The organism is Vibrio sp. R11-SG3-ISO9 (assembly GCF_059834255.1).
This window is the reverse complement of record NZ_JCBDGU010000046.1, coordinates 1-57,671: the sequence shown is the minus strand read 5'-3', so window position 1 is coordinate 57,671 and position 57,671 is coordinate 1. Positions and strand designations below refer to the sequence as shown.

54 protein-coding genes (1 of these 54 running past the window's edge) are annotated in these 57,671 nt (G+C 44.5%); 15 read left to right on the top strand and 39 right to left on the bottom strand.

Annotated elements, in window-relative coordinates; all coding sequences use genetic code 11:
- From gnd to AC6R05_RS16640, 9 genes are all read right to left on the bottom strand, one after another.
- Positions 1 to 907: the 5' portion of an NADP-dependent phosphogluconate dehydrogenase gene (gene gnd / locus AC6R05_RS16680; protein ID WP_500648085.1), read on the bottom strand. The gene continues 587 nt to the left of window position 1, outside the view; the window shows 907 of its 1,494 coding nt (coding positions 1-907); its start codon is at positions 905 to 907; its stop codon lies off the left edge, out of view.
- A gap of 29 nt (positions 908 to 936) precedes the next feature.
- Positions 937 to 1,443, bottom strand: coding sequence for a gluconokinase (locus AC6R05_RS16675; protein ID WP_500648060.1), 507 nt, complete (start codon positions 1,441 to 1,443; stop codon positions 937 to 939).
- Positions 1,444 to 1,528: 85 nt separating this feature from the next.
- On the bottom strand, positions 1,529 to 2,851 hold the full coding sequence (locus tag AC6R05_RS16670; protein WP_500648059.1) for a TRAP transporter large permease: 1,323 nt from the start codon (positions 2,849 to 2,851) through the stop codon (positions 1,529 to 1,531).
- Positions 2,844 to 3,401 (bottom strand): TRAP transporter small permease subunit, encoded by a 558-nt coding sequence (locus AC6R05_RS16665; protein WP_285465593.1) that lies wholly within the window; start codon positions 3,399 to 3,401, stop codon positions 2,844 to 2,846. The genes AC6R05_RS16670 and AC6R05_RS16665 overlap by 8 nt, the downstream gene beginning before the upstream one ends.
- A gap of 85 nt (positions 3,402 to 3,486) precedes the next feature.
- On the bottom strand, positions 3,487 to 4,503 hold the full coding sequence (locus tag AC6R05_RS16660) for a TRAP transporter substrate-binding protein (RefSeq protein ID WP_032550292.1): 1,017 nt from the start codon (positions 4,501 to 4,503) through the stop codon (positions 3,487 to 3,489).
- A gap of 203 nt (positions 4,504 to 4,706) precedes the next feature.
- The gene (locus tag AC6R05_RS16655; RefSeq protein ID WP_500648058.1) at positions 4,707 to 5,609 is read right to left on the bottom strand and encodes an EamA family transporter; all 903 of its coding nucleotides are present in this window, start codon (positions 5,607 to 5,609) and stop codon (positions 4,707 to 4,709) included.
- Positions 5,610 to 5,715: 106 nt separating this feature from the next.
- Positions 5,716 to 6,420 (bottom strand): phosphonate utilization transcriptional regulator PhnR, encoded by a 705-nt coding sequence (gene phnR / locus AC6R05_RS16650; RefSeq protein ID WP_032550290.1) that lies wholly within the window; start codon positions 6,418 to 6,420, stop codon positions 5,716 to 5,718.
- 77 nt (positions 6,421 to 6,497) lie between these two features.
- Positions 6,498 to 8,207: a putative 2-aminoethylphosphonate ABC transporter permease subunit gene (locus tag AC6R05_RS16645; RefSeq protein ID WP_500648084.1), complete on the bottom strand. Its 1,710-nt coding sequence runs from the start codon at positions 8,205 to 8,207 to the stop codon at positions 6,498 to 6,500.
- 20 nt (positions 8,208 to 8,227) lie between these two features.
- A complete protein-coding gene (locus AC6R05_RS16640) occupies positions 8,228 to 9,337 on the bottom strand; it encodes a putative 2-aminoethylphosphonate ABC transporter ATP-binding protein (protein WP_500648057.1) in 1,110 nt (369 codons plus the stop codon).
- Between the two features lie 391 nt (positions 9,338 to 9,728).
- Between AC6R05_RS16640 and AC6R05_RS16635 the strand changes: the two genes are divergently transcribed.
- A complete protein-coding gene (locus AC6R05_RS16635; protein ID WP_500648056.1) occupies positions 9,729 to 11,912 on the top strand; it encodes a TonB-dependent receptor domain-containing protein in 2,184 nt (727 codons plus the stop codon).
- 126 nt (positions 11,913 to 12,038) lie between these two features.
- On the opposite strand, the gene AC6R05_RS16630 is transcribed toward AC6R05_RS16635, so the two are convergent.
- Entirely contained in the window at positions 12,039 to 13,460 is a 1,422-nt protein-coding gene (locus tag AC6R05_RS16630; RefSeq protein WP_500648055.1) for an FAD-dependent oxidoreductase, read from the bottom strand.
- Between the two features lie 141 nt (positions 13,461 to 13,601).
- Positions 13,602 to 14,612 (bottom strand): putative 2-aminoethylphosphonate ABC transporter substrate-binding protein, encoded by a 1,011-nt coding sequence (locus AC6R05_RS16625; RefSeq protein ID WP_084181834.1) that lies wholly within the window; start codon positions 14,610 to 14,612, stop codon positions 13,602 to 13,604.
- Between the two features lie 299 nt (positions 14,613 to 14,911).
- Here AC6R05_RS16625 and phnW point away from each other — a divergent pair, with 299 nt between their 5' ends.
- From phnW to AC6R05_RS16605, 4 genes are all read left to right on the top strand, one after another.
- Positions 14,912 to 16,018, top strand: a complete 1,107-nt coding sequence (phnW, locus tag AC6R05_RS16620; protein WP_500648054.1) for a 2-aminoethylphosphonate--pyruvate transaminase — start codon at positions 14,912 to 14,914, stop codon at positions 16,016 to 16,018.
- Positions 16,015 to 17,421, top strand: coding sequence for an aspartate aminotransferase family protein (locus AC6R05_RS16615; RefSeq protein WP_500648053.1), 1,407 nt, complete (start codon positions 16,015 to 16,017; stop codon positions 17,419 to 17,421). Before phnW ends, AC6R05_RS16615 begins: the two co-directional genes overlap by 4 nt.
- Positions 17,422 to 17,501: 80 nt before the next feature.
- The gene (phnX, locus tag AC6R05_RS16610; RefSeq protein WP_500648052.1) at positions 17,502 to 18,320 is read left to right on the top strand and encodes a phosphonoacetaldehyde hydrolase; all 819 of its coding nucleotides are present in this window, start codon (positions 17,502 to 17,504) and stop codon (positions 18,318 to 18,320) included.
- 401 nt (positions 18,321 to 18,721) lie between these two features.
- Complete coding sequence (locus AC6R05_RS16605; protein ID WP_500648051.1) at positions 18,722 to 19,798, top strand: OmpA family protein; 1,077 nt, start codon at positions 18,722 to 18,724, stop codon at positions 19,796 to 19,798.
- 86 nt (positions 19,799 to 19,884) lie between these two features.
- Here AC6R05_RS16605 and AC6R05_RS16600 read toward each other — a convergent pair whose 3' ends face one another.
- Positions 19,885 to 20,283: an OsmC family protein gene (locus tag AC6R05_RS16600; protein WP_032550279.1), complete on the bottom strand. Its 399-nt coding sequence runs from the start codon at positions 20,281 to 20,283 to the stop codon at positions 19,885 to 19,887.
- Between the two features lie 218 nt (positions 20,284 to 20,501).
- On the opposite strand from AC6R05_RS16600, the gene msrB reads away from it, so the two are divergent.
- Positions 20,502 to 21,644: a peptide-methionine (R)-S-oxide reductase MsrB gene (gene msrB / locus AC6R05_RS16595; RefSeq protein ID WP_285465583.1), complete on the top strand. Its 1,143-nt coding sequence runs from the start codon at positions 20,502 to 20,504 to the stop codon at positions 21,642 to 21,644.
- A gap of 70 nt (positions 21,645 to 21,714) precedes the next feature.
- On the opposite strand, the gene AC6R05_RS16590 is transcribed toward msrB, so the two are convergent.
- Both AC6R05_RS16590 and AC6R05_RS16585 read right to left on the bottom strand, forming a co-directional pair.
- Positions 21,715 to 23,082, bottom strand: a complete 1,368-nt coding sequence (locus AC6R05_RS16590) for a TrkH family potassium uptake protein (protein WP_500648050.1) — start codon at positions 23,080 to 23,082, stop codon at positions 21,715 to 21,717.
- An 8-nt stretch (positions 23,083 to 23,090) separates the two neighbouring features.
- Positions 23,091 to 23,750, bottom strand: a complete 660-nt coding sequence (locus AC6R05_RS16585) for a potassium channel family protein (protein ID WP_084181833.1) — start codon at positions 23,748 to 23,750, stop codon at positions 23,091 to 23,093.
- A gap of 269 nt (positions 23,751 to 24,019) precedes the next feature.
- Here AC6R05_RS16585 and AC6R05_RS16580 point away from each other — a divergent pair, with 269 nt between their 5' ends.
- Entirely contained in the window at positions 24,020 to 25,135 is a 1,116-nt protein-coding gene (locus tag AC6R05_RS16580; RefSeq protein ID WP_285465580.1) for a mechanosensitive ion channel family protein, read from the top strand.
- Between the two features lie 104 nt (positions 25,136 to 25,239).
- On the opposite strand, the gene AC6R05_RS16575 is transcribed toward AC6R05_RS16580, so the two are convergent.
- The 9 genes from AC6R05_RS16575 to AC6R05_RS16535 form a co-directional block, all read right to left on the bottom strand.
- A complete protein-coding gene (locus AC6R05_RS16575) occupies positions 25,240 to 25,653 on the bottom strand; it encodes a hypothetical protein (RefSeq protein WP_285465579.1) in 414 nt (137 codons plus the stop codon).
- Between the two features lie 177 nt (positions 25,654 to 25,830).
- Positions 25,831 to 26,883, bottom strand: coding sequence for a 3-deoxy-7-phosphoheptulonate synthase AroG (gene aroG, locus AC6R05_RS16570; protein WP_150868654.1), 1,053 nt, complete (start codon positions 26,881 to 26,883; stop codon positions 25,831 to 25,833).
- 293 nt (positions 26,884 to 27,176) lie between these two features.
- Positions 27,177 to 27,392, bottom strand: coding sequence for a DUF3820 family protein (locus tag AC6R05_RS16565; protein ID WP_500648049.1), 216 nt, complete (start codon positions 27,390 to 27,392; stop codon positions 27,177 to 27,179).
- A gap of 13 nt (positions 27,393 to 27,405) precedes the next feature.
- The gene (locus AC6R05_RS16560) at positions 27,406 to 28,077 is read right to left on the bottom strand and encodes a DUF3313 domain-containing protein (RefSeq protein ID WP_500648048.1); all 672 of its coding nucleotides are present in this window, start codon (positions 28,075 to 28,077) and stop codon (positions 27,406 to 27,408) included.
- A gap of 98 nt (positions 28,078 to 28,175) precedes the next feature.
- Positions 28,176 to 28,526 carry a helix-turn-helix domain-containing protein gene (locus AC6R05_RS16555; RefSeq protein WP_500648047.1) on the bottom strand — a complete coding sequence of 117 codons (351 nt, stop codon included), beginning with the start codon at positions 28,524 to 28,526 and terminating at the stop codon, positions 28,176 to 28,178.
- 252 nt (positions 28,527 to 28,778) lie between these two features.
- Entirely contained in the window at positions 28,779 to 29,702 is a 924-nt protein-coding gene (gene cyoE / locus AC6R05_RS16550; RefSeq protein ID WP_500648046.1) for a heme o synthase, read from the bottom strand.
- The gene (locus AC6R05_RS16545; protein ID WP_500648045.1) at positions 29,695 to 30,744 is read right to left on the bottom strand and encodes a COX15/CtaA family protein; all 1,050 of its coding nucleotides are present in this window, start codon (positions 30,742 to 30,744) and stop codon (positions 29,695 to 29,697) included. Before AC6R05_RS16545 ends, cyoE begins: the two co-directional genes overlap by 8 nt.
- Before the next feature lie 52 nt (positions 30,745 to 30,796).
- On the bottom strand, positions 30,797 to 31,369 hold the full coding sequence (locus AC6R05_RS16540) for a redox-active disulfide-containing membrane protein (RefSeq protein ID WP_500648044.1): 573 nt from the start codon (positions 31,367 to 31,369) through the stop codon (positions 30,797 to 30,799).
- The gene (locus AC6R05_RS16535) at positions 31,359 to 32,222 is read right to left on the bottom strand and encodes an SURF1 family protein (protein WP_500648043.1); all 864 of its coding nucleotides are present in this window, start codon (positions 32,220 to 32,222) and stop codon (positions 31,359 to 31,361) included. The genes AC6R05_RS16540 and AC6R05_RS16535 overlap by 11 nt, the downstream gene beginning before the upstream one ends.
- Between AC6R05_RS16535 and AC6R05_RS16530 the strand changes: the two genes are divergently transcribed.
- On the top strand, positions 32,221 to 32,451 hold the full coding sequence (locus tag AC6R05_RS16530; RefSeq protein WP_500648042.1) for a DUF2909 domain-containing protein: 231 nt from the start codon (positions 32,221 to 32,223) through the stop codon (positions 32,449 to 32,451). The two genes, AC6R05_RS16535 and AC6R05_RS16530, sit on opposite strands and share 2 nt — an antisense overlap.
- Before the next feature lie 26 nt (positions 32,452 to 32,477).
- Here the strand turns inward: AC6R05_RS16530 and AC6R05_RS16525 are convergent, their stop codons facing one another.
- Genes AC6R05_RS16525 through coxB form a run of 4 tightly spaced genes read right to left on the bottom strand, consistent with a single transcriptional unit; the run spans position 32,478 to position 36,867 of the window.
- The gene (locus AC6R05_RS16525) at positions 32,478 to 33,362 is read right to left on the bottom strand and encodes a cytochrome c oxidase subunit 3 (protein ID WP_500648041.1); all 885 of its coding nucleotides are present in this window, start codon (positions 33,360 to 33,362) and stop codon (positions 32,478 to 32,480) included.
- 39 nt (positions 33,363 to 33,401) lie between these two features.
- A complete protein-coding gene (locus AC6R05_RS16520; protein ID WP_500648040.1) occupies positions 33,402 to 34,007 on the bottom strand; it encodes a cytochrome c oxidase assembly protein in 606 nt (201 codons plus the stop codon).
- A gap of 8 nt (positions 34,008 to 34,015) precedes the next feature.
- Positions 34,016 to 35,662: a cytochrome c oxidase subunit I gene (gene ctaD, locus AC6R05_RS16515; protein ID WP_500648039.1), complete on the bottom strand. Its 1,647-nt coding sequence runs from the start codon at positions 35,660 to 35,662 to the stop codon at positions 34,016 to 34,018.
- Entirely contained in the window at positions 35,659 to 36,867 is a 1,209-nt protein-coding gene (gene coxB / locus AC6R05_RS16510; protein WP_500648038.1) for a cytochrome c oxidase subunit II, read from the bottom strand. Before coxB ends, ctaD begins: the two co-directional genes overlap by 4 nt.
- 400 nt (positions 36,868 to 37,267) lie before the next feature.
- On the opposite strand from coxB, the gene AC6R05_RS16505 reads away from it, so the two are divergent.
- Entirely contained in the window at positions 37,268 to 38,983 is a 1,716-nt protein-coding gene (locus AC6R05_RS16505) for a phospho-sugar mutase (protein WP_500648083.1), read from the top strand.
- Between the two features lie 102 nt (positions 38,984 to 39,085).
- On the opposite strand, the gene AC6R05_RS16500 is transcribed toward AC6R05_RS16505, so the two are convergent.
- The 4 genes from AC6R05_RS16500 to yegD form a co-directional block, all read right to left on the bottom strand.
- On the bottom strand, positions 39,086 to 39,715 hold the full coding sequence (locus AC6R05_RS16500; protein WP_150868642.1) for a LysE family translocator: 630 nt from the start codon (positions 39,713 to 39,715) through the stop codon (positions 39,086 to 39,088).
- A gap of 241 nt (positions 39,716 to 39,956) precedes the next feature.
- A complete protein-coding gene (locus AC6R05_RS16495; RefSeq protein ID WP_500648037.1) occupies positions 39,957 to 40,589 on the bottom strand; it encodes a fumarylacetoacetate hydrolase family protein in 633 nt (210 codons plus the stop codon).
- 258 nt (positions 40,590 to 40,847) lie between these two features.
- Positions 40,848 to 41,927 (bottom strand): porin, encoded by a 1,080-nt coding sequence (locus AC6R05_RS16490; protein ID WP_500648036.1) that lies wholly within the window; start codon positions 41,925 to 41,927, stop codon positions 40,848 to 40,850.
- Between the two features lie 503 nt (positions 41,928 to 42,430).
- A complete protein-coding gene (yegD, locus tag AC6R05_RS16485) occupies positions 42,431 to 43,783 on the bottom strand; it encodes a molecular chaperone (protein WP_500648035.1) in 1,353 nt (450 codons plus the stop codon).
- A 136-nt stretch (positions 43,784 to 43,919) separates the two neighbouring features.
- Between yegD and AC6R05_RS16480 the strand changes: the two genes are divergently transcribed.
- Positions 43,920 to 44,228, top strand: a complete 309-nt coding sequence (locus AC6R05_RS16480; RefSeq protein ID WP_032550252.1) for a DUF1289 domain-containing protein — start codon at positions 43,920 to 43,922, stop codon at positions 44,226 to 44,228.
- A gap of 76 nt (positions 44,229 to 44,304) precedes the next feature.
- On the opposite strand, the gene AC6R05_RS16475 is transcribed toward AC6R05_RS16480, so the two are convergent.
- Positions 44,305 to 44,649, bottom strand: coding sequence for a HopJ type III effector protein (locus AC6R05_RS16475; protein WP_500648034.1), 345 nt, complete (start codon positions 44,647 to 44,649; stop codon positions 44,305 to 44,307).
- A 248-nt stretch (positions 44,650 to 44,897) separates the two neighbouring features.
- Here AC6R05_RS16475 and AC6R05_RS16470 point away from each other — a divergent pair, with 248 nt between their 5' ends.
- Positions 44,898 to 45,557 (top strand): PilZ domain-containing protein, encoded by a 660-nt coding sequence (locus AC6R05_RS16470; RefSeq protein WP_500648033.1) that lies wholly within the window; start codon positions 44,898 to 44,900, stop codon positions 45,555 to 45,557.
- Positions 45,558 to 45,610: 53 nt separating this feature from the next.
- Here the strand turns inward: AC6R05_RS16470 and luxQ are convergent, their stop codons facing one another.
- The 5 genes from luxQ to AC6R05_RS16445 form a co-directional block, all read right to left on the bottom strand.
- Positions 45,611 to 48,193 carry a quorum-sensing autoinducer 2 sensor kinase/phosphatase LuxQ gene (gene luxQ / locus AC6R05_RS16465; RefSeq protein ID WP_500648032.1) on the bottom strand — a complete coding sequence of 861 codons (2,583 nt, stop codon included), beginning with the start codon at positions 48,191 to 48,193 and terminating at the stop codon, positions 45,611 to 45,613.
- A complete protein-coding gene (locus AC6R05_RS16460) occupies positions 48,193 to 49,287 on the bottom strand; it encodes an autoinducer 2-binding periplasmic protein LuxP (RefSeq protein WP_150897212.1) in 1,095 nt (364 codons plus the stop codon). Before AC6R05_RS16460 ends, luxQ begins: the two co-directional genes overlap by 1 nt.
- A gap of 249 nt (positions 49,288 to 49,536) precedes the next feature.
- A complete protein-coding gene (locus tag AC6R05_RS16455) occupies positions 49,537 to 49,860 on the bottom strand; it encodes a GIY-YIG nuclease family protein (protein WP_500648031.1) in 324 nt (107 codons plus the stop codon).
- Complete coding sequence (locus tag AC6R05_RS16450; protein ID WP_500648030.1) at positions 49,861 to 50,514, bottom strand: YceH family protein; 654 nt, start codon at positions 50,512 to 50,514, stop codon at positions 49,861 to 49,863.
- A gap of 60 nt (positions 50,515 to 50,574) precedes the next feature.
- Positions 50,575 to 50,775: a hypothetical protein gene (locus AC6R05_RS16445; RefSeq protein ID WP_150897209.1), complete on the bottom strand. Its 201-nt coding sequence runs from the start codon at positions 50,773 to 50,775 to the stop codon at positions 50,575 to 50,577.
- 195 nt (positions 50,776 to 50,970) lie between these two features.
- On the opposite strand from AC6R05_RS16445, the gene AC6R05_RS16440 reads away from it, so the two are divergent.
- The 3 genes from AC6R05_RS16440 (at position 50,971) to AC6R05_RS16430 (ending at position 52,420) form a co-directional block, all read left to right on the top strand.
- Positions 50,971 to 51,285 carry a DUF496 family protein gene (locus AC6R05_RS16440; RefSeq protein WP_032550242.1) on the top strand — a complete coding sequence of 105 codons (315 nt, stop codon included), beginning with the start codon at positions 50,971 to 50,973 and terminating at the stop codon, positions 51,283 to 51,285.
- Between the two features lie 106 nt (positions 51,286 to 51,391).
- Positions 51,392 to 52,018, top strand: a complete 627-nt coding sequence (locus AC6R05_RS16435) for a D-Ala-D-Ala carboxypeptidase family metallohydrolase (protein ID WP_500648029.1) — start codon at positions 51,392 to 51,394, stop codon at positions 52,016 to 52,018.
- Between the two features lie 165 nt (positions 52,019 to 52,183).
- Entirely contained in the window at positions 52,184 to 52,420 is a 237-nt protein-coding gene (locus AC6R05_RS16430) for a hypothetical protein (RefSeq protein WP_500648028.1), read from the top strand.
- A 39-nt stretch (positions 52,421 to 52,459) separates the two neighbouring features.
- Here the strand turns inward: AC6R05_RS16430 and AC6R05_RS16425 are convergent, their stop codons facing one another.
- Positions 52,460 to 55,027: a hybrid sensor histidine kinase/response regulator gene (locus tag AC6R05_RS16425; RefSeq protein ID WP_500648082.1), complete on the bottom strand. Its 2,568-nt coding sequence runs from the start codon at positions 55,025 to 55,027 to the stop codon at positions 52,460 to 52,462.
- Between the two features lie 790 nt (positions 55,028 to 55,817).
- On the opposite strand from AC6R05_RS16425, the gene AC6R05_RS16420 reads away from it, so the two are divergent.
- Entirely contained in the window at positions 55,818 to 57,254 is a 1,437-nt protein-coding gene (locus tag AC6R05_RS16420; RefSeq protein WP_032550240.1) for a glyceraldehyde-3-phosphate dehydrogenase, read from the top strand.
- A 202-nt stretch (positions 57,255 to 57,456) separates the two neighbouring features.
- On the opposite strand, the gene AC6R05_RS16415 is transcribed toward AC6R05_RS16420, so the two are convergent.
- Positions 57,457 to 57,671: 2Fe-2S iron-sulfur cluster-binding protein (locus tag AC6R05_RS16415; RefSeq protein WP_500648027.1), on the bottom strand; the 215-nt coding region annotated here is incomplete at its 5' end.

Genomic DNA, 57,671 nt, shown 5'->3' with positions numbered 1-57,671 from the left:
ATACCGCTTGAGCAATGGTTGGGGCTGGCGCCCCTTCTTGAAGACTATTCACTGCCGTCCAAAGCCCCGTGCCTTTCTGCCCTGCTTTATCAAGCACAACTTCCACAAACGGCTTCTGTGTTGTTGGATCTAGCGTCTGTAAAATATCAGCACTGATCTCCATCAGATAGCTGTTCAGTACACCTTGGTTCCACTTAGCAAAGACTTCACCAATCTCTTGTGCAGGCATCTCTAGCACATCAGACATAAAGTGGTAAACCTCACAAATGAGCTGCATGTCCGCATACTCAATGCCGTTATGCACCATTTTCACATAGTGACCAGCACCGGCGGGGCCTAGGTAAGCCGCACAAGGCTCACCTTTCTCGAATTGACCAACAGGCAAACCATTTTCGTCAACCTTAGCTGAGATAGCTTCCCACATTGGTTGAACGTAATTCCAAGCCTCTCTGTCACCGCTAGCCATCAATGCAGGGCCTGTACGCGCTCCTACTTCGCCGCCAGATACCGCCGTTGAGAAGAATCGTAGTTTGCCACGATATTTCAACTCACGAGCTTCTGTATCGGTCCAAAGGCTGTTACCCGTATCAATAACAATATCGTCTTGCTCAAGGCCAGCGGCTAGCAGATCGTCAATCACTGCCTCAACAATGCTGCCAGCAGGGACAGACAAGGCAATCACGCGCGGCTTAACCAGAGAGTCGAGAACTTGGTTCAGGTCAGCGGCTTTATAGAAGCTACCTTTATCGACTTTTTGCGCGAGTTCTTTTGCTTCTGATTCAGCACGCTCACGATGAGCTTCACTGATATCAAAGCCTGTCACGTTGAAGCCTTGATCAAGTAGATTCAGCGCAAGGCTTTTGCCCATAACACCGAGGCCAATCATCGCAATGCTGGATTGAGGCATACTTGACTGAGAAAGATCTGAAGTGCTCATTAGTTCTTCTCCTCAAGCTGCTTAATTGCTTGTAGCGCATCAGCAACAACACCTTGGACGTTTTGCGAAATATCGATAAACAACGCCTCATTTTGTTGTGGCTCAACCAATGCTTCAAACTGGCTCTTTAACATCGCTTCGCCATTGAAATAGTGATTTTCACGCGACTTATGACGATTCCAAATTGTGTCAAATGAGCCTTGTAAGTAAACGATTACCAGCTCTTGATTATTGTTTCGTAGAATGTCGCGGTACGCTGGTTTTAGCGCTGAACAAGCAATCACTGCAGCTTCATTCTCAACGTAAACCTTGTTTAGAGTTTCCAACCAGCCTTGACGGTCATCGTCGTTTAAAGGAATGCCTTCTGCCATCTTGTCCACATTTGATTGTGGGTGGTAATCATCACCATCATGAAAAGGCAGGTTTAGAGCGTTAGCAATTTCGCTACCAATCAAGCTTTTACCGCAGCCTGAAACGCCCATTACTAAGATTTTTTTCGCTTTCATTGGACAATACTATCCTTAGCCTCCAACTCACACTGGAGGCTGTCTATATAATCTGGGGATTCTTTAGGTCTTTAAAAGGTGGGGATTATTTCCACCACATCGCGAGCTCAGGGAATGCAATCACCATCCCGAGTACCAGAACCTGTAGGCCGATGAATGGCAGTAGTGAACTGAAGATCTCGCCCAAGCTGATGTCTTTCGGTGCCACCGATTTCAGGTAGAAGGCTGCTGGGCCAAACGGAGGTGATAGGAATGACACCTGCATGTTTAGACAGAACACCACACCGAACCATACTGGGTCGTAACCAAGACTTGTGATGATTGGTACGAATATAGGCATCGTTAGAAGCGCTACACCAACCCAGTCAAGGAACATACCTAGAACCAATAGAATAACCATCATGATAAGCAGTGTTGCAAGCGGGCTACCGCCACTTAGGCTTAGAATCACCTCTTCAACAAAGTCGATACCGCCCATTAGGTTGTAGATACCAACCAGTGCGCTTGCACCGATACCGATCCACATGATCATGCCGCAGGTACGCATCGTTGCGATGGCACTCTCTTTGAGCATATTGAAGTTAAGCTCACCACGAATCGCTGCGGAAATCATGATACCTACAACGCCCAGAGCCGACGCTTCTGTTACTGACGCGATACCTGTGTAGATACTACCCAGTACGGTTGCTACTGAAAGCAGTGGGAAGAACAGCGCTTTGAAGTAGCTCGGTTGATTTGCCATGTCTTCTTCGATCTCTTCATCACTTGGAATTGGAGCCAAAGAAGGGTTTAACTTACAACGAATTAGAACATAACCAATGTAGCAGCCCGCCAGGATAAATGCCGGAAGGAATGACGCTTTAAACAGGTCACCAATCGACACACTTGCTGTCATACCGTAGATGATAAGTACGATAGAAGGTGGCAGCATAGTACCCAGTGCGCCACCCGCGCAAGTTGTACCGATGGCTAACTTGCGGTCATAACCAAGACGCAGCATCTGTGGCAGTGCAAGAATACCCAGCAGTACGGTTTCACCACCGATAACACCTGACATTGAAGCAAGCAATACCGCAACCAAGAGAGTCTGTACGGCAACACCACCACGAACTCTTCCGCCTACGGACTTCATTGCGTCAAACAGGTCGCGAGCAATGCCTGAACGGTCAAGCAGCGCGGCCATCAATACAAACATCGGAACCGCGAGGAATACATAACCTGATGCGAAGCTGTAAGTACGGCTAGCAATTAGAGGCAGTGCATCTGGACCAAACCAAAACAGTGTGAAAAAGATGGCAACGAAGCCTGTTACGAATGCCAGTTGCATACCCGTGAGTAGCAAGCCGATCATCATAACCAGCATGAGGATACTGCCCCATGCGATGCCAATAGAAGATAAATCAAACATCGTCTTTCTTCCCTAGCCCTACAATCTCTTGGATTAGGTGCAATACAAACTGGACAACAAGAATACAAAGACAAACAAAGATGATGCCTTTAAGAAGCGCTGGGTACGGAGCATTCAGTACCGAGCCTGATGTTTCAAGACGAAGGTCACCCCAGGGTGTAAACCAAGACTCTTGAACCATGAAATAAGAGGCGTAAGCCAACATACCTGCAAACGCTAAACCCACTATGTGGTGAACTAGGTTTAGGTATTTTCGAGTTTGAGAAGAAACTGCATCGTAAATAAGAACAACTCGAACATGTTTGTTAGCAGCAAAGGCGTAAATACCGCCCACGATAAATAGCGAGCCACCAACAAAAGAAGCGGTTTCGTGTACCCAAGTAGTTGGGGCATCGAACGCATAACGCATCACCACTTCGTAAAAGGAGATCAATACAGTGAAGATGAACAAACCACTTAGAACATTGCTGACCTTGATTATGGCGCGGTCGAGAATGTTTCTTGGTTGCTCTTCTTGCTCTTGGGGCGCATGAGGCGTTTTATCTGTCATAACGTATTGCTCAAAAAAAACGGAGGGCAATTGCCCTCCAAAAGAGAAGCTAAAATAGGTATTTAGCCTGGATAATCGTTGTGAATTAAAGTAGACCGTTTGTCTCTAGGAAGCCAGTTACAGAGTCGTATACTTTCTGTGCATTTGGAGAACGTTCAGCAAATACTTTCCATTGACCTTTCGCGATTTCACGGAACTTCTTACGCTCTTCGTCAGACCAATTGTGAATCGTGATTTCTGGGTTTGCTTGCGCTTCTTTCACTGCTGCTTGGTCAGCCATTTTCAGCTGAGTTGTCATGTCGTAAGAGAAGTCACGAACAGACGTTTGCAGAATAGTTTGTAGATCCGCAGGCATTTTGTCCCACTTCTTCTGAGAGATAGAGATATCGATCAGAGGAAGAGAGTGGAAGCCCGGTTGAACTGGGTGTGTTGCGATGTCGTTCATGCCCGCTTTTTGGTTAGTAGAGAATACTGTGTAGTCAGCCGCATCAATAACGCCTTTGCTTAAGCCAGTAAATACTTCAGAACCTGGTAAGTTAACTGGTGTCGCACCTGCCGCTGCAAATACTTGTTGCACTAGACCTTCAGGAGCTCGCAGTTTGAGACCTTTAAGATCATCAACACCGTCTACTGGTACTTTCGAGATGAACGACTCAACACCCGTAGTCGAAGCACCAACAAACTTAACGCCGTAAGGAGCGTAAAGCTCAGTCATTAGCTCGTTACCACCGCCGTAGTTCATGTATTGCAGCAGTTGTGTTGTATCAGACCAAGCACCAACCATGTTACCAATAAGACCGAATGCTGGATCTTTACCAGAGAAGTAACCTGTTGCAGTTACTTGGCCATCAAGGATACCCATTTTGATCGCGCCTAGTGTCTCTGTGTGCTTAACCACAGCACCTACCGGTAGAAGATCGATGTCGATACGACCATTAGACATAGTCTCAACACGCTCAGCCCAGTTCTGTTGAACTTTGAAGTTCAGATCACCAGATGGATCTGAAGATTGAATTTTCAGTTTGAAGTCTGCAGCCATTGCAGAAGTCGCGAATAGACCTGTTAGGGAAGCAGCAATCAGCGTTTTAGTCATAGCTTTCATTCGGGGTATCCTTATGGGTTTCACTTTAATCCGGTTTGTTATTTTATGTTACCGGTAACGTTGAATGCGATGTTACCGGTAACTTTACCAGACTGTCTATGAGAGAGATCACATCTTTAACAACAGTAAAACGTTTGCTATCAATAAGGGAATTGCGTGCGAAAAGTCACACTTTAAGAATGATTGACCATATAATAGTTATTCTAAAACAATGAGATAACCAAACCTGACAGAATAAATAGAACACCTACACCACGAGTTATGTGCCACTTTTCCTTCAAAAAGTAGATCCCCATCACAACACCAAAGATGATACTCACCTGTCTTAGCGCTACCACCAAGCTGACATTTTCAGTCATGGTCATTGCGAACAGAACCAGTCCATAAGTCGCGGCCATCATTACTCCAGCAGTTGCGGCTTTTTTGCGAATTCGCCATGCGTTTGCAAACTCTACACTCTGCTTTGAGAGCAATAACCAAGTACTAAGTGGCAAAGCTATCGCCCAGAACTGCATGCCCAAATAAAAGATCGATGCATCTCTATTTGTAACCTTGTTGGATTCGATGTCGCCGAGCAGCAATAAGGCTTCTTTATCAATGATTGAATAACCAGTTGTGCCAATCGCTGCGATGAGTGCCCAAAGTACACCTAGGTTCAAATAGGCTCGTGGCTTTAGATCTTTAAAGTTCTTAAGGGGCACCACTAAACAACCTAGGGTTATCAGCGCAAACCCAAGCCACTGGTTGTACGTCAATGAATATCCCAACAGCAAAGTTCCGAACCCCACCATCAAAACAGGCAGAGCACGAGCCATTGGATATATCACACCGATATCAGCTTGCTTATAAGCAACCCCCAACCCTACTAAGTAGACCACCTGACAGATCCCACTCAGCAGTAGCAATTGCCAAAACGGTAAACCGATATTAAAGAAGCCGACAGTGTTGATGTACCAAATAAGATAAGGGGTGAGCAAAGTGGCAGCAGCAAAGCTCGACGCCAAGAAAAAGGCCGAGCCAGAACTCTGGTTTGATTTGCCCAGTACATTCCAGCCAGCATGAAGTAAAGCTGAAATTATCACTATGACTATGGCGGACAGTTCCATGTTCTTTCCAATTTTGAGGATAAAAAAGGCCTCTAACTTAGAGACCTGATTAGGTATTGAAGCTTAATTAACCGACGAGCACCGATTCGCTCACTCAGCTAACCTTCTACCGCTCTAGGTGAGCAACGGATTCGATACTGATGGCGTCATGTCGCCAATATTCAATATCGCAATCAATCAGTTCACCATCTTGATTGTAATTGATCCTTTCAACCACCATCGCCGGTGAGCCTGATGTCGCTCGAAGTGCCTGAGCCGTCTCTCCCAGCAATGACGTAGTACTCACTCGATAACGGATCGTCTGGTAGACAACACCAAAGTGCTCTCGATAAATATCAGTAAGTGACTTGGAGAGATCATGCTCTAACAGATTTGGGAACAACTCGGGACGAATGTAGTTAGTCACATACACCACTGGCCTGTCTTCTAAATAGCGAACTCGGTCGACTCGGTAAACATCAGAGAAAGGCGCCAACTTTAACAATCGAGTCGCCTCTTTCGTCGCCAGTATTCCTTTAGCTGCGATCAACTCCGTCTTAGGTTGACGGTTCTGAGACAATGCCATGTTGGTAAAGTTAAGCGTTTGAGTAGGATCGTAACGCAATGGCTCCGGTGAAATAAACCAACCTCTGCGATCTTCACGATAAATGCGTCCTTCCGCTTCTAATGAAGACAAGGCTTCACGCAACGTAACGCGAGTCGTATCGAAAGACTCTGCTAACTTACGCTCTGCAGGCAGTTTTTGTCTTGGAGAAAGCATCCCCGACTCTATCTGCTCAACAATGACATCTTTAATTTTTACGTACTGCACCAATTTTCCTTTTAATTATTCTTTCTGGTAGCCGCTCCATGGCCACACATATTAATTCTTATTCGCCAAACCACGAATTATCGCTTACGCCAAGACTGTGTACGCTTCTCAAACAGCTTATTGATAACCAAGTGCACCACTTTCGCACTCGCTGCCGACAGCATAATCATGACCGCCATCGCCGCAGCTGCGCCAGTTTGTCCAGCATCATCCATATTAAGTACCGAGACTGAGGCTGGAATGGTATCCGTTGAATATAGGAATACTACCGCAGAAGTCGTAGTCAATGCATTAATAAACAAGTAAGTCGCAATGTCTAATATGGCAGGCAAACATACCGGCACCGTCACTTTAAAGAACAACTTGTATTGAGGAAGGTTGACCGAGGCAGCTGTCGCCTCAATCTCTGCAGGGAGCTGCTTTAATGCGGTGAGAGCTGTCATATGACCGACCGTGTAATAGTGCACCACAGTATTGATAACGAGGAATGTCATCGTGCCATACAGGAAGTTTAGTGGATTGTTCAGGTCATTAAAGTAAAAGATATAACCTAAACCTAGAACCATGCCTGGAACCGCCATAGGTACTACGCTCAACATCTGCATGACTTGGCGAATTGGTGCAAATGCGCGGCCTTTCTCTATGCCGTATGCACCAAGGAAAATCAGTACGGTACCAATAACCGCCGCCCAAGCACCCAGTGTTAGGGAGTTGAAAAACGGCGTCCAACCATAAGTGCTCATTTCAGCGAAGTTATAGTTGTTAAGCGTCAGCGCTTTGTTCCAAGGCCAAAACGTCACCATAGAACCGTATATCGCCATTCCTAAAACAACCACAACAGCAGCAGAAATAATCAAACAATAGATAAAGCAGACACTATCTCGAACCATACTAGGTTGTGGCTGATAGGCGACAGAGCGTGTATCAAACAAGCTTTTCTGTTTCTTTTGTACCCAGCGATCCACACCAAATGCCAAAGCCGCAGGCAGGAGTAACAAGATACTGGTAACCGCACCCATTGAGAAGTTCTGCTGGCCAACCACCTGCTTAAAGATGTCAGTGGAAAGAACGTTGTAGCTGCCACCAATTACTTTCGGCACACCGAAATCACACACCACCAGCGTAAACACAACGATGAGTGTACTGATCAAACCGTATTTGGCTGCTGGCAGAGTCACGATGAAAAAAGTTTTGAGAGGTGAAGTATTAAGAGCTCTTGCTGCTTCGTACAAACGAGCATCTGACGTGCGCAATGAGGTTGTCAGGATCATCAAGGCATGAGGAAATGTCCAAAAGATCAGACCCAATGAAATACCGATCAAACCATAAACGGAGTGACCACCCAGCACTTCCTTAGCAATACCCTGATTACCAAACAGAAAAATCAAACTGATAGCTGGTAATAGAGACGGAGCAAGAATCGGCGCTGAACCAAGCACTTGAAACAGACCTTTCATCGGCATACATGAGCGCGTCAAAGCATAAGCATAACCAAATGCCAGCAAGCCTACGACAACTGTCACCAGTAACCCAAGAGTAAATGTGTTACCCACCGATTGCCAAAGACTTGCCGAAGAGAAATAAGTCGCAAAATTTTGTAGGCCAACAAACTCCCCTTCGCCATTCTGAACACTCTTCTCAAGCATCGCCCACAACGGCATCAAGATGAACAGTACCATCACCACAGATAAGAACGCCAACAAGCTGAACAGGATGACATTGTCTTTACTCACTCGAGCGAGAAGTGGTGTTACACGCTGTTGAATTCGTCGCTTAGATTGCATCATTTGTGTCGATTCCATGACAATTACGCCGCCTCATCTTTGGATACAAGGCGCTCATTGCTTGGGTATGCGCGCAACCCATCCTGATCGAGCGCCACATAACGAATATCTCCGCGGCGCAGCTTCATTTCATTAAAGGTTTTAACTGGCACATCAACCACAATCTGCTTTGCTCTTGGGTCATGCTGAAGTTCACACTCAACACGATAGAATGCGCCTAGAAACTCGCTCGACACAATACGAACAGGAAGAGATTCACTAAAACGTTCAACGAACTGAAGCTGCTCAGGTCGTATCGCAATATCAAATCGGTCGCCGACGTTCGTATCTAGGTTGTCTAACTTTGGCAAAGTTAGAATGGATTCAGCAATACGCATCTTAGAATCCGCAATCACTGATGTTTCAATGAAGTTCATACATCCAACAAACTCAGCGACAAATCGAGTCGCAGGCTTTTGGTAGATCTCTTGTGGCGCCCCAACTTGCTCAATTACACCGTGATTCATCACCACAATACGGTCAGCCATAGTTAACGCTTCATCTTGGTCGTGTGTCACCATGATAGTGGTAATACCGAGTTTTCTTTGTAACTGACAAATCTCATCTCGTAGATGCGTTCTTACTTTGGCATCCAACGCAGAAAGCGGTTCATCAAGCAGTAGAAGACCTGGAGAAAGTGCTAACGCACGAGCAAGCGCAACTCGCTGCTGCTGGCCACCTGATAATTGGTTTGGGTATTTCTGTCCAGATCTTGGCAGACCAATCGTCTCAAGCCAGCTTTCAACCGCTTCCAGCGCCTCTTTGTCCGACATACCTTGGTTTTTTAAGCCAATAGCAATGTTCTCTTCTACGGTCAGATTAGGAAAAAGCGCGTAAGACTGGAACACGATACCGAAATCACGTTTCTCAGGTGGAAGAAAGGTAGTATCAACTTGGTTTTGTTCAATTCGTCCAGAGGTTGGAAGGTCTAACCCTGCAATTGCACGTAAAAGGGTCGTTTTTCCGCAGCCAGACGGCCCCAGGAAACAGACAAACTCTCCTTTCTCGATCGACAGAGAGATGTTTTTTAACGCTGTAAATTGACCAAACTGTTTTACAACGTTTTCTATATTCAGATAGGTTGAATTGCTCATTTTCTGCAGCACTCTTTAAATGGTATATACCAAATCTAAACCCTGAATATTTCAGTTGAGTGACAAATTTATAGAAGCTAAATGACAGTTATATTGCGTTTGTATAACGGTTCGGTTTCGTACTCGATAAGTGCTAGAAGTCTGAGAAGATCATTTACCGAATATGAGTACCAAGATGACTCCTCTACCATGTACATACTGGTTCAACGCCTTAGATAAATTAAGATGGATTACCTAGAAAGCAACCAAAAAACCAGCTGATATACCCAATTTGTTACAATATAACAGTGATACAACCCAAAAGTTAATGATAATAAATATCATTAATGTTTGTGTAATTTATAAATATTCATATAATCCTCCCTCCAAATAACTACTATAAGTCATTGTTATGAGTATTTACTCGAACCCCATTTTTAAGTTAAGCCTGCTCTCAATTGCTGTCTTTCAATCGTTTAACGCAGTTTCGTCTGAAGCCACGGATGAGTCTGTTGAAGTCATTGGTGTTCAATACGCCAAACCAATTACCGTATCGGAACCGGGTCAAACCACTATCGACTGGCAAGAAGTGGAAGAGCAACAATATTCCAACTTTGCGTCTCTTATCGATTCAGTGCCTGGTGCACACCTTGATGGTGGCGCTCGTTCCGGTGGTGAGCGTATCAATATCCGTGGTTTCTCTGACCCAAGCGACATAGCCGTATTCGTTGATGGCGCACCGATCGGTTTTCAACAATACCGTTACGGTACATTTTTCTTCGACCCATTTTTGATTGGCGAAGCGGAAGTTATCAAAGGTGCACATGACTATCGAGCGCTCAACGGTAAGTTTGGTGGCACTATTCACATCAAAACCAAGACAGTTGATGACTTGCTAACACCAGGAGAAAACTTCGGCTTTCGTGCAAATCAGAGATACAACACCAATGGCGACTCTATGGCATACAACCTGAGCGTCTACGGAAAAAGCGATACCGGATTTTACTATATCGCCAATGGCTCGGTGACAGACTCTGATGATATCCACGTCGGTGGTTCAGATAATGGCCTAGATTATTCTGGGTATGAACAAGAAAACATGCTGTTTAAAGTAGGTTATGAAAACGACCGTCATCAATTTGAAGTGAGCCACACTCGCTATAAAGATGAAGGTCGTAAACCGTGGGCTAACCGACGCGGCGAAATGCCAAATATTACCGAATGGACGATCAAAAAATATGGTTCACTAGAAGCTGCAAAATACGCATATACGGTTTACAACGAATACACCGACAACACGACGACAGCTTCATATCATTACTCACCATCTAGCCCGTACATTGATTTCAACATTAAGGCTGCGCGATCTGAGAATGATCGTCACTGGGTACGCCCAGATATTGCCTTTGAAAAAATGTGGGTGTCAGTAGGTAGCTATGGACACGAGTCTTGGCTCAGCTACAAACGCGATTTTGTCGATATCTACAACACCGCGATTCTTGGTAACCACACCTTAGTCACGGGTCTTCAATATCAAAGAACAGAACGTGATTCACTGGTTTTCAATGCGTCATACGATAGCAAAGCAGAGAAAAATTACGGCTGGTACACACCATATTATGAGCCTTCAGGTAAGCAAAAAACCTATGCCGTCTATATTGCTGACCACTTCCAAGCAACACCTAGCTTCACGGTCACTCCGTCTATAAGGTATGAGTATGTAGTCAGTGAAGGCAAAGGAAATGCTGCACCAGACTATAACGATCCAGCCGCAGGTCATGACTATAGTGAAACAACACATGAAGGTTTTAGCCCTCGCATCGACCTTGATTACGAAGCGACCGATAGTACACGCTTCAATTTCTCGTACGCATATGCATTGAAAGCACCAACCATCGATAATTTATATTCTGTTCAGTATGCACGGGCAACCGCAACGGCAACCGCTCGCGACCTTGAGGTGTCACGAATCCATGCCTACCAAGCAAGTGTCATCAACATTACTGATGGGTTACTTAGCGATAGCGATTCTATTGGCACTGAATTCACTGTTTTCTTCAATGATGTGAGTGACCATGTACACAACCGCGTAGGTGCGAATTTAGACAAAGAAACGGATGAGAACCAAAGTTGGAACACCAACCTAGATGGCTACAAGAATCACGGTTTCGAACTGATCAGCCAATATCGTATTGCTGATTTCTTTAGCGACTTTTCTGTTGCTTACGTTCGCGGGCAATATAAAGGCAGCCTAGCCGATTCAACAGGCAGTGATGAAGACTTCCCTAATACACCACCACTCAACATTAACCTTGGTTTGGGTTATGAATGGAGTGAGGGCTTAACAGCGGGTTGGAAACTTCGCTGGTACGACGCTCAAACCAAAACAGGTGAAGACAAAACCTACAGCAACAAACCTAGTGACCAATATACTCTGCAAGACATCTATGCGACATGGGAAGTTCAACAAGTTAAAGGGCTTTCGTTTGGTGCAATTGTGACTAACTTGACAGATCGTTACTATGAAGCGTATCTATCAAATGGGGTCGCTTCACCTGGTCGAGAAATTAAACTAAGTGCCGCTTATCAATTTTAAGAAAACAATGAGTTGGTGTAAGAGTACTCTGGATCTCACCAATCATATACCGCTTACTTAAAGCTCAACAAAGGTAACCAAAACGAATTTTGGTTACCTTTTATTTTGCGAACCTGTCTAGTATTACTAACCAGTAATTTTGTCCGCTTTGCCTGCTGCACCAGCCAACTTGGCCAGTTGCTTGTCTATCCACATCGGCTTTTGACCTACATCTTCTGCATGTTCTTTTCGACGCACCGCATCGCGCACCATCATCGCTCCTAGCCAACGAAATGGCTCTGGTGGAAAATGACCGAGCGGGCCTTCTGTCATGCCGCTTCTTGTCCATTTATTGTCCAACCCCAAAACCATCGACGAAAGAATTTTGCCTCCCATACGAGTTTGAGCAACGCCGTTGCCTGAGTAGCCGAGACCATAAAAGATGTTCGATTGATTCTCAATGTTACCGAAGAAAGGTAGCCCGGTAACAGAACGATCAGAACCGCCAGACCAACTGTAAGCGAAGTCTTGCTGTTCTAGCTTTGGAAACAAGGTTTGAAATGAGTTTTTAAGTAGTGGAAGGTACTGCGTCTGCTGGTTAAACATATTATCGACTTGATTGGAAAAAGAGAACTTATTGCCTCCCTTGCCAAGCATCAGTCGGCCATCTCGTGTATCTCGGTAATAATGAACAAAGATCCTCGAATCAACCACAGCTGCGCCTTGCTCTGGGCCATACTCCCCGAGCTTTTCTGGAATCGGGTCAGTAATCACCATATCCGAAGAGACAACCACGATACTTCTTTTGAAAGCTTTAAAGTGGTCAAGCATCCATGCATTCAGCGCTAGCACCACTTTATCGGCCGTAACGGTTGCTGCGGGTGTTACGACCTTAGCTGTCTCACCGTAATTCAACTCTAGCATCGGGGTATTTTCGTAAACTTCGACACCTAACTTAATTGCAACTTGGCGAAGACCTCTTGCTAACAATGCCGGTTGAACACTACCGGCCGCTTCGGAATAGTAACCTTCGATGTGACGCTCTGATCCCGCCTGACGACTGAGATTATCACCACACTCCTGCCAGCTGTTGATTCCCTGCTTTTTCAGCTCACTTACAACAGGGGCCATGCCACCTCTCTGTGCTTGGTTCGTCGCCGTATAATAGGTACCACTGCGATAAAGGTGAGCGTCAATATCATGCTCTTTGCAAAACGCTTCTATTTCAAAAATGACCTTTTCAGACTGCTCCACCAGCCATTTTGCTTGTTGCTCTCCGTAAAGGCGTTTTAAAGTTGGAAACTTAGTGGACCAAGTGAGCATACACCCACCATTAGCACCCGATGCGCCACTACCGCACAAACCTTTTTCAATAACCACAACTCGCGTTTCTGGCTGTTGCTGTTTAATTAAAATAGCGGTCCATAATCCTGTGTACCCACCACCAACAATAGCGATGTCTGTTTCGATATCTTGTGTCAGTGGTTGACCAGCATCACTTGGCGGAGTGTCCTGACCAAACTCCTGTTGCAAGGCTTGTTTGAACCAGTATGAGTAGTGTTTTGACATAAAAGAGTTACCTAGCGAAATCGACACCAAAACGTACGGTGTGATTAATATTGAGAATTATTAGAGAGCGAGCATTAAAGGGCTGCACTGATTGATCAAAAAAGGAAGACCTAAGCCTTCCTTTGATTTAGAGGGGTAAGATTAAGATTTAGGTTCAGACTTCGCGTCAAACTTATCAGACCAAGTTTTCAATACGTCTGCACGCTCACTACCCATACGAGCAAAGTCCATCTTCGCCATGTTTTTTTCAACATTTGGGAAATTTTTCACTGTTGCTGTTACGTCTTTATGACCAACGACTGGGTACATCTCAATGTAGAGTTCATTCGCTGCTTTAGAAATCGACCAGTCCACAACACGTTTTGCTGCTTCTGATGATTTAACAAGCCCAACCGCTTCAGATTCCCAACCAATACCTGCAGGAGTGATTACCGCCAATGGAGCACCCTGCGTTTTCAACTTAGCACCACGACTTGCCATAGAAATACCGATGGCAACTTCACCCATACCAGCTTGTACACAAGGTTTAGAACCAGAGTGTGTGTAGTGTGCAATGTTCTTATCTAACTTTTGCATGTAATTCCATGCTTGATCTTCGCCCATGTTTTGCAGCCATGCTGAAACTTGCATGTAACCAGTACCGGAAGATGCCGGGTTTGGCATTGCAATGTGGCCTTTATAGATAGGCTTGGTGAGGTCTTCCCAAGATTGAGGTGCAGGCAAGTTCAACTGTTTTGCAACGGCTTCGTTAAAACAAACTGCATTGAAAAATGCGTCATTACCGTACCAAGCTTGAGAAGATTGGGGATCATTCAGATTTGAGCGAAGTGCATCAACACCTTGAGGCGTATATGGTTGAAGAATACCCTCTTCTTTCAACAGAGCCATTGATGAGCCAGCAAGGCCCCATACAACTTCTGCACGTGGGTTATTTTTCTCAGCCAGTAGTTTAGCTGTCATGATACCTGTCGAATCACGCACCCATTTGATGCGAATATCTGGGTTTTCGCTTTCAAAGGCATTCTTGTACTTCGCCAAAATATCTGTTTCAAACGCCGTATAAACCGTCACTTCCTCGGCCGCAAATGCGTTAGTAGCCAGTAGTGACACAAGTGCAGCTAGTGATCCTTTCATAAAACGGTTTTTCATCATGTTCTCCAGTTGAACTGTCTAGCAAGAGTGGATGCAGCCAAGTCGACATACATTCTTTCATTTCCATTAATGAGTACACACCTTATTGGTATGTACCAGATGACGAATATTAACCTATTCGAGTTTTATGACGATTAAATGAACAAAAAATGGCATTTTGAAGATCTCTACTGACGAGATGACCACCAAGAATTTTGAATATGAAGCTTTTGTGAATCTGGTGATTTTACTCTTTACCTCCATCAGATTCGATTGATAGAGTAATTGCAAATATTGGTATAGTCCAAATGGAAATCAAGATGAAAAACGAATACTTGCTCTTAACCCCTGGCCCTCTTTCCACTTCTGAATCAGTTCGCCAAGCGATGCTAAAAGACTGGTGTACATGGGACGATGAATACAACAAAGACATCGTACAGGTCATCCGCCATAGGCTGGTTCAGCTTGCAACGCAACAAACAGGCTATACAAGTGTATTAATGCAAGGCAGTGGTACTGCTTCTGTTGAAGCGACGATTGGCAGTGTAATCGGCACAGGAGGCAAATTACTGGTGGTCGATAACGGTGCTTATGGCGCTCGCATCGCACAAATTGCGCAGTATTTAAATATTCCATGCCATGTCGTTTCACCAGGCGAAACATCACAACCTGACTTGAACGAAATGGAAACGGCATTGGCCATGGATCCAAGCATTACCCATGTTGCAATTGTTCATTGCGAAACCACAACAGGCATGTTGAATCCTATTAAAGAGATTGCTCAACTGGCTAAGCAACAAGGCAAAATCGTAATTCTCGACGCCATGTCGAGCTTTGGTGGTATCCCAATGGACATCGCTGACTTGGGTATCGACTTTATGATCAGCTCAGCCAATAAATGTATTCAAGGTGTACCGGGTTTTGGTTTTGTTATTGCCAAACAAGATGAACTTGAGAAATGTAAGGGGCAAGCTCACTCACTGAGTTTAGACCTTTACGACCAATGGCACTGTATGGAAACGAACCATGGTAAATGGCGCTTTACTTCACCAACGCATACCGTGCGCGCGTTTTATCAAGCACTCATCGAGCTTGAGCAAGAAGGTGGGATTGCCGCGCGATTCCAACGTTATTCAACTAACCAGAAAACACTGGTGGCTGGAATGCGTTCTCTGGGTTTCGAACCGTTACTGAGCGACGATCTTCACTCTCCTATTATCACCTCTTTCTATTCTCCAACTCATAGCGACTACCAATTTAAAGAGTTCTATGAGCGCCTTAAAGAGCAAGGCTTCGTTATCTACCCGGGTAAAGTGTCCAACGCTGACTGTTTCCGCATTGGCAACATTGGTGAAGTTTACCCTTCTGACATTGAGCGTCTAATAGGTGCGATCGGAAAGGCAAAGTACTGGGAAGTGAACGCATGATGCAGTGTGAATCAAAAGAGAACCACTCTCACACTCACTTTCGCAGTGAAGGAGATGTAAACACAACACCAGCGCGACAGGAGTGGAACGCTTCTCTAGACGATAAAGCCACTCAAGCGCTTTTGAAGAGAGATTCAGATGTGTTTCTTCACCAAGCTATGTCAACGCCCTGCTTAGATACGTTGCAACATGCAGAAGGTATCTATATAGAGGATGCAACGGGTAAAAAGTACATGGACTTCCATGGGAATAATGTCCATCAACTGGGATACGGGCATCCAGAAGTCATCAGAAAAGTAACCGAACAAATGGCTTCGCTTCCGTTTTCTCCGCGACGCTTTACTAACAAGACGGCTATCGAGTGCGCAGAAAAGCTAACGCAAATCTGTGGTGGCGAACTCAACCGTGTGTTGTTCGCACCCGGTGGTACCTCTGTAATTGGAATGGCACTGAAGCTAGCAAGGCACGTAACCAACAACTTTAAAGTCGTTTCGCTGTGGGACTCTTTCCATGGAGCCTCTCTTGATGCCATCTCTGTCGGTGGTGAAGCATGTTTTCGTGAAGGCATGGGGCCATTAATGGCTGGGGTAGAGCGTATTCCACCAGCGGTGTCGTACCGAGGAGCTTTCCCAATGCGCGATGGCGACCCAAACTCAGATGTTCATTACGCCGATTACCTTGAGTATGTGATTGAGAAAGAGGGAGGCATTGGCGCATTCATTGCTGAAGCGGTTCGAAACACTGATGTCCAAGTGCCAAGCAAAGCCTATTGGAAACGAATCCGAGAGATCTGCGACAAGCACAACGTGCTGCTGATCATTGATGATATTCCTAATGGTATGGGACGCAGTGGCGAATGGTTTACTCATCAAGCTTATGACATCGAGCCAGATATTCTCTGTATTGGAAAAGGCTTTGGCGGTGGTTTGGTTCCGATCGCAGCAATGGTAACCAAAGACAAATATAACACGGCAGCACAAGTCTCACTCGGTCATTACACCCACGAGAAAAGCCCGATCGGTTGCGCTGCAGCACTGGCAACCATGCAAGTCATCGAGCAGCACAACCTTTTACAAAAAGTGAAAGACGACAGTGAGTTCGTCAAAGAACGCTTGCTCGATATGAAAGCACGCTACCCCGTTATCGGCGATGTGCGCGGAATTGGCCTTTTATGGGGAGTCGAATTGGTAACAGACCCTATAACCAAGACTCGTGCATACGATGAAGCTGAAGCGCTGCTTTACCAGTGTTTAAATCAAGGTTTGAGCTTTAAAGTTTCACAAGGGAATGTCGCACAACTTAGTCCTCCGTTGATCATCGAACGCAGCGCTCTCAATGCAGCTCTAGATATCTTTGAAGCGGCTATCGATAAAGTATGTCGAGACTTTGGATACCAGATTTAACCTCATTCAACGTTAATCATCACCAACAAATTAGTGACAGCCTTGACGTTGATATCAAGGCTTACAAAGGACAAACAATCATGACGAAATCATCCACAATCCAAGCGGTAATTTTTGACTGGGCGGGCACCATCGTAGACTTCGGTTCGTTCGCTCCAACCAGCATTTTTGTAGAAGCCTTCAAACAAGGATTCGATTTTCATATTTCTCTTGAAGAAGCTCGCGAGCCTATGGGGCTCGGCAAATGGGACCACATTCAAGCTGTGGGTCAATTACCTTCTGTAAAGACTCGCTGGAATGAACAGTTTGGTAGAGACATGAACTCTGAAGATATCGATGCGATATACGCGGCATTCATGCCATTACAGAAAGCAAAAGTAGCTGACCACGCCGCGCCTATCTTAAATGCCATCGAAGTGGTAAATAACTTGAAATCGCAAGGCGTAAAGATTGGTTCATGTTCAGGTTACCCTCGCCAAGTGATGGACGTGCTTGTTCCAGTCGCAGCGGACTACGGATATCATCCAGATTGCGTAGTTGCAACTGATGATCTTCCACAAGGTGGCCGCCCTGCACCATTCATGGCATTAAAGAACGTCATCGACCTTGGTGTTACCAATGTCGCTTCATGTATTAAGGTTGATGATGCTGCTCCGGGGATCGATGAAGGCCACAATGCAGGCATGTGGACAGTTGGTCTTCTTTTATCTGGAAATGAAGCGGGCTTAACCTTCGAGGAGTACCAACAAGCGGATGAAGCAACGCTTGCCGCAGCTCGTAACAAAGCAAAGCAAAAACTCGGCAAGTCTAAACCCCACTATCTAGTTGATACTATTGCTGATCTACCGAACGTTATCGAGCAGATCGAAGCTCGTATCTTACGTGGTGAGCGTCCTTAATCTACTGAAGTTTACAGCCTAAAACCTATCTACCCCAAACCTAATCCCGAAGTCAATTATTTGGCGCCGGGATTTTTTAATTAATACGCATTAAATAGCATAAAAAGTTCACTCTTTTTGCCAAAAAAAATTGTAAAATCATAACCTTGAGCTATAGCTTTATATATAGCAAATAATTATCGATCAAATGAAAACAAAAATTTAGTTAAATGTATAATTTTTAACAATTTTGTTGACTCCCATGTGCAATCGGATTAACAATAGAAATACCGCTCATATAGATAGATTCCAACTGGATCAACGCCTCCAGTTATCGTCTGCAAGCAGTGTGTTACAAACAGTCGATGACCATTTTATGGCAGATTCAGGTAAGAATAAAAACTAATCACAAGGATAAGATTATGAAAAGACTGTCAAAAATTATGTGTGCACTTATTGCGACCTCTGGTCTTGCAGCAGCACCATCCATCGCTGCAACCACCTACGTAGGTGGTAAACTCGGCCTTGGTTGGCTAGACAGCGCTTGTGTTGATGGGCTCAAGTGTGACGACGATGCGGTGGGTGCTGGTATCTATTCTGGTTACAACTTCACAGACCGCATTGGTGTCGAACTGAGCTCTGACTTCCTAGGTGATTACAAGACAAGCTTTTCCAAAGGTGGTACTGCGGCTCAATTTAGTGATCCGCTTATTGCAATATCCCTAACCCCTATGTACCGCTTCCCTGTGGAGCAAGAATTTGACTTCTTTGTAAAAGGTGGCCCAGCTTACGTTTCTCATGGCGGTGAAGACGCTTTCATACTGTCTCTGGGAGCTGGTGTTGAGAAGCAATTTTCTGACGCATGGGCTGTACGTGTCGAATATCAATACTTCGATGACTTCGATGACAATTACATCCAAGACCTAAACGCAAACCTGTTCTCTGTTGGTGTTAGCTATAACTTCGGCACCGGTGCAACAACAGCTTCTGCAGCGGCAGCAACAGCTACTGCCGCCGCTGTGACTCAGGCACCTTCTGAACCAATTACAGAAGTAAAAGAAGTGGTCATGGAAGAGAAAACAACGGTTGTAGTGACTAAAGAGCAAACCGAAAGTTTCTCTCAAGAGATGTTCGCAACTAATAGTACTGAACTCTCAGCTGATGGTAAGGCAGCCCTGGGGCCTCTGATTGCCGTGCTTCAGGCTCACCCAGAATCTAGCGTCGAAGTTGTTGGTCATACTGATTCAACAGGTGCCGCGGAATACAACATGATGATCTCGAAGAAACGTGCTGCATCTGTTGCTGCATACATCGAAGAGCAAGGTATTGATGCTAGTCGTATTACTGCAACAGGTGAAGGTGAAGAGAATCCTGTAGCATCAAACGATACGGCTGAGGGCCGTGCGATGAACCGACGCGTAGAAGCGACTATTCCAGGCTTTGAATACACTGAAGAAGTTCAGGTTGAAAAAGTAATGGTTGAAGAGTCAGCTCAGTAATTAGTTGTTATCGCGCATACACGCTCTAACGTAATTACAAACTAAATTGAAGGCCATGTATCTCAGATACATGGCCTTTGTTTTGGTTAGACGATTTCCCAGCTATGGGTCATTTCAACGCCTGCGCCCAACATCAAACAAACTGAGCAGTATTTTTCTAATGAATCAGCGCATACTTTCGCAACCAGCTCTTCATCTAAGTTATCACCTGACACTTCGAAGTGAATATTGATTGCAGTGAAAATCTTTGGCGCAGTTTCACGGCGTTCTGTCGAGAGCTTTGCATTACAACCTGTAATCGCCTGTCCTGCTTCTTTTAAGCCATCAACCACGTCAACAGAACTACAACCACCTGCAGCCATCAATACCATCTCCATTGGGCTTGGAGCCGTTGCACCACCGCTACCGTCCATTACGATAGAGTGACCTGATTGAGATTGGCCTAAAAATTTAAAGCCTTCTACCCATTTAACTTCTGCTTTCATGCTATTCCTTAGTCGAGTGACACACACTCATCATGGTTATACAACTACTTAAACGCCACCCTACTACTGGTCGTTTCCGAGAGCAAGTCGTCCCGTTTAAACACGCACAATTTAATTTCAAAATATTTTTTTAGTGAATAGTGTAATTTTTTCCATCAAAGTCCTGTCTCTATTCGTACATTCAGCATCGAATGAGTAAACGTCAAGATGAGGTATCTATGAAGAAATTATCTAAAATATTGGTTTCACTCGTGGTCGCATTACCACTGGTTTCACTATTTGTTAGCCAAACAGGCACAGCCAATACAATGGATAAAGAGGCACACTCTGGTAAAACTGCAGTTGCAACTTTAGCTGGTGGTTGTTTTTGGTGTACCGAGTCCGATCTTGAAAAACTCGATGGCGTAATCGATGTTGTTTCGGGTTACTCAGGTGGAAAGCTAGAGAACCCAACATACAAACAAGTAGCATCAGGAAAAACGGAGCACATCGAAGTAATCAAGGTTGTTTATGACCCTAGCGTGGTTAACTACGAGCAAGTGCTTGACCAGTTCTTTCGTCATATTGACCCAACCGACGACAAAGGTTCGTTTGTCGACCGTGGTCCTCAATATCGTCCAGCCGTTTTCTATCATAACGCTGAGCAAAAAGAGATTGCTCAAAACTTCATGAATGAAATCGAAGAAGCAAACCTATTTGGTGCTCCTCTAAAAACTGAGCTGATTGAGTTTAAAAAATTCTGGCCAGCAGAAGACTACCATCAAGACTACTACAAAAAGAGTAAGGTTCGTTACAACTACTACCGTTATGCTTCGGGTCGAGATCAGTACCTAGATAAAATCTTTGGTGATGATCGCCAAGAAAACCCACAAACGATTCGCCAACTATTAGATGGCAAAAACCAAGCTGCAAACGTGAAAGTTTACACTAAGCCTTCACAGTCCGAGATCAAGCAGAAGCTGACATCGCTTCAGTACAACGTGACTCAAAAAGACGCGACAGAACGTCCTTTCGATAATGAGTACTGGGATAACAAAGAAGAAGGCATCTATGTTGATATCGTAACCGGTGAACCGCTTTTCTCATCAAAAGACAAGTACAAGTCAGGTACGGGTTGGCCGAGTTTCACTCAACCAATCAATGACAACTACATTGTGACGACAACCGATTACAAGCTGATTTATCCACGTACCGAAGTACGCAGCCGCTTTGGTGATTCACACCTTGGTCACGTGTTTAAAGATGGACCAAAGCCGACAGGACTACGTTACTGCATGAACTCAGCGGCTATGCGATTCATTCCGGTCGAGAAGCTAGCTGAAGAGGGATACGGAGATTATTTGGAGATGTTTGAGGGTTAATCATCACTAGCAATATAACAGACAAAAGCCAGCATTAACGCTGGCTTTTTCATTTCGATCCAATGAAAAATTATCCCGTTAGCACGGTGTCTTCTGGATATTTCACCAATGAGGGCTCTGGTCTCGCTAACATATAAGCCAAAGTTAAAGGTCCTATTCGGCCTATGACCATTACGACCACCATAATGTACTTGCCCGGCTCAGATAAATTCGCAGTAAGCCCTGCTGTCAAACCAACGGTTGCAAAGGCTGATATTACTTCAAACATGACACGATCAAATGCCGCTTTCTCCGTTAACATCAACAAAAACATCGCTGTCGTTAACATGGCTCCACTGACCACAATAATAGCTAAGGATTTAGTAACAGCTTGCCATGAGACAGTACGCTTAAACATCACGACGTGCTTTTTCTGGCGTAAAAAACTCCACGTAGCCACAAAAGCTACTGCAAATGTTGACACCTTGATCCCTCCCCCCGTAGAAGTTGAGCCGGCACCAATTAACATCAAGACGATCATGACGAGTAGAGCGGGCTGAGTATAGTGAGTAAGGTCGACACTATTAAACCCTGCGGTACGAGCACTGGCTGATTGAAAGAAAGCTGCTAGCCACTGACCGTGCGTTGTGAGGCCTTGCATCGTTTCACTATTGTTTCGCTCTAACAACCAGAACAATACGGTTCCAACTAAAAGCAGAGTCGGAGTTGCTGTTAACATGATTTTGGTGTGTAGATGTAGGTGATTGAAGCCACGGCGCCAATTTGAAGCTAAATCACCGACGACAGTGAACCCCAAACCTCCAAAGATGAACAACCCCGCTAGAGTGAAGATCACTAGAGGATCATCGACAAACGTCATCATGCTATCTGAAAAGAGCGCGAAGCCTGCGTTGTTAAAAGCCGAAATGGCGTGAAAAAGAGCATAAAAGCTCCCTGTTTCCCATCCATATTCCGGTATCCAACGAAAACAAAGCAGAATAAAACCAATGAGTTCCGCGATAAGCGCAAACGCGATGATCTTTTTGACCAAGCTTCTCAAGTTGACGCGCTTATCTTGTCCTAATGCCTCTTTAGCGAGCGCTTGCTGCTTCAAACTAAGCCTCACCCCAAACATATATAGGAGCACCGCAGACAAGGTCATTTGCCCGAGTCCACCTACCTGCATTAGGAACATCAATAGCACTTTACCCGCCAGAGTAAAATGGGTCCCAGTATCTACGACACCTAAGCCAGTTACACTTATCGCTGAAGTCGCAGTAAATAGGGCGTCAGTGAATGAAAGGCCCGTAACCGAAAAAACGGGCAAAGTAAGAAGAATTGCCGACGGAATAAGAACCCCAAGAAAACTGGTGAGGATGATCTTTGGTTCAGACCCTTTCTTCGGCTTATTGTCTGGCTTTAAAGTGTAGAACAGCCCTCTTCTTTGAACTGAATGCATAGACCGCCTTATGACAATGATTTAAGTCGATTAGCCAATAACTCTTTAGGGCCCGCAATGATGACCACGTCCCCAATCTCCAAACTAATATCTAATTCAGGTGCTTTGACCAAGTTAGGGCCACGTTTAAAACCCAGCACATGCACATCACTTTGTTGACACAGTTTGAGGTCAGAGAGTGGTCGCCCAAGTAGATTATGCCCTATTACAATTTCAGTCAGAGCGAGTTCACTACCCAAATCAATAAACTCTAACACGCGTCTGTCGAGCATCTTTCTTGCGACTCGGATACCCATATCCCGCTCGGGAAGAATCACATGGTCTGCGCCAATCTTGGTCAGAATCTTAGCGTGAAACTTATCATTCGCCTTCACCCATACCGTTTTGGCACCCGCCTCTTTCACAACAAGAGTGGTCAGAATACTGGCGTTCACATCAGAGCCGATTGAAACCATAATCATATCGTACTCATCTAATCGCAACTCCTTCACGGTTTGTTCGCTGGTACAGTTTGCGACAATACCTTGAGATACAAAGCCAGCCGCTTCCTTAACTCGCTCTTCATTAATATCTACCGCTAGCACCTGCGCCCCTGAATCTTGAAGCTCTTTGCATACCGCGAGCCCAAAACGACCTAACCCAATCACGGCAAACTGTTTATCTGTCATAATTTCCTCTATCCTCATTGGTTGAGGCTAAACAACAAGTCTTGAACAGCAGCGTTGAGTGAATAAGATTATTCATCATTACGCTGATAAAATTTCCTAATCTCTTGATTTTAAAGGTAGAGAACAAATTGGATTTCTGCTAATTTCGGGCCACTTATTTTTCTGTCATAGCACACAATTGCATAAAGCTATCTAGACGCAGCTATTCTATTTCTTGTGAGGACAACACTTGCTATGGCATCCGCGTTATCACTGAGTGAATTCAAAACATGAACGAATTAATTCAACAAGTTCAGACATACGTAAATGCAAACCATCATGAATGGAGCAGCAGTGTTTTATTCATCACTATTGCTAGCTTCTTCGCATGGGTTGCGTGGCGAATCCTTCATAGTCGCTTGGAAATATTAGCCAAGAAAACCGCATTCCATTGGGATGATTTGCTGCTCGATGCCCTAAAAACACCAGTCAGTACCGTACTATGGTGCTGGCCGGGCACTGTCTCTCTAGGGTTGATTCTACAAGGGGAGTTTGGGGGCGAAATCAATTGGCTTCGTACCCTCAAGCACATCTTGATTATCTGTACCTTCGTGTGGTTCACGCTCAGAATGATCACCAACAGTGAAGAGTACATCCTAGCGCAGAAGAAACGTGATGAGACAACGGTTCAGGCGATAGCCAAAGTATTCCGTCTGTTCTTTATGGTGATGGGAGCACTCACCATCATGCAGACCTTTGGTTTGAGTCTATCTGGCCTTCTGACCTTTGGTGGTGTGGGTGGCTTAATCGTCGGTTTGGCAGCGAAAGACCTACTATCTAACTTCTTTGGCGGCATGATGATCTATTTCGATCGCCCATTCAAAGTTGGAGACTGGATTCGATCTCCAGATCGTCAGATTGAAGGTACAGTAGAACGCATCGGCTGGCGCATGACTATCATCAGAACGTTCGACAAAAGACCGATTTACGTACCGAACTCGGTGTTCAGTAATATCGTAGTGGAGAACCCATCACGCATGCTTAATCGCCGTATCAATGAGACCATAGGCCTTCGTTACGAAGATGCTGACAAGATGCAAGCGATTGTGGATGAAGTAAAGACGATGCTAGAAAACCATCCGGATATTGATGCCAAGCAAACACTAATCGTGAACTTTGATAAGTTTGGCCCTTCATCCCTCAACTTCTTCATTTACACCTTCACAAAAACGGTCAACTGGATTCGTTTTCACGAGGTAAAACAGGATGTGTTGCTTAAAGTGCTAGAGATTGTGCACGCCCATCAAGCTGATGTCGCGTTCCCAACACAAACCCTTCATTTGCAGCAAGGTGTCGCCCCTACCTCAGAGCACGCGGCACCAATCACACCAGAAAGCAGCCTTTAAAAACAAAGAGAGCCATACCTAATGTATGGCTCTTTACTTCTCTGGGGCTCTTCACAGCTCACAAATCTATGGCTCAGAGGTTCCTCTACTCAATCACTGTAAAACTATTTCAGTTGAATGCTAGTAAACGTTTCGTTGATCAAACCACTACCTTTACGTTTCTTCATCGTCACTTTAACTGAACGCTTTGCATCGGCGACGTCATAACGTATCGCTTGACCTAGAAACTTATCATTTCGCTTGAGTTCACGCGCTTCCAATTTTACTGTTTTGTTGCCACGGTTAACCTTACAGCGGTAGTCCCATTCGTTCTTACCGTCTTTCAGGCTAAGTAGAATACGTTGATTACTTGCACTTGAAGTCGCTTTAATACCACGAGGTTTCTTATCGATTGCTAAAGCAAGACCAGCTTTACATAGTTGCTCTGCAGTAAACCCTTGCGCAGCTTCTACCGTAGGAGCGTTGAACACCGCTAGTACCACTAAAGCAACGCTCGGAAGCACGAATTTTGTTTTCATGAATGAAACCCTTCAAGTTATCGAACATCATTCAATTTAACCATCAACGATACGGTAAGTCAATGTTTTATGGTATCTATATCCCTATAAAGAGAGTGGCTCGAAGTTCTTGTAATAGAAAACAAAAAAAACCTTGCTGCAGCACAACAAGGTTTTTATTCAATGAGTTAGGTAACGTTACTTGTTACGACGACTCTCAACTGCATCAGCCAATTGGCGTAATACTGTTTCTGTGTCTTCCCAACCAATACATGCATCAGTGATTGATTGACCGTAAGTCTCTACCTTTCCATCAACAAGATCTTGACGACCTTCAACTAGGTGTGACTCAATCATTACACCGAAGACAGCAGCATCACCGCCAGCAATTTGTGCACTAACGTCGTCTGAAACGTTCAGTTGACGTTTAAACTGCTTAGAGCTGTTTGCGTGGCTGAAATCGATCATTACCTTTTGAGGCAAGCCTGATGCTTCAAGTTCTTGTTTGATCTTAGCAACGTGCTCTGCACTGTAGTTTGGCTCTTTACCACCACGTAGAATGATGTGACAGTCAGGGTTACCTGCCGTTTCTACAATCGCAGAATGACCGTACTTAGTTACAGACAAGAAGTGGTGAGACGAGCTCGCAGAACGAATTGCATCTGTCGCAATCTTAATGTTGCCATCTGTACCATTCTTAAAACCAACTGGGCAAGACAGGCCAGATGCCAGCTCACGGTGTACTTGAGACTCAGTAGTACGAGCGCCAATTGCACCCCAGCTAATCAAATCCGCTACATATTGTGGCGTGATCATATCTAGGAACTCACTTGCTGTTGGCATACCCATATCAGTTAGGTCTAACAGCAGCTTACGTCCCATACGTAGGCCATCGTTTAGCTTAAACGTATCATCCATGTACGGGTCGTTGATTAAACCTTTCCAACCTACGGTAGTACGTGGCTTCTCAAAGTAAACACGCATTACGATTTCTAGACGATCACCCAGTTCATCACGCAGTACTTTCAGACGCTTACCATACTCAAGTGCAGCTTCTGGATCATGAATAGAACAAGGGCCAACGATCACAAGTAGGCGATCATCTTTGTCTTCTAAAATATTGTGAATCGCTTTACGGCTTTCAAAAGTTGTAGAAGAAGCAACTTCTGTCGCAGGGAACTTTTCTAGTACCGCAACAGGGGGTAATAACTCTTTTACTTTATTAATTCGTACATCATCTGTTTGAAACATTGCTTACTTCTTCCTATTTCTATCCTTGAGCTGAGTATGCATATTGTTTGCACAATTTTCACATCAGCGCTTATCGTCTTGTTCCCTGTAACTTATCTAGGAAAAACGAGAGTTTCAATCACTAATTTAAAAAAAACGCAATTTTTTTTATGTTTTACATTGAAAACACTTTGTATATAAAAATTTACACTCAATAAAATCGTCAATTTTACAAACAGTTAGCACAAAGTTAGCTTCATTTTTTCGCGATTCGAATAAAAAAACAGCTGACATTTTGCCAGCTGTTTTACGCTTTACATTCTTTTCAGAGGCTTAACAACACTGTCCAGCCCCTCAATTTTCAATGCCAGACAGAGCTTCAACAGATCTCCTAGCTCTCCACTGGGGAAGCCTTTCTTGTCAAACCACAGCAAATACTCTTCAGGTAGATCAATGAGTACTCGTCCTGCGTACTTCCCAAATGGCATCTGTACCCGCGCCAGCTTCATCAAGTTCTCTTTGTCTAACATGGTTTCATTTTTCTCAGAGTTGATTTTTATTCGTCAGGGTAACACCTAAACGCTCAACCCAATAGTTGATCGCGTCTTTCGCGTCATCAAGAGAATCAATCATGGTCGAAAAGTCTTTGTTTCCTGCTTGACGGTCTATCGCAGCAAAGAGCGGTGTTCCATCTTGGGCATCACTGACCAACAGCTCAATACTTGCACTGCCTACGTTGGTATGCTCACCCGTGGTTACCTTAGAAATCGTCGACATCGCGAGGCCAAACGGCAGTACGCTACTCGTTACGGCTAAAATAGGATTCGGCGTTTCCACATTGCTTAATGCGATACTCAGTCTCAAGCTGCTGCCATTGGGCTCGCTCACTACTTTCTTGTATTGAGAAATACGCTCGGTAAGCCGTTCATTCAGGTGGTCGGTTAACTCTTGAATATCGTCAGAATCAATCGAGCCTTCTTCCGCGAGCACGAAGATCTGGTCAATAACGACTGAATCATACTCTTCTAATTTATTCTGTAGGCGCTCTGCGTCCCGCAGGCCAATACGAGCCCACACCAAATCGACACCACCATCAGGTCCGGGAGTAAAATCTTCGTAAGAGGTAAATTTAGTGGCTTTTTGGATCGGCCCACCAGCACATCCGACAAGGATGACACTGATGGTAGCCAGAAGGGAATATTTTAGAAAGGTCATGTTAGCACTCATCATTAACTGAATAACATGAGTATGCTATACCATATATGAAAAATATATCGAAAAGTTTGTTGTTGATATACGACCAATTTCTAAAGCTAATTTGGCTTTACGGTATGTGCGTACTCTACAACGACTTGATTACCTTCTATATAAGCGTTTTGGATCTCACCATCAACACTCATTCTACTTTGTAAATAGACGATTTTTGGCCCTTCACTGCCCTCTTTTAAAGATGGCAAAACATTCTTGGGCTCGAGGTGTAACAAACGACAAAACTGGCTGACAAAAGACATCGTTAATGGGGTTTCACCTCTTAGGACTCTTGAGAAGGCGAGTTGATTCATGCCCAGCTTCTTTGAAAATTCCATTTGAGTCAGACGCATACGCGACTTCTGTGACATCCAAGTTTGGTATAGTGCATCTCTATCTAGGTCGGTAAATTCCATGAGGTTCCCTTTGTATAATTCAGACCTATCAATTGTGCTTTTTTCTATAGAAATTATGTCAACGTAAGGTTAGTGAAAACCAAAGGTTTGGTTGTGTTATGAACCCAATCTTGTACTAATTTAGCCACCTAAAAGAGTCTTACGCCCAAACAAAAGTATCAGGCATGCCCACTGCATATGCATACCTGATTTATTAGTTTGATCGATGCGTGAGAAGTGATTAAAGCAAGTAATCTTGATACCTGCTGGCACTTACAACAAATAATGGTCAAGTAACAACGCAGCAAACAACACCATAAGGTGATAGATAGAGAACTTGAAGGTCTGCATTGCGCTTGCAGCATTGCTGCGATACTTCAGAACCCAAGCGTGGTAAACAAAACCGCCATTGAGCACTAAAGATGCACTGAGGTATATCCAACTGCTCATGCCAACCAACACAGGTAAAATACACACCACACTAAGTAAAAGCGTGTAGAGAAGAATTGATGTCTTGGTGTACTCAATGCCATGAGTAACCGGCAACATAGGGATATTCACCTTAGCGTACTCATCTCTACGGTGAATCGCCAACGCCCAGAAATGAGGCGGTGTCCAAATAAAGATAATCATTACCAACAGCCAAGCATGAGAGTGCAACTCATTAGTGACAGCCGTCCAACCGAGCAAAGGTGGCATAGCACCAGCAATACCAGCGATAACAATGTTTTGAGGCGTCGCTCGCTTGAGATACATGGTATAAACCACCGCGTAACCCAACAAACTTGCGAAAGTTAACCATGCTGTTAGCGAGTTCACCCACACAACTAAAGCAACAAAGCCAATAACACCGATCGATGCCGCAAACATAAATACACGAGCGCTGCTTAGTTCTCCTGAAGGTAATGGTCTTCGACTCGTCCGACTCATCTGCCCATCAATTCTTCTATCAATTAAGTGATTGAATGCCGCGGCGGATCCAGCCATCAACCCAATACCGAGCATCCCGACCACAGTTTGTTGAATCGGTAGACCGTTAGGTACGGCAAGGCACATCCCAACTAGCGCCGTGAGTAGCATTAATGCGACAACTTTAGGTTTGGTCAGAGTTAGGTAGACTCTCCACACTGCTTTCTCTCGTACAGCAGTGTTAGACGATGGTACAAATTGATTATGAGTATCCGTTCTACTAGCCATGCTTACCTCCGCCTAATGCGCTTCCCTTCAATAAAAAGTCCCTTGTCTGACGCTGCCATACCAAAAAGTTGGTAACGACCAATGTGACCAGCAACAGTGCTGCCACTAGGTTGTGCATTACGGCAACTGAGATAGGCAAATGGAACCAGACGTTACTGATACCGAGTCCAACCTGACATAACAGTACAAATGCTAAGATGGCACTGAGCTTTCTTTGCCCGTGTCCAGCTTGTGACCAGAGCTGATAAACCGTAATTAACACCACCAACACCGCAGCCATGGCTCCGAACCTGTGCATAACATGAATGGTCAAGCGAGCAGGATATTCCAATACACCAAATTCGTAGTTTTCGTGCCCGCTTTGCCAAAGATCAAACGCCTTATCAAAGTCTAAATAAGCGAGCCAGTTACCTTCACAAATTGGCAGTTGGGTACAGACTAATGCTGCATAGTTCGATGACGTCCAGCCTCCCAGCAAGATCTGTCCGACCACCACCACGAGGCTGATGCTCGCCCAAAACCTTAACCACAGTGATTTAAATGGCGCAAAACCCTGCCCTATCTTGTTCAAACGGCAGTACAGCAAGCTCAGCAATGACAGAAGCGTGAAGCCTCCCATCAAATGCGCCATTACGACGACTGGCATCAGTTTCAATGTTACTGTCCACATCCCAAGCAGCGCCTGAAAGATAACGGTGGCTGTGATAAGTAACGGCAATCCTATTGGCGTTACACGTTTCGAGACACTCCAAGCAGCGATCGCAAAAATAAGTAGACCAAGCGAACCAGCGAAGTAGCGATGCACCATCTCTATCCAAGCCTTATCCGCTTCTAGAGCTCTCTCTGGATACTCTAAATTTGCATTTGCGACAGCCGACTCCCCCGAGGGCACTACGAGCTTGCCATAACAGCCAGGCCAATCAGGGCAACCTAGCCCTGCATCAGACAAACGAGTATATGCGCCCAATACAATCACGATGAGCGTCAGAATCAAGCTCACTTTAACTAGTAACAGCAATGATCTAGGGGTTGAATTCATCATCAATACCGATCTCCCTATCTGTTGTGAAACAACTCGCTACTCTTTTAGAAACTCACCCGACTCGAGACAACTTTAGTAGCTTCCTCAAATCATGGATTAAGCCTTTTGATTGAGGTACTAGCTCTTCTGACCGCGCAACACTCTCATACACCATCACCAGTTGCCCTAGAGGGTCGATGACAACAATAGAGGCTTCACCGAGTCTATTGGTAAGCTGTTGATTACCCATTACTTGTGTGAAAGCCTCTTGGTCAACAGCACTGTTGCCTTCAGCGCTAGTAGCAAAGATCACTGGCGTCACACGTTCACGATTTTTACCCAAGGCCAGATAGCTCTGTTTAATATAATGAAGCTGCTGCTCGCATAGTTGGTTACAGCCTTCAGGGGCAACATAACCAATAAGCCACCCCTGATTTGGATCTTCAAAATCTATAGAGAGATCATTAAGCGTCATCCTTGGCTCAATAAGTAAACCAGTGTTGGTTGCCCCTTCGTTGTACCAGTGCTGGTCTAAAACGGTTTTCGCGATAATGGCTGGCAAAGCAAAAATAATAACAAGCCCGACAAGTAGCCATCGTCCTTTGCGGCGTCTTTTCTCAAACGCCATTTGCTCATCACTTTTCATCGTGATTCTCCCTTTTGTCGCGCTTGATGAAAAAACGGTAGCCCATTAGCAACATCAATCCCGACAGTACTGCCGCCATAGCAAACCACTGCACTGAATAGCCAAAGTGTTTTTCTGACTTCATCGCTGTTGGCCGCCATAGCAATTCATAAGGCCACGTCTCATCCTGAATCGGTTGAAACAAAACAGGCAGAATATCCGTTGCGGTATAATCGGATATCGCTGCGATATTCAAGTTTTGAATACGCTTCGGCTTGGTCTCTTCTAAAGCCAAATCAGAACTTAATGGGTTAGTGGAACGAACGTATAAACGACCCGAAACTTGTTGAGGCATCAAAGGCAATTCAATCACCGGAAGCTCACTACGCTTTTTGCTGGCTTTGACAAAACCTAAATCCACTAAGATGTACTTTGGCTTAGAGAAACCAACTACGGGCATTAACTGATACAAGATGTATCCAACACTGCCTTGGTGAGTTTGATTATCCAGTAAGAACATCAACCCGTTATCTTCAGCAAAGTTCACCGCTACTTTGGTTCCATTTAGCATCTTTAAGTATTCGCTGCTTGCAGCGTTGTTACTCTGTTCCGTTATAGAAAGATCATCGCTTTCAATACTATTTACCCAGATTTCCCAATCCGTTAGCACAGTAACCAATGGCTTACTTGGTTGACTTGCTTTCATCGCCAGATGTTGTTCAAGCTGCTGCTTCTCAAACCCACGCTCTCTTTGCCATAACCCCAACTTGATTAATAAGCTGACAGAAACCAAAGTTAAAAGAGCAACCACCCACACGCCGATACTTCGACGTTGATTGTTTTGATGATTTGCTTCATTAGGGGTTAACACCATGGTTTCATCAACATCCGTACTCTTGTTTAAAGTTCTTCTTGTCGCCCTTCTGTTTGTTATTGCTTTCAACCTCATGAAAGCGTTATTTCAGTTCTCATCGGGCAAACACAGTGGCAAACAACTAAGTCATTTCCTCGGGCGACGCGTCTTCTTCTCTGCCGTTGTGGTGATCCTATTGCTTCTTGCGATGGCGACTGGCTTTATCACGCCTAATCCGCGCCCTTACTGACTGTTCAAACCCAATGGCTAGAGCAATCACAACACGTAAACGAAGATAAACAGACCTAGCCAGACCACATCAACAAAGTGCCAATACCAGCTACCTGCTTGGAAGGCAAAATGGTCTTTAGGTGTAAAGTGGTCTTTGGCTACACGCCCTAACAACACGATCAAAAAGATAGTCCCTAAGCAGACATGCAAGCCATGAAAACCAGTTAGTAAAAAGAAAGTGTTACCGTAGATGCCTGACTGTAAAGTCAAATTCATCTCTTGGTAGGCATGGATATATTCTTCTGCTTGGAAGAAAAGAAAGAAGCCTGCGAGCACTATCGTAATTTCTAACCAAACCGTTAGCGCCATACGTTGGTTTTTTTCAAGGCTGAGATGAGCCATGTGCAGTGTCACGGACGAGAGCAACAAGATGACGGTATTTTTCAGCGGTAACCCCTGCCAAGACATAGCTTGAGTAGTGACGCCATCTGGCGTGGTTGTTAGCGGCCACATTGATTGAAACATCGGCCACAACACCTCATGAGTCATCTCGTTATTTCCAGCACCGCCCAACCAAGGTACCGAGATCATGCGCGCGTAGAAGAGTGCGCCAAAGAAAGCGCCGAAGAACATGATTTCGGAGAAAATAAACCAGCTCATACCTTGTCGGAAGGAGCGAGAAATCTGCTCAGAATAGAGGCCACTTAACGACTCGGTAATCACATTACTGAACCACCCTGCCAACATATAGAGCAGTACCGCAAAGCCCAGTACCAAAATAACTTTGCCGAATACTCCACCCGCTGCGTCAGTCCCCATATTCTGTACAGTTAACCCTGAGCCCAGCGCGACAAGAAACAGAGCGACAGCGCCAACAAGAGGCCAGTGACTCTGATGCGGAACAAAGTAGATTTCCTTTTTAGAACTCATTGCTCAACTCCTTTTGTTGATACAGGTTCTTGCGACGGCTCAGTTTTTCGCGACTACATCCTGCTCTGATGACGTCCCATTGGTAATGTTAAATAAGGTATAAGAGAGAGTCAGAGTGTGAATCGACTCTGGAATATTAGGCTCGATATAGAAGATCAAGCCCATTTCAGTACTCTGCTTGGCGTTCAACGGTTGTTGATTAAAGCAAAAGCACTCTATTTTATTGAAGTATGTTGCACCATTGCCGGGAGACACCGATGGCACAGCTTGCCCAACTAGATTCAATCCAGACATATTGGTAGCAATGTAGTTAGTCTGGATCACTTCACCAGGGTGAACTTCAAGCACGCGCTTCTCTGGCTCAAATCGCCATGGCATATCGGGCTTAATATGTGACATGAACTCAACCCGCACTGTGCGACTGTAATCGGGCTGCATCCCTTGAGGCTGAACCGCAGATACTGTGTTGGTTTTGCCATTGATACCCAAAGCTTCACACATCACGTCATACAGTGGCACCAAAGCAAACCCAAAGCCAAACATGCCAATCACACTCAATACCAAATAGGCCGTCAGTTTCTTGGTTGACCGCTTTGTGGTGTTATTTTGGGTTTGTGTATGTTCGTCTCGCGATTGCTTGTTCATGGCTCACCTCAGTCCACTTTAGGTGGGTGTGTAAAGGTGTGATGCGGTGCAGGGCTTGGGACTGTCCACTCTAGCCCTTCCGCTCTCTCCCAAGGTTTACTCTCTGCTGGCTCTCCATCTTTGATGCATTTGATGACCAGCCATAGGAAGATCAATTGCGATAAACCGAAGGCAAAACCGCCAATCGACACTACCTGATTAACATCAGCAAACTGAATCGCGTAATCAGGAATACGACGTGGCATCCCTGCTAAACCAAGGAAGTGCATAGGGAAGAAAAGAACATTTACGGAAATGACCGAAGTCCAGAAGTGCCACAAACTCAATTTGTGGTCATACATGTTGCCCGTCCATTTGGGCAGCCAATAGTAAGCTGCCGCCATGATAGAGAACACTGCCCCGGTAACCAGAACATAGTGGAAATGCGCGACCACAAAGTATGTATCGTGATATTGGAAGTCGGCAGGAACAATCGCCAACATCAGCCCAGAGAAGCCACCGATGGTAAACAGTACAATAAAGGCAATCGCAAAGAGCATCGGAGTTTCGAAGGTCAGCGCCCCTCGCCACATGGTCGCTACCCAGTTAAATACCTTCACTCCTGTAGGCACCGCAATCAGCATAGTGCAATACATAAAGAACAGCTCGGCGAAGACTGGCATCCCGGTGGTGAACATATGGTGTGCCCATACCAAGAAAGACAGGATTGCGATACTGCAGGTTGCGTAAACCATTGAGTGATAACCAAACAAACGTTTGCCACTGAAAGCCGGAATAATCGCTGAGACAATACCAAACGATGGCAATATCATGATGTACACCTCTGGGTGTCCAAAGAACCAGAAGATGTGTTGGAACATCACAGGGTCTCCCCCACCAGCCGCATCAAAGAAGCTCGTCCCAAAGTACTTATCGGTTAGTACCATAGTTACCGCGCCTGCGAGGACTGGCATCACCGCGATTAACAAGAACGCAGTAATCAACCATGTCCAAACGAACATCGGCAACTTGAACCAAGTCATACCAGGAGCTCGCATATTGACGATGGTTACAATCACGTTGATCGCACCCATGATCGAACTGATACCCATGATATGAACAGAGAAAACGAACAGCGCCGTACTGTCAGGCCCATAAGTTGTCGATAGAGGCGCGTAGAAAGTCCAACCAAAGCTTGGGCCACCGCCTTCAGTAAACAGGGATCCGATTAAAATGAGGAACGCAAAAGGAAGGATCCAAAAACTGAGGTTGTTCATTCGAGGCAGAGCCATGTCTGGCGCTCCGATCATCATCGGGATCATCCAGTTGGCAAGGCCAGTAAACGCCGGCATGACTGCACCAAACACCATAATCAACCCATGAACGGTTGTCATCTGATTGAAGAAGTCTGGCTCAACCAGCTGTAGCCCTGGCTGAAATAGCTCGGCACGAATCACCATGGCCATCGCGCCACCCGTCAGGAACATGGCAAAACTGAACCACAGATAGAGCGTACCTATATCTTTATGATTAGTGGAATAGAGCCAACGAGCCCACCCCTTAGGAGCTTCATGATGGTCATGCTCAGTTACATCGATTAAATCGTCAGCAGTGTGACTAGCCGCTAACTCTTCAGCCGGAGCAGATTTCACCGGCTTGTTAATTGGTGAACTCATATCGCCTCCTTGCTATTCGGCGTTGCATTCGAGTCGGTGGCTGCATCTTCACCCCCGCCTTCAACTTGCTGCTTGTAGGCGTTGATGTCTGATGCTTGAATAACATCACCAGTATCATTACCCCAAGCATTTCGTTGGTAGGTGATCACTGCAGCGATCTCTTTTTCTGTAAGTTGGTTATCAAAGGCCTGCATCGCAGTTCCAGAACGGCCATAGACGATAACATCAATATGCTCCGATACATTTCCAAGTGCCACTGGGCTACCCTTAATAGCAGGGAACGCGCCTGGAATCCCCTCGCCGTTTGCTTGGTGACAAACAGCACAGCGAGATGCATAAACTTGCTCACCAATGGTATTTAGCTCTTCCAAAGAAAGTGACGCATCTAATGCTTCCTTAGCGGCTTGAGCCTCAGCAATCGCAAGCGCCTTCTGGTCAGCCAGCCAAACATCGAAATCTTCTTCTTCCATGGCTTGAACAACAATCGGCATAAAGCCGTGAGCACGACCACATAACTCGGCACATTGACCACGATAAACGCCGGGCTCATCTATTTTTGTCCAAGCTTCATTAATAAAACCTGGAATTGTGTCTTTTTTCACAGCGAATGCAGGAACCCACCAAGAGTGAATCACATCGTCCGAGGTCATTAAGAAACGGACTTTACGATTAATCGGTAGCACAAGTGGTTTGTCTACCTCTAACAAGTAATGCACGCCCTTCGCTTCGATACCTTCAATCTCTTTGTCACTGGTTGCCAGTAAACTAAAGTACTCGACGTCTTCACCGAAGTAGCTGTAATGCCACTTCCATTGTGAGCCTGTAATTTTAACTGTGAGTTCAGATTGAGAAGTATCTTCCATTGCAATCAAGGTTTTGGTTGCAGGGATTGCCATTGCGATAAGGATGATAATAGGAATGATGGTCCAGATGATTTCGACTTTGGTGCTTTCATGAAAATGTGCGGCAACCGCTCCCTTCGATTTCCTGTGCCTTAGGATCGAATAGAACATGACACCAAACACAACAAAAGCAATAGCACAACAGATGTAGAAGATCAGCATGTGCAGCTCGTAGACTTTGCCACTAATCTCCGTTACCCCTTGCGTCATGTTGTATTCACTCGTTGCTTGAACAAGTGGCGCTATCAACAGCGACATACCACTACTAATTAGTAGTACATACCTCAGCAATAATCGTTTCAAAAGATCTCTCCTCTATCCATCCATATTGGATATATGCGAGCTATCAGACAGCAAATGCCGTCTCAAAAATGAAAGACTTGGAATCAGACCGACAAGCAATCCTCAATGGCAGATTGCCAACACTGCTACCTGTTAAAAGCTACGAGCAAACTCGATAAAAGGTTCAAAAACAGCGAAGTTGTTACTTTTTGTTATATTTATGTAAAAGGCTAGTTATCGATACTCAAATATTCAAGGTCGCATTAGTTACTAAATGCTCAATTATTTAATTTGTGCTTCAACAAAAAAATCGAACCTTTATCACTGTTTGCACAAGTTTTACGATTGCCTTCAAGGTAATGCGAATGAATATCAATTACATTGATTGCAAAGCCGATTTATAACGAGAAGGTTAATGAATATGCAAGATGCCATGAACTGGTTGGCGAGAGACCCAGATCCAAGAACTCGCGAAGAACTTCAACAACTGATTGATGAAAAGAATCACGATGAAATTGGCGACCGATTCAGTCAAAGGTTAGAGTTTGGTACAGCGGGTTTACGCGGCAAAGTGGGCTGCGGTCCCAATAGAATGAACCGTTTAGTTATCCAAGAGACAGCAACAGGTTTAGGCCACTACCTAGCTGACCATGTCCCACAAGCACTGCAACGTGGTGTTGTTATTGGTTACGATGGTCGACTGGATTCAAAGCAGTTTGCTACCGATACCGCATCTGTTCTGTGTGCACTTGGTTTTAAGGTTTACCTAACGAGTAAAGTAGCAGCAACGCCTATCGTCGCCTTCGGTATTGAACGTTTTGGAGCAGCCGCTGGCATTGTTGTCACAGCGAGTCACAATCCGCCAGAGTACAATGGCTTCAAGGTGTACTGGGAGAATGGTGCACAAATCATCCCACCACACGACAGTGGCATCGCAGCGGAGATCGACATCGCAGCGACCAAGCCTATCCCGCTAATGAGCTTAAGTGATGCAGAACAAGATGAGAAACTGGTTTGGCTAACGGAAGAGTACTATCAAGCTTACCGCCAAGCCGTGAATCAAGCTTCTTTTATCAGCAAACAAGGCTCCGAATTGGAAACGGTCATTGCGTATACTGCGATGCATGGTGTCGGCGCGCAAATGGCTGAGGACCTACTCCACGACAATGGCTTCCATAAAGTATTCAGTGTTGCTGAACAACGAGAACCGGATGGGCATTTCCCGACCGTTAACTTCCCTAACCCGGAAGAGAAAGGAGCTATGGATCTGGTTGTTCAATTGGCAGAGAGTGTCGATGCCGATATCGCTTGTGCTAACGACCCAGATGCAGACAGATTTGCGGTTGCAGTCAAACTTCCAGAAGGCGGCTATAAGATGCTGACCGGTGACCAAGTTGGCGTGCTCTTCGCACAGTACTTGTCAGCCAAAGCGCACGCGAAAACGCAGCTTATCGGTAACAGTATCGTCTCTTCAACCCTACTGGAAAAAGTCGCAAATTCGAATGGAGCAAAATACTTCCAAACCTTAACAGGCTTCAAATGGCTGACTAACGTCGGTATGCAGTTAGAAGATGAAAACAATGAGTTCCTGTTTGCCTATGAAGAAGCACTTGGTTACACCATGGGTACTCTAGTCCGCGATAAAGATGGCCTATCTGCTCTAGTGGTATTTGCTCAACTTGTTGAAGAGCTCAAATCACAAGGCAAGACAGTGTGGGACTTGCTGGCTGATATCTACATGCAACACGGTCTATATACTAACGCTCAGCGTAGCATTGCACTTGACCCAACAGCACCTTCTATTGGCTCCAAATTGAGAAGCCATCAGCCTACTGCCATCAATGGCATTGCGATAAAAGTCATTGAAGATTTGCAATCATCGCTACGTGTTACGGTCGGTGGAGCTACGGAAGCGATCAACCTTCCTGCAAGTGATGTACTTATTTACCATCTAGAAGACGGGTCACGCATTATCGTTCGACCTTCAGGCACAGAACCTAAAGTGAAGGTGTACTACGAAACGGTCACCTCTTACGAACAGGGTGAGAGCTACTCTGAAGCGATTCAACGAGGAGAGGTATACATGAACCAGCTCATCGAACAGCATCAGAGCGAACTAAACCAACAGTGGCTTTAAACCAGTGTGTTAAAGTGAAACTAGACACTTGGTAAAACAGCTCTTTCGATACAAAAATGGACGCTCAGGCGTCCATTTTTATTCAATTGAGTTTGGCTTAGATTAACCAAAAAACGAAGACAGCATCCAAAGTGACAAAATCACAAACACGCCACCCATTACTTTCTGTTGATACGTTCTAAACTTCGCGTTTTCCAATAATGGTTTGCCCAGAGTTCCTGCCAGTGCAACCAGCAAGAAATTAAAGGTCAAACCCAATAAGTTAAGCAGCAAGCCCAACACAAGCATTTGTTCACCCGAAGTGGCTTCAATGTTAGTTGAAACGAACTGAGGGAGAAACATCACAAAGAACACCAATGCTTTGGGATTAAGTAGATTACTGATCAGCGCTCTTTGGTAGTATGCTTTGGCCGCCGAATTATCACTAAGTTCAGGTGCATCGCCTTGATCAGAACGAAGGCAATCCCACCCCATTTTCAGCAGATATGCACCACCCAACAGATGAAGTGCTTTTAAAGCAAGCGGGCTCATTGCAATCAACGCCGATACACCCATAGCCGCTAAAACCGTCAGAATGATCCCAGACGTCGCATTACCTAAACTCGCAAACAAGCCTACTTTTCGCCCGTAACTCATACTAGAGCTTGCGATCAGTAACATGTCAGGACCAGGAAGAAGAAGCAGTGCAACGACGGCAGTTAAGTAAACAGGAAGAATAGCTAGATCGATCATTAGATTGTGCGTTGATATAAAAAAGACGGCGGATTTTATATCAACCAAACACTTTTCACTAGATGCAATCAGTTGAAACCTTGGTTATTTAACGAATAAAAAACCAAAGCAACACAACTCATCAAAGTAATTCGCTAATCCAACTTAAAGATAGCTATATTTGAGGGGTAATTGTTATCCGTAGACTAAAAACAACGGGGGAACTGAGTCGTCTGAATCGATAGTATATTTAGCTAATTCGTTACTTAGCTACCCATTCTATCTCGACCAAAGTCTGCTCACCACACTTCAATCGACCCAAGAATAGGTCGCCTTGATGAACCTCACCCACACCTTTTGGTGTGCCCGTCATAACCACATCACCATCAAGCAGCGTAGTGTACGAACTCAGCTCCTCAAGGATAGTTTCCGGTGGGTAAAGCATCTGCGAAACATGGCCTTTCTGAACTCGAACACAGTTGATAAAGAGCTCTAAATGAAGGTCCGATAGGTCCACTCCGTCTAGCGGCACGAAACGGCTAAGAACTGCAGAGCCATCGAATGCTTTGGCACGCTCCCATGGTAAGCCCTTCCCTTTTAGGTAACTCTGGAGTTCACGCTTAGTAAGATCTAGACCTAGGCCGACAGCAACATATTGCCCTTGTTCGACAATAAAACAGATCTCCGCTTCATAATGGAGTGCTTCTTGATGGAAAGAGGTTAAGGTCGAGGTCACACAGGTACTAGGCTTATTGAAGACCACCATGTGTTCAGGAATGGCGTTGTTCAACTCTTCAATGTGATCAACATAGTTACGACCTACGCAAAGAACTTTGCTTGGTGTCGCGCTAATTTTGGAGTCCTGCCACTGCTGCTCTACATGAGTGTTGCTCATTGTCTTTCCCTGACCATTAATCGAGCAAAGAGTTTAACTGATCAATGATGAAGAATCTTTGACAACCTAATACCTTGTTTCAAATATCTGATCTTTAGCGCAGTCTGAATAGGATGAGTAAAGGGGAAGCTTTTGAGATGTAAAATAAAGCAGCCCCTTCAAACCTTTCGATTAGAAGGGGCCTAGCAAGTGTTTAGGACAGTATCCTAAGAGGGGTAATACTCTTGGGAGTAAACACTATGCTGAATTATGGTTGGCTTATAGGTAGTAACGAGCACCGATAGTCCATTTGTCGTCAGACTTGTAGCCAGATTCGCTGTTTAGGTCGAACTGGTAAGCTGTGTAACCAACGATGTTGCTAGTGAAGTTGTATTCAGCTTGTAGTGCTAGCTCTTCACGTGCAGTCTCAGTCGTTGCACCTTTCGTTAGCTCACCTTCAACTACTTCGTAGTTCACGCTTAGGTTTAGGCTGTTTGAAAGACCGTACGCTGCTAATAGCTCGTATGCAGTGCTCTCTTCTAGAGTAGTACCTTTTGCTAGGCCAGCGTTCATGTTTTCGTTAGACGCGTAGATACCCGCAACGTAAAGGCCAGAACCGTATGTACCGTATGCTGCAGAAACTAGGTGAGATTCAGCTGTGCTTGATTTACCAGATGCAGTGTAATCACCAGTGTTGAATGCGTAACCTAGCTTAACGCCTGCAATTGAGTAACCTAGAGTCGCTTGTACACGGTCACCGTATTTTACAGTGCTACGAGTAACAGTCACTTCACCTGTAATATCATCAACATCTTCAGCATCTGTTGTTACAGAGTTGTCACCTTGCCAACCTAGACCGAAGCTGAACTCACCAGCATCACCAAGTTGGATTGCGTTACGGTAGCTCACCATTTTGTCTGCACGACCAGTACCTAGAGCACCGTGGTTGTCGTATAAGAAGTCATTCGCGTAAGCGATTGGCATATCCGTTACGCTAGCTACGTCGTAGTATGGTGCCCATTGAGTACCAACAACTGCGCGGCCGAAATCGTCATGAGTTAGACCAACGTAACCAAGACGAGTAGCGAATGTGTCGTCACCACCGTCTAGGTAGTTTAGTTGCCATTCACCTTTAGCGTCTGCTGTGAAACCGTTGCCAAGATCTTGAGTAGCGTTAAAGTTAATACGTGGAGAGTTTGAGCCTACTGAAGCATCTTCTTTCTCAGAGCCGTTTACGTTTACAGAAACGTGACCGCCAACTTCAAAAGTTGTACCGTCTTCGTTGTAAAGTTCTACTGCAACTGCCTGTGTACCAAATACAGCGCCAGAAACAGCAAGCGCTAAAAGTTTCTTATTCATTGTCATATCCATTTGTAACTTGGGGTGTTTACTCACTAACAACCTCTAGTCGAAACCGAAGTTGTTACCTTCATTTAACAAGTGAGGCAACCGTAAGCGATGAATGACAAAAAAGTTGCATTAAAATATATAAAATAAAAAAAATGGAACTATAGAAAACAAAATAGAATTTAAAAACAAAGCGTTAAAATAAAAAACCACCCAGAAAAACCAAAAACATTTATAGTTATAAAAATATATTTTCAATTAAAACCCCACTTATGCTGAATAAAAATTCAAATAGACTTTTACTCTGTCAATCTCACTTTCCACTAAGAAACATTTCGAAACATTATGTAACATGCCGTATTTTTTAGCGGTGTGTAATTTATTGGTTCACCATATCAATCGAAAATAACTACTGCGTTAGAATCTAAACCAAAAGCGATATGATGCAGATACAAAAAAAGCAACCTCTGGTAAAGGTTGCTTCCTCGCTATCAATCCGATTGGTTGTTTGTTGCTTATTTAAAGCAGGTCTCCGCCCAACGCGCTAGCCCTGCGGTAACAGAGCCAAAATAGTTACCACTGACAATTGGTACATTCGGTACAGCTTGCTCTACAGCTTGACGAAGAATTGGAGAGCGTGCAGAACCGCCTGTCATATAGATAACATCTGGCGTTTTTTGCCCTTGTTGTATCGCTTCTTTAACCAACTCAATCATCTTGGCTTTTGGTGCATCAATGGCTTCAACCATTTGTTCAACTGAGATATCTACTTCGACCAATTCGGGCGCTACCTGAATCGCAGTTCGATACTCACTGCTGTCGGCAAGGGCAATCTTGGCTTCTTCGGCACGCCTTACAATGCTGTAGCCTAAAGTGTCGTGATATACACGCATTAACCTATCAAGCTTTGCTGGTTCAGCCGCCTCTTTACGCAACAATTTCAAAGCAGAGAGATTTTCTCGAGAATAGAAGTTCTTCTGAGCCTCAACATTGTTAATAGCAATTGGGTTCCAGAACTGAGTCAATGGCATATCGATCCCAGAGATACTTTTGCTCGTCATCCCAAATGGGTGCATCAAACGTTTAAAGGCAAGATAGATATCCAAGTCATTACCGCCGACACGTTGACCACTATGAGCCAACAAGCTTGCACTTCGGTCCGCATTCCCTGCCCATGTAGGACCCATTTCAAGCAGTGAACAGTCGGTAGTACCACCACCAATATCGACCACAAGAACGGTTTGGTTCTGAGTGAGCGTACTTTCGTATTCAAGCCCGGCTGCCACGGGTTCAAACTGAAAGGCGATACCTGAGAAGCCCGCACGTGTAGCTGCTCGAGTCAGTATACGTTCAGCTTGTTGGTTCGCCTCTTCTCCACCACGGCCATGAAAGTTGATTGGACGGCCGATAACTGCTTGTTCAATCGCACACTGTGTAGAGCGTTCAGCTTGCTGTTTAATGTTCGCCATCATGGCGCACACCAAGTCCTCAAAGAAGCTCACTTGGACATCATGTAAGCCGCTAGCACCCAAGAATGACTTCGGTGACTTTACGTAATAAACGTCTCGTGGGTCTTCAAGATACAGGTCCAGAGCTGCCTGACCAAACGCCATATCTTCCGGTACCAAATCGATGCTCTCTTCACGGTTCGCCGCAATTGCACGACGCAGTACCTGCTCGCCAATCGCATCACTTGGTTTGATGTTTAGGTGACGAAACAAGTGTTCAGAGACACTCTCCCGTGTTGGAGCAAAAACCGTTGAGGGAATATAGTGGTTATCACCTTCAAGAGGCAGTAGACGAGGAGCCCCTTCTATCATTGCTGCAACTGAGCAGTTTGCCGTTCCATAGTCAAATCCGATGAACATCAATCATATCCCCCAAGCTAGAAAAGGGGCGAGATGCTACCTGAATTACCTATAAATCGCTAGGTCAAACCGAACTATTCTTAACATCTATGCTCAGTATGTTACATTGCCACGCAAATGCTTCAGGAATCGAAAAATGAAAACACCTTGTATCGCAGCTTGTAAGAATAATGGCGGTATTTGCGGAGGCTGCCATCGCACAATGAATGAGATCATCGGTTGGAAGAATCTTTCCGATGAGCAAAGAGAGCAAGTGATGCAAAACCTTTCTGCGGAAGGGGCAACTCACGAATGTCCTCAATGCAGCAAGCCCGCACAATGCGACATTAGTGCCGGTAAGGAAACGTGTTGGTGTTTTGAACTAGAGAAGAGAGATACTAGCAGTGTGCCGAAGCAAGGCTTATGTATGTGTCGCAAGTGCCTTTCTGCATTGCCTATCGAATAGCATCAAGCATTGCATATATATAACAAGAGGGCTCAAAGTGCCCTCTTGTTGTTTGTCTCAATAGAATAGTAAGTTACTATTTTTTAACCAATGCCGGCGCTGAGAAACGAACGCCCTGCCAACCGTGTTTGATGAAGTTACGAATGTTTTGGTGATCATCGTTTTCTGGAAACTCAAGAACATCGTGACGGTAGTACTGACCAAAGCAGGTCAAGGTTTGCTGCTCAGATAGCCCTTCCAATTGGCCAAACGCAAAGATTTTGCACGATCCGTTGTTCTGTCCTGTCGCATTCACCACATCTCCGTTAGCAAATTCACGCTCTGTAAACACGTAGCCATTTTCAATTACTTGCATTGTATCTTCAAACTGAACGCTTTCTGGCTGGTTGTCTAATTTAGCCAAAAAAGTTGATAGTTCCATTTCTCTTTTCTCCATTAATATCGTTCTGTAGCAGTGTATCGAGTTTGCACGTGACTGCAAGGTTATAGCTCGTCTGCGAACAATAAAATCAACTCTATTTTCAAAAGCTTGCCTATTTACTCGTCAGACCATAAAACGTGATTTGTTGGCTTCTATTTTCCATTAATTAGCGTAATGAAACTGATGACATAACACGATCAGGGCGTTATATTGTTTCAACACTTGTTTTACACTGCTTATACGGAAATATGCCAAAAGATAATAACCAAGAACTGTTTAGATATCTGAAACCAGGAACGCGTACAGCAGGTGTTCTTGAATTTGGCCCACAAGATTCTATCCAAGTGAGTACTCTCTATATTGGTCATAAGGAAGACCAATATTTGGTGCTTGAGTTGTCTCAAAAGTCGACCGAAGCGCTGACCCTCAGAAAGCTAAATAATGTCGATATTATTATTCGAGCTATCACAGACACCGAGTTAGGCCATATCGTGGCGTTTAAGACGAGTGTTCTTTCTCATATCACTCAGCCAGCCCACCTAATTTTTCTAAGACCGCCATCTAACTTCGCGACTAAGCCTATTCGCGAACATGAGCGCTACAAAATAAACCTCAGCTGCGAAGCGTCATTCGACACGTTGACGCTTGATGCAACTCTGATCGATTTTTCAATTTCCGGTTGTGGCGTGTTCTTATCTCAACAGTCAGACATTGATATTGGTATGAAGATTAAGGTGTCATCGATATTAGATGAACATCTGCCAAGTGATCTGGCCTATAAAGTGGTGAGTAAAAAGCGGCATGGTCAAGGTTGGCTTCTTGGCATTCAATTCCCAGAGCACCTTGAGCTAGACGAAGAGCTGAAAAAGCTTCTACTAGAACTGGCTTTCAGCACGGGTAACCTCTAGCATGATATCAATAGGAAAGGCGCATGATGCGCCTTTCTTATTTCTGACTGACTTTATTCATTTCCAACGAGACGTTCGGCAGGTTGGTAATGCTCTTTGAAATGAATAAACGCGCGATGTAGTGACTCTTCTTTTATCGGCTTCACAATCACGTAGTTTGCCCCTGCCTCCATGAAGCGATCACGAGTCGAAATTTGCGCATCCGCCGTACAAGCATAGATTGGAGTTTGTAAATGCAGATCTTCTCTGAGCTTAATCGTAGTCTCTACCCCGCCCAAGTTTGGAAGTTGGTTATCCATTAAAATAAGGTCATACGGTTGAAGCTCGGCGTATGCCATGGCTTCCAAGCCATCTTTGGCCCACGTTACCGACATCCCATATTTTTTGCAGAAGGCTTGAGCGATGAAAGCATTCGTATGATTGTCTTCAACCAGTAATACCCTCAATGATTTATCAAACAGGTCTCTTGGCGCGATAGACTCATCCAACTTAGGCCCCGTTACTGGTTCAGTTCGATAGATGACTGGAATATCAATAACAAACTCAGATCCGGCATCTTTGCGACTTCTAACTCTGATATCGCCTTCAAGCATATCCACTAAGTTCTTAACAATCGCTAACCCTAGCCCAGTACCGCCATATTCACGTGTCGTGGTTTCCTCGGCTTGAACAAAAGGTTCAAACACCGCATCTAACTTCTCAGGCTCGATACCGATGCCACTGTCTTTGACGGTGACAATTAAGCCTGCTTGATTGGTATTAATGGTGGTTTCTAAGTCAAACGAGACCGACACTCCACCCGAGTGGGTGAACTTCAGAGCATTGCTCAGTAGATTAAACATGATCTGATTTAAGCGGATCTGATCGGTGTAGATCTCAAGCTCTTCAGGTAATCGACTGTCGATATCAAAGCTGATCGATTTCTCAACACAGAGTGGCTTGTAGATGCTATCTAACGTATTGATAAGCTCTGAAAGGCGGAACTCTTTTTTCTGGATATTAAACTGGCCCTGCTCGATCTTAGAAAAATCTAGAATGTCATTGAGCACGGCAAGAAGGTGTTCGGCACTGTTAACCAAAACATCGACTTTCTCTCTATTGCCCTCACTGGTCATAGAGCGTTTTAGGAGTTGCGACACACCTAAAATACCATTAAGTGGCGTTCGAATTTCGTGACTCATTTTAGCTAAGAAATCAGCACGCACGTTGGCTAAGTGCTCCGCTTCTTCGCGGGCGCGATCAGCTTGTTGTTCTGCTTCCACCAGCTTCGTAATGTCTTGGCCTTGTACAACCACACCAGTAATACCATGCTCGACGCGTATCGCGGACATATTCCAACGGAATACCTTGTTACCGATAGGTACGTTGATACCGGTTAGCTTCGCTCCTTGAAGAACCATCAACACATTAGGTTGCATCTTCTTCTCGAACTCTTTGGCTAGCACACCTTTGAAGTCATCATCCGCAAACATTGCCATACGAGCGGCTGGGTTCATCTGAATCAGAGCACCATTTTCCGACCAAACCAAAATTGGAGAGTGTGCAAAATTGAAGAGGTCTTGGAATTTTTGGCTCTGCTCCGCAAGACGTTCAAACGTATCTTCTAAGGTGCAACCAATATGGTGAAACTCATAGATATTCGAGCCATCAAACTTATGTGCCTCATGGTTGTCACTCGCGGAACGAGTAAATTCCATCAGTTTATTCAGCTCTTTAGACACACGCTTGTGGATCCAACCACGAGCGAAGAATGACATAGCAATAAGAACCACAATTACGGCTGCAATAGCACGTTCATAGTTCTCCTCGAGGGCAATAAAATTGCTGTTTTTCTGAACGGCACGAATCGTCAGAGGTGTATCGACTGAGTTGATCTTAATTCGAGCGATAGTAACGAAGTGCTCAGGAAGCTGTTCGTGAACACGATAAGAGAGAACGTCTTCAAGAGAGTAAGTTTCGTCACCACTGAATGTCGAAGTGACAGGATCGCCATGCGCTTCTATGACGATATTCTCGCAGTTACTGCCTTGCTGAATGGACTCAGCTAGCGAGAAGTTATTGTCCAATACAATAGTGATGTAGAGCTGCCCGAGCACTTCACCCGTTTTGTTATCGACGATAGGAGTTTTACGCGCCAGCAGGTGGCGCTTGCCAATTTCTGTGTCTAGTTCGAGGAAGTGCCAATTGCTGCTGAACGCAACCTGGGTGGACATGTATTCTAAGCTGCCCTCATCAAAGCCATAGAATTGACCATTACCATCATCCCAAGACACACCATCATGCGTTGTGACAAAACGCATATCTGGTGCGTGGTTGGGCTCTCGTTGGTCAACACCAAAGAAGAAGTAGCTCAGTTCCTCTTTGTCCCCACTCGCGAAGTACTCTTTGAGCATAGTACTGTGTGAGCTGCTATCTTGATGGATCTGAAGTACCGACAAGCGGTAATCAAACATGTTCTGTATCAAACTCGATGTTTGCTGAACCGTTCGTTTGGTTTCTTGTTTTACTATGCTACTGCTGGTTTCATAGTTATGAATCAACACACCAATTGCCATCACACCAATCACCAGAATAATAATTCGAGTGATGAGTTTCGCGAGTGTATTACGTGGCGTGTTAGCGTAGCTTTTCTTCATTATTTTCCTGAGTATCTAAAGGCTCGCTGTTTCAGCGATTCTATATGTTCTGGGCTATCTTCTTTGGTTACGACCTCAAAGTCTCCAGAGTAGACGGTAGGTACAGCAAAGCCTTCCAAATCCCACTTAATGGCTTCTGCCATCGCTATACCAGTGTCGTCATTCATTCGCATCACAGTAACATCTAGCTCTCCACGAGCCAACGCTTCCAACTCAGCAGAACCACCACCCCATCCATTAAGTTTGATATCCAAACCAGACTCTTTAATGGCTTGAGCAGCACCTAATGCGACATCGGTTGCGCATGCATAGATAAAATCGAGATTCTGATTGCGCGCAATGCTGATCTTGGCCGCTTTATAGCCGCTATCCATATCCGACTTGGTATAAAAAGAGGATTTAAGTTTGAAGTCTGTCTCTTCACTGATTTCGTGGATAAACGTGTCACCACGGGCATCACTGATGTAACCCTCTGAACGATAAAGAACTGAGTACTCACTCTCATCTCCAGCGTGAGTTTTAAAATAGTCTGCTAACTTAAGACTGCCCGTGGCATGGTCAAACCCGACATACATAAATGGCTGTCGCTCTTGCCACGCTCGAACTGGCGTTGTGATATTTTGCAGAATCAGCTTGGTATCAGTTGAGCTCAAAACATGCTCAATGAATTTGCGATGGCGAGTTGTATCGAGTGTGAAAATTAGATAATCGGTTTTGTTTTCTATCGCTTCTTGAAGAGAGATACTTTGCTGCGTCAAATCCGCATTCACACGAGTAAACACTTGATTGATTTGATAGTTGATTCTTAGTTTATCCAAACGCTTTTCGAACGCTTGAATATTTCTCACCCAGTAATCTGAGATCTGTTGACCAGGATAAACGACCGATATGGTGATAGGAGCTTGTTGTTTAACTTGTAGGGGAACAGGATGTTTTTGAACGGCTTGGTTCATCTGTTCAGTGAGGGCTTTTTGCGCTGGAAATTTATCCAAAAATTCTTGGTATTCCCAATAGCCATTAAGCACATGAGTACCGTGAGAAAGGGCCGGCCCTGACAATAGCGAAGCCCCTAGCAACATAAGTGAACGTTTCATTATTTTCTCATTTTTTATGAGCTACTTTGGCTCATTTTTTACCTAGCCTGATGTCATATCGTTGTATGACTTTTTATATATTATGTAGGACAACCGTGAAAAATGATAGGCTCAAACAATAATTAGAACATCATTCCCATTAAAAATTATGAACTTGGTTTTAAAATGATAAAAGGGATTCAGAATCAACCAGAAACACATTCATCCAAGTAATAAAGAGAAAATAAAGCTGCTGTCAAAGGGAATCAACTAGGACTTAAACATTGGTTCAAAATAAACAACTTTATCATCCTGAATGTCTACGCATAGCTGTTCTTTAACAAGGGACTCTTTACGTAGTTTAGAGAGTTGTTTAATGGCATATTCAATTCGAAGCGCATGACTTTTCGAATCGACAATATGGCTCCATTCCAACAATAAAGGGCCTTTGCCTTTAAGAGCCTTCGCGCCTTTACCTTGCTGATGCTGTTCAAAGCGTCGAGTGAGGTTGTTAGTGATACCGCAATAAAGGGCGTTGTGACGAGTGCGAATCAGGTACACAACCCAATCCGCATCTGTTTTTTGGTCTGTCATCTAAATCAGAGATTCAACCAGAGCTTTTAACTCTGCTAGCTCTCTTTTCAAGTTCTCTACTTCAGCTTCTAGTGCTTCGACACGCTCATTACTAGAACCCGATACCATCGCAGGAGCAGCAGATGCCAATGCTTCCACATCAACCTCACCGCTCAACAGGTGCTGATAACGAGACTCACGCTTTCCAGCTTCACGAGGTAGCTTAACCACAAGAGCGCCCTCTTCACGAGCAGCTAGCTTATCCAAAACTGCTTCTACCTCTTTTACATCCGTGAAGTTAGCCAAACGACCTGTACGCGTTCTTAATTCACCAGGAGTTTGTGCTCCGCGTAGCAACATACAACAGATAATCGCACGTTCTTGATCGGTAAATTGCAGATCACCGAACTCGGTATTGCAGAAACGATGTTGGTACTTACTCACACGGCTGTTAAAGCCACTTTCATCGCTCACTAAACGGCGTGAAATAAGCCCATCAACGGCGTCAAGCACCTCTGACTCAGACAAGGATAAAACAGGCTCTCGATTGCTCTTTTGGTTACACGCGGTTGTTAAGCTATTGAGAGTAAGAGGGTAATGGTCAGGGGTCGTTACCTCTTTTTCAATTAAACAACCAATAATACGAGCTTCTATTGCGGAAAGTTGCGTGTTCATTATTTTTCCTTTTTATTATTTTCAATTCCGTCTGTACACATTCAAGGCTAACCTAACAGGCTAGTGTTCAGACAGTATCGGTACTCTTCGTTTTCGGCCTTGTTCGTCAATCACCATGATCTTAGAACGATTTAGTTCAATTTCCACCACTTCTAGGTTGGTGCGCTCTTTTACATAAGCGGTTCGAAGCTTGTCTTGCTCACTACAAGCTTCCTGAGAAATCTCGTTCGATTCCTCATTATTCGATTCTGACTGGTTCATCTCACATTTCATATAATGCTTGCTTCTATACAAGATACTATCGTGAACTGTCTGAGAAAAACAATCAGCTGAGTAACAGAGTGCTGAATTATTAAACAACCTTACTTTTGCTTTGATCTAAAGACTGTTACAACCGCATTCGATGTGCTTTAATCAGAATCAGATAACGTATATGACGATTAGGAAAAGGAATCTATGAGTAGCGTATTTGAAATTGTTAACCAGGCACGTCGTAAGAACAAACTTAAGCGTGAACTTCTAGACAACGAAAAGAAAGTTCGTGATAACCGCAAACGTGTAGATCTTCTAGACAACCTACTAGATTACATCAAGCCAGAAATGTCTCACGATGAAATCTTAGGTATCATCAAAAACATGAAAGCGGACTACGAAGACCGTGTTGATGACCACATCATCAAGAGTGCAGAAATCTCTAAAGCTCGTCGTGACATCAGTCGTCGCATCCGTGAGCTAACGGAAGAAGACAAGCAGACTCAAGGCAAGAAATAATCCCTTGTTGTCCAACGCATGATATTAACCCACTTTATTAAGTGGGTTTTTTTGACCCTAGATTTAGCGACTATACTCAAATGACTGCCACCGTTGGAGTCGCCTCATGTATACCGCTCTGTTGATTGCCGCCCTTTTATCTACCACGGAACCACACGCCGACGAACTTGAAAAGTTGTACACAACCGAACGAGAGATCAGCTATGACGACCTTGTTGTAGATGTTCGGGGTTACAAAGTACCTACTAAAGCTGCTTTCCAAGGCTGGGTACTGCTTAACAATGCAGAGAAGAAAGTTGCCAACATTGGTCAGCAACTTAGAGATGCGGGTATTAAAGAAACCATGCCTCTTCATCTTATCTTGCTTCAGGGCACGGATTGGGTCTTGAGTGACACCACGCTCTTCAGCCTACCAAATGTTCAACACATGCCCAAAATGATCAAAACGCTGAAGTTTATACAGACCTACATTGAGCCTGAAATCGGTATCGTAATTCCTGTCTCAGGTGAGCGAACCAGCAGTTACAACCAACAAGCGGGAGGCGCTCCTCGCAGTAAGCACCTTGAGTTTTGTGCTCTCGACATGGTGCCATCAGAAGATATTTCACGCGAAGAGTTGCACGTGAAGTTGAAGAAAATCCACTCTCAGTATGGCAAAGAGCACTTTGTCGGATTAGGGCTCTATGATGGCGTCCGCTTTCACATAGACACATGTGGTTTCAGGCAGTGGTAGCAGCATCAAACAGACACCATGATGTCACAATGACAACAAGAGACACAGTGTCAATATGACTCACAGTAAACCCAAAACTAAGATAAACCATTGATTTACAATAAACAAAATAGTTGGAACACCTTTTGCTCTATTGATAGTAAACCAAGACTATGAGGACGCATTATGAAACCAACTCAAACAACTTTTAAAACGCTTCTGTCTGTCTCCAACACTGGATTGATCATCACCACACTACTTATGATCATCAGCATTATTATCGCCTACCCTCTTGCTGACAGCTTTTCCCTTGCAGCACAAATAGCTGCCCATATCGGAACTATTGTGATCGCTGCATTCTTGAAAGTGAGTTATGTCGGACGCTGCCTTGCTCAATACAATCTAGGAATGGAAGTGCGTTAATTAAACTTGAGTCTTACTGGGTAACCCTGTTTGTTCCTTTTAGACAATGCCCAAGTTATCGAAGAGCTCGTACAATTGATGTGATTTGTATGGCTTGGGCAAGTAGGCATTCATACCCGCTTCGAAGCAATCTTTGATGTCTTCATCAAGCACGCTTGCCGTCAATGCGATAATTGGCAAAGGTGGGATACCTTGCTCTTTCTCCCAGGCACGAATCGTCTGAGTCGCCGTGATACCGTCCATTACTGGCATCATACAATCCATAAGTATTGCATCGAATCGTTCGCCTTGAGTAACCACATCCACCGCCTCTTGGCCGTTACTGGTGATGGTGTATTCATAACCCGCCTTCTCTAAGAAGAAGCTCGCAATTTTCTGATTCATCAAATTATCTTCGACGATCAATATCCGACGATTGAGTTCATGAACATCTTCTGATTTCGTCGGTTTTTCTAATACTTGGCTGGCCCCAGTATCAAGAGCCAACAGGCTATTCGAAAAGCGCTTACCTAAGAAAGGAACAGTATGTGTCGAGTGAACAGATTCTGTAATTTGATTGGTTTTAAATAGATGATGCTGACAAACGATAACCTTAGATAACGGATAACGCTGTTTCAAAGACGCGAGATCGTGTTCCATTGACTTGTGCAGCGTATGACAATAAAGCATGACATCACAATCGAGCTGAGCATTTGAGATATCGTCAATGGAGGGAACAACCTCAGATTGAATACCAAAGCGCTCGCACTCTTTACTTAATTGAGCCACATAGTTAAACCCATTAGAAACGATAACAGCATCCTTTAAGTTCTCGAACGTTTTGGGCTTGCTCTCTACGATATCGACGTAAAAACTAAAGCTAAATATAGACCCTTCACCCTTAACAGAGTGCGCGGTGATACGCCCATCCATCAAATCGATCAATTGTCGACAAATCGCTAAGCCGAGTCCGGTACCTCCAAACTGACGTGTTATGCTGCCATCCTCTTGTGTGAAAGGCTCAAAGATTGAATCGATTTTACTCTCTTCAATACCTATCCCTGTATCCGCTACGTGACACTCGATCATGCCTCTGCTCATTGAGCCCGGTGTGTAGGTTACTTTGGTACTTATCGCGCCTGAATCGGTAAATTTGATCGCATTCGACAGCAAGTTAGTGAGGACTTGGCGCAACCTATGCTCATCAAACAACAGCTGATGTGGAGTATTGGCATCAATGTTGATATCGAGTTCAACATTCTTACTGATCGCTTTAGATAATATGACGCTAACGGAGTCATAAACCACCTCACGCAGGTCCGCTGCCTGAGGTGAAAGCAACAAGTTACCCGATTCAATCTTAGACAGGTCGAGGATATCGTTGAGAAGTACCAATAGAGTATGAGAAGACGATTCTATATCTGCCAGTACCTCTTGTTGATTAGCATTGAGTTGGCTTTGCGAGAGAATCTCCGCCATACCAATAATGCCATTAAGCGGTGTTCGGATCTCATGAGACATATTTGCCAAAAATGCACTCTTGGCTCGGTTTGCAGAGATTGCGTCCTCTTTAGCTTCAATCAAATCCTGGTAGTGCTGCTGATTAGCACTCATGATCTCGTTAACTTTGTCAGCAAACTGAGTCAACTCATCATGGCCTTCTGTGACTATCGGCTTGTGCTCATCAGTATTTCGATTTTGATCTGACATGCCATCTAAAATGTGAGATAGATTTCGATTCAATCTTAATGACGTGGTTGAAGTCAGCCAAAAAACTAAAGTCGCAAATGTAATTACAAACACGGTTGTTAAGGTCGTTCTGATCTTTTGCGCTTTAATCCGTGCAGCCAGTTGACCTTGAAGCTCATTGGTGTAGCTATCGACCACTTGTAATGTCACGATATGGCGCTGCTCTAACCCAGAGACATACTGTTTGATCTCTTGTGAGTCGAACTGCCTTTTGAAGATTCGCTCACGAAAATCCACGCTATCTTGATATTCTTGACTCGTGAACACATCAAGTAGCTGCTCCAATCGAGTCGAGGAGTCATTACTTCTCAAGAAGGCATTCAGATATTGTGATTGACGGTGAATGGTACTCAAATAATGGTCGAGGTTGTCTTCTCTCAAATCAGGGTAGAGGTAAAGCTTGTAACCAACCCATGCCTCTTTCTGTGTCCAGAACACAAAGTTGTTGAGGTCGCTAAAGATCTTACCAGCCGTATTGATGTTGTCGTCGGTAAGAAAGATATCAACATCGTTTAGCTCGACCAGAATTTCTTGTAAAACATCAAAAGCCCAGACACCAAGAAACGGTCTTTGCTCTACCGACGGATTCGATAACTCTTGCAGAATCTGGTCAAGATCGTCGAGTTCATCAATGATATCCCATTGCGCTGAAAGCCCTTCAAGTTGCTTGTTATACTGGAGGATGCTCCCAAACTGCTTAGCGGCTGATGCGTATGCACTTTTTCTGATAGGAGAAGAGTTAGGCAATCGTAACAAACGATAAATATCGCCAGATAACGCACTAAAGGATTGTAACGCCTCGATCTTCACTCGAGTCGCCTCCAAGTTTGTTACCTGCTTTCTGTTGTTCAATGCTTCATTAATAGTAAAACCGAGCATAAACAGAATCGAAATAGATGACAGCAGAATCAACCGCCACCTAATTGATATATTTATCATTTTTATCTAGTCACTCCCTTCCTTGAAAGTCATCGGGTGCCTCGTACTAATAATAGGACACTCACGGCGTTTAACTTATCAAATATGCAACTTGTACTCGCTCACTCCTTACGCATCATTTATAAATCATCCCAAATTCATAGATTTCATCGCAATTACTCGCCCTTATGGTTGCTATTGTGGATATTATTAGTATCGAATTTGAGAGTGGTAAGGCCCGACAAACTGATTTATATGGGAAAATAGTCGAATGTTTTTCTCTCTGAATTCCCAAGATTCATTAGAAATAGGCTGATTAAGAGAGGCAATAGACTTAGGTGGATACTTTTTCATCAAGGTGTTAACTCATTTCATTTATTTACATGCTTAGATCACATTTTAGAACCATAAAAAGCAACCGTTTGCATTTTGTTTTTGATCTGAGTATTTTTCGACGAAAAATAAGTGCTACAAATCGATAAAGTCAATAGTGTTGCATATCACAAAACTCGACGTTATAACCAATAATTCTAGGTATATCAGCCAATATAGCTGGATTTAATTTTACTAGCAGAATAACAGACCGTACCTTACAATCCCGCCACATAAAAATTACAACTTAAATACAAGCCTATTCGTGCCATTAAAAGTGACAATTTAAGATCACAGCACAACGGTTTATCCCCCAAGCAGGTAAGCACCCTACACTCGCCAAGCCTGCAAAACTTAACGTGAAAGGTCCCAAGTAAAGATGAGCCCTGAAAAGCACCTCCTAGACTGGCAAACTAGTCAAACTATTGCTGAATCTATTGCCCCAACTCTTGGTCAGCTATACCGTCAAAAAGGCGTTGAAGTCATTCTTTTCGGAAAGACTCTAGTTAACGCAACAACTATTGACATCATCAAAGCTCACCGGCTTTCAAAGCACTACACAGGCTCCCCGCTTACCCCTTCACAAACACAACCAATCATTCAACACCTACTATCAATGCGCTTGTCTCCATGCCGTGTTGATGTTGGTCGCCTAGCGCATCAATACTGGGAAAACCATGATGATGTAACGGCAATGGATGACTTCCTTCAAACGGCTCTTATTGAGTCTCTAGAAGGCGAAGCGATGACTAAGCCTCGTGATGTTGTGTTGTACGGTTTCGGTCGTATCGGTCGACTACTTACTCGTATTCTTGTTGAGAAAAGTGGCCCAGGTTACCCACTTCGTTTACGTGCTATCGTGGTTCGTGGCGGTAAAGATGGTGATCTAGAGAAGCGTGCAAGCCTATTGCGCCGTGACTCAGTACACGGTCAATTCAACGGCAGCATCGTTATTGATAACGAGCGCAAAGCGATCATTGTTAACGGTAACTTCATTCAAGTTATCTACGCGAACAAGCCAGAAGACGTTGACTACACAGCTTACGGTATTGATAACGCACTGGTTGTTGATAACACTGGTGTATGGCGTGACGCTGAAGGCCTAGGTCAGCACGTTGCTTGTAACGGTGCGAGCAAAGTACTTCTTACTGCTCCAGGTAAAGGCGACATCAAGAACGTTGTATTTGGTGTTAACGAAGACGTTATCAAGCCAGAAGATACCATTATCTCTGCAGCAAGCTGTACGACTAACGCAATCACTCCTGTACTTAAAGCAGTACACGACAAGTTTGGCGTAACATCGGGTCACATCGAAACTGTTCACTCATTCACAAACGACCAGAACCTGATTGATAACTTCCACTCAGGCGATCGTCGTGGCCGTGCGGCTTCACTAAACATGGTTCTGACATCAACTGGTGCAGCGAAAGCAGTAGCGAAAGCAATGCCAGAGATGGCAGGTAAGCTAACAGGCAACGCAATTCGCGTACCGACACCAAACGTGTCAATGGCCGTAGCAAACCTAAACCTTGAGACGGGTACAACAAAAGAAGAGCTAAACACGTACCTACGTGAAATGGCGTTATCTTCTCCGCTTTCAGCGCAGATCGACTACACAGATTCGACAGAAGTTGTTTCTACTGACCTAGTCGGTTCTCGCCACCCAGGTGTTGTTGACGGTGTTGCAACTATTGCGCAAGACAACCGCGCTGTTCTGTACATCTGGTACGACAATGAGTTCGGATACAGCTGCCAAGTGGTTCACTGTATGGAACAGATGATGGGCGTACGCTACAAAACTTACCCAGCGGTTTAATCCTCTAGGTACTACAAGCTCCACAACATAATAATCATATAGGCGAAGTTCGTATGAGCTTCGCTCCCCCCTTTCCTTGAGTACTTTACGGTCAATTCTTGGAAAGTTGCCACTTGGTTCTGCTCTCTCTAACCGAACTAAGTGGCCTTTTTCGTTCTAGTAATTCATTTCATTGAATGCATAAAGCAGATAAAACAGCCAACTACCCAAGTTCGACTTCAAGCTCACTATCAATGGTGCTTGAACATGCCAGCACATAACCTTGCTCAATCTCTTCTGGCGTGAGAGTTTCTTGGCTACTGGAGCTGACGCTGCCTTTAGTCACTTTACATTTACATGAACCACAAATACCACTGCGACATGCGATGATGATCGGAACACCTGCTTTCTCTAGTGAGTCAGCTAACGGAGTTCCTA

What these genes read in the sequence shown, in the direction of transcription:
- AC6R05_RS16615 (WP_500648053.1), top strand. Translation starts at nt 16,015, where the DNA reads ATGATGCAGTGTGAATCAAAAGAGAACCACTCTCACACTCACTTTCGC.
- AC6R05_RS16585 (WP_084181833.1), bottom strand. Translation starts at nt 23,750, where the DNA reads ATGACAGATAAACAGTTTGCCGTGATTGGGTTAGGTCGTTTTGGGCTC.
- AC6R05_RS16425 (WP_500648082.1), bottom strand. Translation starts at nt 55,027, where the DNA reads ATGCTCGGTTTTACTATTAATGAAGCATTGAACAACAGAAAGCAGGTA.
- AC6R05_RS16540 (WP_500648044.1), bottom strand. Translation starts at nt 31,369, where the DNA reads ATGAAAAGTGATGAGCAAATGGCGTTTGAGAAAAGACGCCGCAAAGGA.
- AC6R05_RS16475 (WP_500648034.1), bottom strand. Translation starts at nt 44,649, where the DNA reads ATGGAACTATCAACTTTTTTGGCTAAATTAGACAACCAGCCAGAAAGC.
- AC6R05_RS16530 (WP_500648042.1), top strand. Translation starts at nt 32,221, where the DNA reads ATGGTTTCATCAACATCCGTACTCTTGTTTAAAGTTCTTCTTGTCGCC.
- AC6R05_RS16675 (WP_500648060.1), bottom strand. Translation starts at nt 1,443, where the DNA reads ATGAAAGCGAAAAAAATCTTAGTAATGGGCGTTTCAGGCTGCGGTAAA.
- AC6R05_RS16670 (WP_500648059.1), bottom strand. Translation starts at nt 2,851, where the DNA reads ATGTTTGATTTATCTTCTATTGGCATCGCATGGGGCAGTATCCTCATG.
- AC6R05_RS16440 (WP_032550242.1), top strand. Translation starts at nt 50,971, where the DNA reads ATGAGTAGCGTATTTGAAATTGTTAACCAGGCACGTCGTAAGAACAAA.
- AC6R05_RS16560 (WP_500648048.1), bottom strand. Translation starts at nt 28,077, where the DNA reads ATGACCTTTCTAAAATATTCCCTTCTGGCTACCATCAGTGTCATCCTT.
- AC6R05_RS16460 (WP_150897212.1), bottom strand. Translation starts at nt 49,287, where the DNA reads ATGAAACGTTCACTTATGTTGCTAGGGGCTTCGCTATTGTCAGGGCCG.
- AC6R05_RS16665 (WP_285465593.1), bottom strand. Translation starts at nt 3,401, where the DNA reads ATGACAGATAAAACGCCTCATGCGCCCCAAGAGCAAGAAGAGCAACCA.
- AC6R05_RS16545 (WP_500648045.1), bottom strand. Translation starts at nt 30,744, where the DNA reads ATGATGAATTCAACCCCTAGATCATTGCTGTTACTAGTTAAAGTGAGC.
- AC6R05_RS16590 (WP_500648050.1), bottom strand. Translation starts at nt 23,082, where the DNA reads ATGCATTCAGTTCAAAGAAGAGGGCTGTTCTACACTTTAAAGCCAGAC.
- AC6R05_RS16655 (WP_500648058.1), bottom strand. Translation starts at nt 5,609, where the DNA reads ATGGAACTGTCCGCCATAGTCATAGTGATAATTTCAGCTTTACTTCAT.
- AC6R05_RS16625 (WP_084181834.1), bottom strand. Translation starts at nt 14,612, where the DNA reads ATGATGAAAAACCGTTTTATGAAAGGATCACTAGCTGCACTTGTGTCA.
- AC6R05_RS16505 (WP_500648083.1), top strand. Translation starts at nt 37,268, where the DNA reads ATGCAAGATGCCATGAACTGGTTGGCGAGAGACCCAGATCCAAGAACT.
- AC6R05_RS16445 (WP_150897209.1), bottom strand. Translation starts at nt 50,775, where the DNA reads ATGAACCAGTCAGAATCGAATAATGAGGAATCGAACGAGATTTCTCAG.
- phnW (WP_500648054.1), top strand. Translation starts at nt 14,912, where the DNA reads ATGAAAAACGAATACTTGCTCTTAACCCCTGGCCCTCTTTCCACTTCT.
- AC6R05_RS16500 (WP_150868642.1), bottom strand. Translation starts at nt 39,715, where the DNA reads ATGATCGATCTAGCTATTCTTCCTGTTTACTTAACTGCCGTCGTTGCA.
- AC6R05_RS16450 (WP_500648030.1), bottom strand. Translation starts at nt 50,514, where the DNA reads ATGAACACGCAACTTTCCGCAATAGAAGCTCGTATTATTGGTTGTTTA.
- phnX (WP_500648052.1), top strand. Translation starts at nt 17,502, where the DNA reads ATGACGAAATCATCCACAATCCAAGCGGTAATTTTTGACTGGGCGGGC.
- AC6R05_RS16630 (WP_500648055.1), bottom strand. Translation starts at nt 13,460, where the DNA reads ATGTCAAAACACTACTCATACTGGTTCAAACAAGCCTTGCAACAGGAG.
- AC6R05_RS16420 (WP_032550240.1), top strand. Translation starts at nt 55,818, where the DNA reads ATGAGCCCTGAAAAGCACCTCCTAGACTGGCAAACTAGTCAAACTATT.
- cyoE (WP_500648046.1), bottom strand. Translation starts at nt 29,702, where the DNA reads ATGGCTAGTAGAACGGATACTCATAATCAATTTGTACCATCGTCTAAC.
- AC6R05_RS16535 (WP_500648043.1), bottom strand. Translation starts at nt 32,222, where the DNA reads ATGGTGTTAACCCCTAATGAAGCAAATCATCAAAACAATCAACGTCGA.
- AC6R05_RS16490 (WP_500648036.1), bottom strand. Translation starts at nt 41,927, where the DNA reads ATGAATAAGAAACTTTTAGCGCTTGCTGTTTCTGGCGCTGTATTTGGT.
- AC6R05_RS16525 (WP_500648041.1), bottom strand. Translation starts at nt 33,362, where the DNA reads ATGAGTTCTAAAAAGGAAATCTACTTTGTTCCGCATCAGAGTCACTGG.
- AC6R05_RS16565 (WP_500648049.1), bottom strand. Translation starts at nt 27,392, where the DNA reads ATGTTAGACAAAGAGAACTTGATGAAGCTGGCGCGGGTACAGATGCCA.
- AC6R05_RS16660 (WP_032550292.1), bottom strand. Translation starts at nt 4,503, where the DNA reads ATGAAAGCTATGACTAAAACGCTGATTGCTGCTTCCCTAACAGGTCTA.
- AC6R05_RS16435 (WP_500648029.1), top strand. Translation starts at nt 51,392, where the DNA reads ATGTATACCGCTCTGTTGATTGCCGCCCTTTTATCTACCACGGAACCA.
- ctaD (WP_500648039.1), bottom strand. Translation starts at nt 35,662, where the DNA reads ATGAGTTCACCAATTAACAAGCCGGTGAAATCTGCTCCGGCTGAAGAG.
- AC6R05_RS16605 (WP_500648051.1), top strand. Translation starts at nt 18,722, where the DNA reads ATGAAAAGACTGTCAAAAATTATGTGTGCACTTATTGCGACCTCTGGT.
- yegD (WP_500648035.1), bottom strand. Translation starts at nt 43,783, where the DNA reads ATGTTCATCGGATTTGACTATGGAACGGCAAACTGCTCAGTTGCAGCA.
- AC6R05_RS16480 (WP_032550252.1), top strand. Translation starts at nt 43,920, where the DNA reads ATGAAAACACCTTGTATCGCAGCTTGTAAGAATAATGGCGGTATTTGC.
- AC6R05_RS16470 (WP_500648033.1), top strand. Translation starts at nt 44,898, where the DNA reads ATGCCAAAAGATAATAACCAAGAACTGTTTAGATATCTGAAACCAGGA.
- luxQ (WP_500648032.1), bottom strand. Translation starts at nt 48,193, where the DNA reads ATGAAGAAAAGCTACGCTAACACGCCACGTAATACACTCGCGAAACTC.
- AC6R05_RS16455 (WP_500648031.1), bottom strand. Translation starts at nt 49,860, where the DNA reads ATGACAGACCAAAAAACAGATGCGGATTGGGTTGTGTACCTGATTCGC.
- aroG (WP_150868654.1), bottom strand. Translation starts at nt 26,883, where the DNA reads ATGTTTCAAACAGATGATGTACGAATTAATAAAGTAAAAGAGTTATTA.
- AC6R05_RS16520 (WP_500648040.1), bottom strand. Translation starts at nt 34,007, where the DNA reads ATGAACAAGCAATCGCGAGACGAACATACACAAACCCAAAATAACACC.
- AC6R05_RS16645 (WP_500648084.1), bottom strand. Translation starts at nt 8,207, where the DNA reads ATGATGCAATCTAAGCGACGAATTCAACAGCGTGTAACACCACTTCTC.
- AC6R05_RS16430 (WP_500648028.1), top strand. Translation starts at nt 52,184, where the DNA reads ATGAAACCAACTCAAACAACTTTTAAAACGCTTCTGTCTGTCTCCAAC.
- AC6R05_RS16635 (WP_500648056.1), top strand. Translation starts at nt 9,729, where the DNA reads ATGAGTATTTACTCGAACCCCATTTTTAAGTTAAGCCTGCTCTCAATT.
- AC6R05_RS16580 (WP_285465580.1), top strand. Translation starts at nt 24,020, where the DNA reads ATGAACGAATTAATTCAACAAGTTCAGACATACGTAAATGCAAACCAT.
- AC6R05_RS16575 (WP_285465579.1), bottom strand. Translation starts at nt 25,653, where the DNA reads ATGAAAACAAAATTCGTGCTTCCGAGCGTTGCTTTAGTGGTACTAGCG.
- AC6R05_RS16555 (WP_500648047.1), bottom strand. Translation starts at nt 28,526, where the DNA reads ATGGAATTTACCGACCTAGATAGAGATGCACTATACCAAACTTGGATG.
- AC6R05_RS16640 (WP_500648057.1), bottom strand. Translation starts at nt 9,337, where the DNA reads ATGAGCAATTCAACCTATCTGAATATAGAAAACGTTGTAAAACAGTTT.
- AC6R05_RS16495 (WP_500648037.1), bottom strand. Translation starts at nt 40,589, where the DNA reads ATGAGCAACACTCATGTAGAGCAGCAGTGGCAGGACTCCAAAATTAGC.
- AC6R05_RS16600 (WP_032550279.1), bottom strand. Translation starts at nt 20,283, where the DNA reads ATGAAAGCAGAAGTTAAATGGGTAGAAGGCTTTAAATTTTTAGGCCAA.
- msrB (WP_285465583.1), top strand. Translation starts at nt 20,502, where the DNA reads ATGAAGAAATTATCTAAAATATTGGTTTCACTCGTGGTCGCATTACCA.